At 69.7% G+C, this 56318-nt stretch carries 53 protein-coding genes and 3 tRNA genes (2 of these 56 cut by a window edge); 36 read left to right on the top strand and 20 right to left on the bottom strand.

The window, feature by feature from the left end; genetic code table 11:
• From gyrB to ACWGJY_RS02075, 6 genes are all read left to right on the top strand, one after another.
• On the top strand, positions 1–1255 hold the 3' portion of the coding sequence (gyrB, locus tag ACWGJY_RS02100; RefSeq protein ID WP_453258879.1) for a DNA topoisomerase (ATP-hydrolyzing) subunit B. The gene continues 800 nt to the left of window position 1, outside the view; the window shows 1255 of its 2055 coding nt (coding positions 801–2055); its start codon lies beyond the left edge, outside the window; it ends in the stop codon at positions 1253–1255.
• A gap of 50 nt (positions 1256–1305) precedes the next feature.
• Complete coding sequence (gyrA, locus tag ACWGJY_RS02095) at positions 1306–3930, top strand: DNA gyrase subunit A (RefSeq protein ID WP_453258878.1); 2625 nt, start codon at positions 1306–1308, stop codon at positions 3928–3930.
• 15 nt (positions 3931–3945) lie between these two features.
• Positions 3946–4656 (top strand): DUF3566 domain-containing protein, encoded by a 711-nt coding sequence (locus ACWGJY_RS02090; protein WP_453258877.1) that lies wholly within the window; start codon positions 3946–3948, stop codon positions 4654–4656.
• Between the two features lie 88 nt (positions 4657–4744).
• A tRNA-Ile gene (locus ACWGJY_RS02085) sits at positions 4745–4818 on the top strand.
• A gap of 189 nt (positions 4819–5007) precedes the next feature.
• Positions 5008–5142, top strand: coding sequence for a DLW-39 family protein (locus tag ACWGJY_RS02080; RefSeq protein ID WP_003958712.1), 135 nt, complete (start codon positions 5008–5010; stop codon positions 5140–5142).
• An 815-nt stretch (positions 5143–5957) separates the two neighbouring features.
• Complete coding sequence (locus ACWGJY_RS02075; protein ID WP_453258876.1) at positions 5958–7376, top strand: hypothetical protein; 1419 nt, start codon at positions 5958–5960, stop codon at positions 7374–7376.
• 55 nt (positions 7377–7431) lie between these two features.
• On the opposite strand, the gene ACWGJY_RS02070 is transcribed toward ACWGJY_RS02075, so the two are convergent.
• Together ACWGJY_RS02070 and ACWGJY_RS02065 are read right to left on the bottom strand one after the other, a co-directional pair.
• Positions 7432–8988, bottom strand: coding sequence for a serine/threonine-protein kinase (locus ACWGJY_RS02070; protein WP_453258875.1), 1557 nt, complete (start codon positions 8986–8988; stop codon positions 7432–7434).
• 41 nt (positions 8989–9029) lie between these two features.
• Positions 9030–9578 carry a helix-turn-helix domain-containing protein gene (locus tag ACWGJY_RS02065; RefSeq protein ID WP_453258874.1) on the bottom strand — a complete coding sequence of 183 codons (549 nt, stop codon included), beginning with the start codon at positions 9576–9578 and terminating at the stop codon, positions 9030–9032.
• 127 nt (positions 9579–9705) lie between these two features.
• On the opposite strand from ACWGJY_RS02065, the gene ACWGJY_RS02060 reads away from it, so the two are divergent.
• Together ACWGJY_RS02060 and ACWGJY_RS02055 are read left to right on the top strand one after the other, a co-directional pair.
• Positions 9706–9778: transfer RNA gene (locus tag ACWGJY_RS02060), tRNA-Ala, on the top strand.
• A gap of 158 nt (positions 9779–9936) precedes the next feature.
• A complete protein-coding gene (locus ACWGJY_RS02055; protein ID WP_453258873.1) occupies positions 9937–10092 on the top strand; it encodes a hypothetical protein in 156 nt (51 codons plus the stop codon).
• A gap of 220 nt (positions 10093–10312) precedes the next feature.
• Here ACWGJY_RS02055 and ACWGJY_RS02050 read toward each other — a convergent pair whose 3' ends face one another.
• Complete coding sequence (locus ACWGJY_RS02050; protein ID WP_453258872.1) at positions 10313–11167, bottom strand: LysR family transcriptional regulator; 855 nt, start codon at positions 11165–11167, stop codon at positions 10313–10315.
• Positions 11168–11739: 572 nt separating this feature from the next.
• Between ACWGJY_RS02050 and ACWGJY_RS02045 the strand changes: the two genes are divergently transcribed.
• The 10 genes from ACWGJY_RS02045 (at position 11740) to ACWGJY_RS02000 (ending at position 20513) form a co-directional block, all read left to right on the top strand.
• Positions 11740–12522 (top strand): alpha/beta fold hydrolase, encoded by a 783-nt coding sequence (locus ACWGJY_RS02045; protein WP_453258871.1) that lies wholly within the window; start codon positions 11740–11742, stop codon positions 12520–12522.
• Positions 12519–14093, top strand: coding sequence for an amino acid adenylation domain-containing protein (locus ACWGJY_RS02040; RefSeq protein ID WP_453258870.1), 1575 nt, complete (start codon positions 12519–12521; stop codon positions 14091–14093). The genes ACWGJY_RS02045 and ACWGJY_RS02040 overlap by 4 nt, the downstream gene beginning before the upstream one ends.
• The gene (locus tag ACWGJY_RS02035) at positions 14090–14353 is read left to right on the top strand and encodes an acyl carrier protein (protein ID WP_453258869.1); all 264 of its coding nucleotides are present in this window, start codon (positions 14090–14092) and stop codon (positions 14351–14353) included. The genes ACWGJY_RS02040 and ACWGJY_RS02035 overlap by 4 nt, the downstream gene beginning before the upstream one ends.
• Entirely contained in the window at positions 14350–15510 is a 1161-nt protein-coding gene (locus tag ACWGJY_RS02030; protein WP_453258868.1) for an acyl-CoA dehydrogenase family protein, read from the top strand. The genes ACWGJY_RS02035 and ACWGJY_RS02030 overlap by 4 nt, the downstream gene beginning before the upstream one ends.
• Positions 15511–15554: 44 nt before the next feature.
• Positions 15555–16745: an acyl-CoA dehydrogenase family protein gene (locus ACWGJY_RS02025; protein ID WP_453258867.1), complete on the top strand. Its 1191-nt coding sequence runs from the start codon at positions 15555–15557 to the stop codon at positions 16743–16745.
• Complete coding sequence (locus ACWGJY_RS02020) at positions 16739–17257, top strand: flavin reductase family protein (protein ID WP_453258866.1); 519 nt, start codon at positions 16739–16741, stop codon at positions 17255–17257. Before ACWGJY_RS02025 ends, ACWGJY_RS02020 begins: the two co-directional genes overlap by 7 nt.
• 79 nt (positions 17258–17336) lie before the next feature.
• Entirely contained in the window at positions 17337–17753 is a 417-nt protein-coding gene (gene panD / locus ACWGJY_RS02015; protein WP_453258865.1) for an aspartate 1-decarboxylase, read from the top strand.
• A gap of 29 nt (positions 17754–17782) precedes the next feature.
• A complete protein-coding gene (locus tag ACWGJY_RS02010) occupies positions 17783–18517 on the top strand; it encodes an SDR family NAD(P)-dependent oxidoreductase (RefSeq protein WP_453258864.1) in 735 nt (244 codons plus the stop codon).
• 80 nt (positions 18518–18597) lie between these two features.
• Positions 18598–19410: a phytanoyl-CoA dioxygenase family protein gene (locus tag ACWGJY_RS02005; protein WP_453258863.1), complete on the top strand. Its 813-nt coding sequence runs from the start codon at positions 18598–18600 to the stop codon at positions 19408–19410.
• Positions 19407–20513 carry a zinc-binding dehydrogenase gene (locus tag ACWGJY_RS02000; protein ID WP_453258862.1) on the top strand — a complete coding sequence of 369 codons (1107 nt, stop codon included), beginning with the start codon at positions 19407–19409 and terminating at the stop codon, positions 20511–20513. Before ACWGJY_RS02005 ends, ACWGJY_RS02000 begins: the two co-directional genes overlap by 4 nt.
• A 146-nt stretch (positions 20514–20659) precedes the next feature.
• Here ACWGJY_RS02000 and ACWGJY_RS01995 read toward each other — a convergent pair whose 3' ends face one another.
• Entirely contained in the window at positions 20660–21481 is an 822-nt protein-coding gene (locus tag ACWGJY_RS01995; protein WP_453258861.1) for a helix-turn-helix domain-containing protein, read from the bottom strand.
• A 160-nt stretch (positions 21482–21641) separates the two neighbouring features.
• Here ACWGJY_RS01995 and ACWGJY_RS01990 point away from each other — a divergent pair, with 160 nt between their 5' ends.
• Entirely contained in the window at positions 21642–22856 is a 1215-nt protein-coding gene (locus tag ACWGJY_RS01990) for an MFS transporter (protein ID WP_453258860.1), read from the top strand.
• Positions 22857–23396: 540 nt separating this feature from the next.
• Here the strand turns inward: ACWGJY_RS01990 and ACWGJY_RS01985 are convergent.
• Positions 23397–24116, bottom strand: a complete 720-nt coding sequence (locus tag ACWGJY_RS01985) for a DUF5324 family protein (protein ID WP_453258859.1) — start codon at positions 24114–24116, stop codon at positions 23397–23399.
• Positions 24117–24505: 389 nt separating this feature from the next.
• On the opposite strand from ACWGJY_RS01985, the gene ACWGJY_RS01980 reads away from it, so the two are divergent.
• Both ACWGJY_RS01980 and ACWGJY_RS01975 read left to right on the top strand, forming a co-directional pair.
• Positions 24506–25033, top strand: coding sequence for a peptidylprolyl isomerase (locus ACWGJY_RS01980; RefSeq protein ID WP_453258858.1), 528 nt, complete (start codon positions 24506–24508; stop codon positions 25031–25033).
• Positions 25034–25179: 146 nt separating this feature from the next.
• Positions 25180–26094, top strand: coding sequence for a rhomboid family intramembrane serine protease (locus tag ACWGJY_RS01975; RefSeq protein ID WP_453258857.1), 915 nt, complete (start codon positions 25180–25182; stop codon positions 26092–26094).
• A gap of 236 nt (positions 26095–26330) precedes the next feature.
• Here ACWGJY_RS01975 and crgA read toward each other — a convergent pair whose 3' ends face one another.
• Positions 26331–26585 (bottom strand): cell division protein CrgA, encoded by a 255-nt coding sequence (gene crgA, locus ACWGJY_RS01970; RefSeq protein WP_453258856.1) that lies wholly within the window; start codon positions 26583–26585, stop codon positions 26331–26333.
• A 182-nt stretch (positions 26586–26767) separates the two neighbouring features.
• On the opposite strand from crgA, the gene ACWGJY_RS01965 reads away from it, so the two are divergent.
• The 6 genes from ACWGJY_RS01965 to ACWGJY_RS01940 all read left to right on the top strand — a co-directional run bounded on the left by ACWGJY_RS01965 (position 26768) and on the right by ACWGJY_RS01940 (position 31523).
• Positions 26768–27538, top strand: coding sequence for a DUF881 domain-containing protein (locus ACWGJY_RS01965; RefSeq protein ID WP_453258855.1), 771 nt, complete (start codon positions 26768–26770; stop codon positions 27536–27538).
• Between the two features lie 35 nt (positions 27539–27573).
• Positions 27574–28314: a class E sortase gene (locus ACWGJY_RS01960; protein ID WP_453258854.1), complete on the top strand. Its 741-nt coding sequence runs from the start codon at positions 27574–27576 to the stop codon at positions 28312–28314.
• Between the two features lie 81 nt (positions 28315–28395).
• Entirely contained in the window at positions 28396–28572 is a 177-nt protein-coding gene (locus ACWGJY_RS01955) for a hypothetical protein (RefSeq protein ID WP_189096714.1), read from the top strand.
• Positions 28569–29225, top strand: a complete 657-nt coding sequence (locus ACWGJY_RS01950; protein ID WP_453258853.1) for an aminodeoxychorismate/anthranilate synthase component II — start codon at positions 28569–28571, stop codon at positions 29223–29225. The genes ACWGJY_RS01955 and ACWGJY_RS01950 overlap by 4 nt, the downstream gene beginning before the upstream one ends.
• Complete coding sequence (locus tag ACWGJY_RS01945; RefSeq protein WP_453258852.1) at positions 29222–30757, top strand: class E sortase; 1536 nt, start codon at positions 29222–29224, stop codon at positions 30755–30757. The genes ACWGJY_RS01950 and ACWGJY_RS01945 overlap by 4 nt, the downstream gene beginning before the upstream one ends.
• Positions 30758–30782: 25 nt before the next feature.
• The gene (locus ACWGJY_RS01940) at positions 30783–31523 is read left to right on the top strand and encodes a class E sortase (RefSeq protein WP_453258851.1); all 741 of its coding nucleotides are present in this window, start codon (positions 30783–30785) and stop codon (positions 31521–31523) included.
• Between the two features lie 242 nt (positions 31524–31765).
• On the opposite strand, the gene pknB is transcribed toward ACWGJY_RS01940, so the two are convergent.
• The 6 genes from pknB to ACWGJY_RS01910 all read right to left on the bottom strand — a co-directional run bounded on the left by pknB (position 31766) and on the right by ACWGJY_RS01910 (position 39872).
• On the bottom strand, positions 31766–33763 hold the full coding sequence (gene pknB, locus ACWGJY_RS01935; RefSeq protein ID WP_453258850.1) for a Stk1 family PASTA domain-containing Ser/Thr kinase: 1998 nt from the start codon (positions 33761–33763) through the stop codon (positions 31766–31768).
• Between the two features lie 146 nt (positions 33764–33909).
• Entirely contained in the window at positions 33910–35379 is a 1470-nt protein-coding gene (locus ACWGJY_RS01930; protein WP_453258849.1) for a peptidoglycan D,D-transpeptidase FtsI family protein, read from the bottom strand.
• A complete protein-coding gene (locus ACWGJY_RS01925; RefSeq protein ID WP_453258848.1) occupies positions 35376–36773 on the bottom strand; it encodes an FtsW/RodA/SpoVE family cell cycle protein in 1398 nt (465 codons plus the stop codon). Before ACWGJY_RS01925 ends, ACWGJY_RS01930 begins: the two co-directional genes overlap by 4 nt.
• Before the next feature lie 23 nt (positions 36774–36796).
• Entirely contained in the window at positions 36797–38368 is a 1572-nt protein-coding gene (locus tag ACWGJY_RS01920; RefSeq protein ID WP_453258847.1) for a PP2C family protein-serine/threonine phosphatase, read from the bottom strand.
• A gap of 132 nt (positions 38369–38500) precedes the next feature.
• Positions 38501–39031: an FHA domain-containing protein FhaB/FipA gene (locus ACWGJY_RS01915; RefSeq protein ID WP_453258846.1), complete on the bottom strand. Its 531-nt coding sequence runs from the start codon at positions 39029–39031 to the stop codon at positions 38501–38503.
• A 10-nt stretch (positions 39032–39041) separates the two neighbouring features.
• Complete coding sequence (locus tag ACWGJY_RS01910; protein ID WP_453258845.1) at positions 39042–39872, bottom strand: FhaA domain-containing protein; 831 nt, start codon at positions 39870–39872, stop codon at positions 39042–39044.
• Between the two features lie 558 nt (positions 39873–40430).
• On the opposite strand from ACWGJY_RS01910, the gene ACWGJY_RS01905 reads away from it, so the two are divergent.
• A tRNA-Leu gene (locus ACWGJY_RS01905) sits at positions 40431–40514 on the top strand.
• Positions 40515–41163: 649 nt separating this feature from the next.
• Here ACWGJY_RS01905 and ACWGJY_RS01900 read toward each other — a convergent pair.
• Entirely contained in the window at positions 41164–41814 is a 651-nt protein-coding gene (locus tag ACWGJY_RS01900) for an FMN-dependent NADH-azoreductase (protein WP_453258844.1), read from the bottom strand.
• A 125-nt stretch (positions 41815–41939) separates the two neighbouring features.
• Here ACWGJY_RS01900 and ACWGJY_RS01895 point away from each other — a divergent pair, with 125 nt between their 5' ends.
• Positions 41940–42302, top strand: coding sequence for a winged helix-turn-helix transcriptional regulator (locus ACWGJY_RS01895; protein ID WP_453258843.1), 363 nt, complete (start codon positions 41940–41942; stop codon positions 42300–42302).
• Positions 42303–42543: 241 nt separating this feature from the next.
• Here the strand turns inward: ACWGJY_RS01895 and ACWGJY_RS01890 are convergent, their stop codons facing one another.
• Complete coding sequence (locus ACWGJY_RS01890) at positions 42544–42978, bottom strand: MarR family winged helix-turn-helix transcriptional regulator (RefSeq protein ID WP_453258842.1); 435 nt, start codon at positions 42976–42978, stop codon at positions 42544–42546.
• Positions 42979–43166: 188 nt separating this feature from the next.
• Here ACWGJY_RS01890 and ACWGJY_RS01885 point away from each other — a divergent pair, with 188 nt between their 5' ends.
• From ACWGJY_RS01885 to ACWGJY_RS01870, 4 genes are all read left to right on the top strand, one after another.
• Positions 43167–44531 carry an ABC transporter permease gene (locus ACWGJY_RS01885; RefSeq protein ID WP_453258841.1) on the top strand — a complete coding sequence of 455 codons (1365 nt, stop codon included), beginning with the start codon at positions 43167–43169 and terminating at the stop codon, positions 44529–44531.
• A gap of 259 nt (positions 44532–44790) precedes the next feature.
• Positions 44791–46230 (top strand): DUF2252 domain-containing protein, encoded by a 1440-nt coding sequence (locus tag ACWGJY_RS01880; RefSeq protein ID WP_453258840.1) that lies wholly within the window; start codon positions 44791–44793, stop codon positions 46228–46230.
• Positions 46231–46510: 280 nt separating this feature from the next.
• Positions 46511–47563 carry a J domain-containing protein gene (locus tag ACWGJY_RS01875; protein WP_453258839.1) on the top strand — a complete coding sequence of 351 codons (1053 nt, stop codon included), beginning with the start codon at positions 46511–46513 and terminating at the stop codon, positions 47561–47563.
• 10 nt (positions 47564–47573) lie between these two features.
• Positions 47574–47918, top strand: a complete 345-nt coding sequence (locus tag ACWGJY_RS01870) for a rhodanese-like domain-containing protein (protein WP_453258838.1) — start codon at positions 47574–47576, stop codon at positions 47916–47918.
• A gap of 601 nt (positions 47919–48519) precedes the next feature.
• On the opposite strand, the gene ACWGJY_RS01865 is transcribed toward ACWGJY_RS01870, so the two are convergent.
• From ACWGJY_RS01865 to paaA, 6 genes are all read right to left on the bottom strand, one after another.
• Positions 48520–49653, bottom strand: coding sequence for an acyl-CoA dehydrogenase family protein (locus tag ACWGJY_RS01865; RefSeq protein WP_453258837.1), 1134 nt, complete (start codon positions 49651–49653; stop codon positions 48520–48522).
• 272 nt (positions 49654–49925) lie between these two features.
• Positions 49926–50969: a 2Fe-2S iron-sulfur cluster-binding protein gene (locus tag ACWGJY_RS01860; RefSeq protein ID WP_453258836.1), complete on the bottom strand. Its 1044-nt coding sequence runs from the start codon at positions 50967–50969 to the stop codon at positions 49926–49928.
• Positions 50969–51466, bottom strand: a complete 498-nt coding sequence (gene paaD, locus ACWGJY_RS01855; RefSeq protein ID WP_453258835.1) for a 1,2-phenylacetyl-CoA epoxidase subunit PaaD — start codon at positions 51464–51466, stop codon at positions 50969–50971. The genes ACWGJY_RS01860 and paaD overlap by 1 nt, the downstream gene beginning before the upstream one ends.
• Positions 51460–52176, bottom strand: coding sequence for a 1,2-phenylacetyl-CoA epoxidase subunit PaaC (gene paaC / locus ACWGJY_RS01850; protein WP_453258834.1), 717 nt, complete (start codon positions 52174–52176; stop codon positions 51460–51462). Before paaC ends, paaD begins: the two co-directional genes overlap by 7 nt.
• Positions 52176–52514 carry a 1,2-phenylacetyl-CoA epoxidase subunit PaaB gene (paaB, locus tag ACWGJY_RS01845; RefSeq protein ID WP_453258833.1) on the bottom strand — a complete coding sequence of 113 codons (339 nt, stop codon included), beginning with the start codon at positions 52512–52514 and terminating at the stop codon, positions 52176–52178. Before paaB ends, paaC begins: the two co-directional genes overlap by 1 nt.
• Positions 52511–53461 carry a 1,2-phenylacetyl-CoA epoxidase subunit PaaA gene (gene paaA / locus ACWGJY_RS01840; RefSeq protein WP_453258832.1) on the bottom strand — a complete coding sequence of 317 codons (951 nt, stop codon included), beginning with the start codon at positions 53459–53461 and terminating at the stop codon, positions 52511–52513. Before paaA ends, paaB begins: the two co-directional genes overlap by 4 nt.
• A gap of 166 nt (positions 53462–53627) precedes the next feature.
• Between paaA and ACWGJY_RS01835 the strand changes: the two genes are divergently transcribed.
• The 3 genes from ACWGJY_RS01835 to ACWGJY_RS01825 form a co-directional block, all read left to right on the top strand.
• Positions 53628–54299, top strand: coding sequence for a DUF5819 family protein (locus ACWGJY_RS01835; protein ID WP_453259044.1), 672 nt, complete (start codon positions 53628–53630; stop codon positions 54297–54299).
• Positions 54300–54373: 74 nt separating this feature from the next.
• Positions 54374–55708, top strand: a complete 1335-nt coding sequence (locus tag ACWGJY_RS01830; protein WP_453258831.1) for an HTTM domain-containing protein — start codon at positions 54374–54376, stop codon at positions 55706–55708.
• 188 nt (positions 55709–55896) lie between these two features.
• On the top strand, positions 55897–56318 hold the 5' portion of the coding sequence (locus tag ACWGJY_RS01825; protein ID WP_453259043.1) for an NUDIX domain-containing protein. It continues 76 nt past the right edge of the window; 422 of the gene's 498 nt are visible here — the first part of the coding sequence; the start codon lies at positions 55897–55899; its stop codon lies off the right edge, out of view.

The raw sequence follows: 56318 nt of genomic DNA, 5'->3' as shown, positions 1-56318 counted from the left end.
CGTGACGTACCTCAACTCGCGCAAGGGCGAGCTGGTGCACCCGACGGTGATCGCGGTGGAGGCCGAGGACAAGGAGCGCCAGCTCTCGGTCGAGCTGGCGATGCAGTGGAACACCCAGTACAGCGAGGGTGTCTACAGCTTCGCCAACATCATCCACACCCACGAGGGCGGTACCCACGAAGAGGGCTTCCGCGCCGCGCTGACGGGTCTGATCAACCGCTACGCGCGCGACAAGAAGCTGCTGCGCGAGAAGGACGACAACCTCACGGGTGAGGACATCCGCGAGGGTCTGACGGCGATCATCTCGGTCAAGCTCGCCGAGCCGCAGTTCGAGGGCCAGACCAAGACCAAGCTGGGCAACACCGAGGTGAAGACCTTCGTGCAGAAGGTCGTCTACGAGCACCTCACGGACTGGCTGGACCGCAACCCCAACGAGGCCGCGGACATCATCCGCAAGGGCATCCAGGCGGCGACCGCGCGCGTGGCGGCCCGTAAGGCGCGCGATCTGACCCGGCGCAAGGGCCTGCTGGAGACGGCGTCGCTGCCGGGCAAGCTGAGCGACTGCCAGTCCAACGACCCGGCCAAGTGCGAGATCTTCATCGTCGAGGGTGACTCCGCCGGCGGCTCGGCCAAGTCCGGCCGTAATCCGGAGTACCAGGCGATCCTGCCGATCCGAGGCAAGATCCTCAACGTCGAGAAGGCCAGGGTCGACAAGATCCTGCAGAACAACGAGGTCCAGGCGCTGATCTCGGCGTTCGGCACGGGCGTGCACGAGGACTTCGACATCACCAAGCTCCGCTATCACAAGATCATCCTGATGGCGGACGCCGACGTCGACGGCCAGCACATCAACACCCTGCTGCTCACCTTCCTCTTCCGCTTCATGCGGCCGCTGGTGGAGGCCGGGCACGTCTACCTTTCCCGCCCGCCGCTGTACAAGATCAAGTGGGGCCGGGACGACTTCGAGTACGCCTACTCCGACGCGGAGCGGGACGCGCTGATCGAGCTCGGCAAGCAGAACGGCAAGCGGATCCGCGAGGACTCGATCCAGCGGTTCAAGGGTCTCGGTGAGATGAACGCCGAGGAGCTGCGCATCACGACCATGGACACCGACCACCGGGTCCTCGGTCAGGTCTCGCTGGACGACGCGGCCCGTGCGGACGACCTGTTCTCCGTGCTCATGGGCGAGGACGTCGAGGCGCGCCGCTCGTTCATCCAGCGCAACGCCAAGGACGTCCGCTTCCTCGACATCTGAGCCCTGTCGGCCCGAACAACAGCCGCAGCTCGAAAGGACTTTGAACCACCATGGCCGACGAGAACCCCCCTGTGACCCCGGACGGCGTGACCGCCGAGGGCGCGCCCGCCACCATCGAAGGCGTCGGGATGCGTGTCGAGCCCGTCGGGCTCGAAACGGAGATGCAGCGCTCCTACCTCGACTACGCGATGTCCGTGATCGTCTCGCGTGCGCTGCCCGACGTGCGGGACGGCCTCAAGCCCGTCCACCGCCGGGTGCTGTACGCGATGTACGACGGCGGCTACCGCCCGGAGAAGGGCTTCTACAAGTGCGCCCGCGTCGTCGGCGACGTCATGGGTACGTACCACCCGCACGGCGACTCCTCGATCTACGACGCCCTGGTCCGCCTGGCGCAGCCGTGGTCGATGCGGATGCCGCTGGTGGACTCCAACGGCAACTTCGGCTCCCCGGGCAACGACCCGGCCGCGGCCATGCGGTACACCGAGTGCAAGATGAAGTCGCTGTCCATGGAGATGCTCCGGGACATCGACGAGGAGACCGTCGACTTCCAGGACAACTACGACGGCCGTAACCAGGAGCCGACGGTCCTGCCGGCGCGCTTCCCCAACCTGCTGATCAACGGCTCGGCCGGTATCGCGGTCGGCATGGCGACGAACATCCCGTCGCACAACCTGCGCGAGGTCGCGGCCGGTGCCCAGTGGGCGCTGGAGAACCCCGAGGCCTCCAGCGAGGAGCTGCTCGAGGCGCTCATCGAGCGCATCAAGGGCCCCGACTTCCCCACCGGCGCACTGGTCGTGGGCCGCAAGGGCATCGAGGAGGCCTACCGCACGGGCCGCGGCTCGATCACGATGCGCGCCGTGGTGGCGGTCGAGGAGATCCAGAACCGCCAGTGCCTGGTGGTCACCGAGCTGCCCTACCAGGTCAACCCGGACAATCTCGCGCAGAAGATCGCCGACCTGGTCAAGGACGGCAAGATCGGCGGCATCGCGGACGTCCGCGACGAGACCTCCTCGCGCACGGGCCAGCGCCTGGTCATCGTGCTCAAGCGGGACGCGGTCGCCAAGGTCGTCCTCAACAACCTCTACAAGCACACCGATCTGCAGACCAACTTCGGCGCGAACATGCTGGCGCTGGTCGACGGGGTGCCGCGCACGCTCTCGCTGGACGCGTTCATCCGCAACTGGGTGACGCACCAGATCGAGGTCATCGTCCGCCGGACGAAGTTCCGGCTGCGCAAGGCCGAGGAGCGGGCGCACATCCTGCGCGGTCTGCTCAAGGCGCTGGACGCCATCGACGAGGTCATCGCGCTGATCCGGCGCAGTGAGACGGTCGATGTGGCGCGCGAGGGCCTGATGGGCCTGCTGACGATCGACGAGATCCAGGCGAACGCGATCCTGGAGATGCAGCTGCGCCGGCTGGCCGCCCTGGAGCGCCAGAAGATCACCGCTGAGCACGACGAGCTGCAGCGCAAGATCAACGAGTACAAGGCGATCCTGGCCTCCCCGGAGCGCCAGCGCCAGATCATCAGCGAGGAACTGGCCGCGATCGTCGAGAAGTTCGGCGACGACCGGCGCAGCAAGCTGGTGCCCTTCGAGGGCGACATGTCCATCGAGGACCTGATCGCCGAGGAGGACATCGTCGTCACGATCTCCCGTGGCGGCTATGTGAAGCGGACGAAGACCGACGACTACCGCTCGCAGAAGCGCGGCGGCAAGGGCGTACGGGGCACGAAGCTCAAGGAAGACGACATCGTCGACCACTTCTTCGTCTCCACGACCCACCACTGGCTGCTGTTCTTCACGAACAAGGGCCGGGTCTACCGCGCCAAGGCGTATGAACTCCCCGACGCGGGGCGGGACGCGCGGGGTCAACATGTGGCCAATCTCCTCGCCTTCCAGCCGGACGAGCAGATCGCCCAGATCCTGGCGATCCGCGACTACGAGGCCGCGCCGTATCTGGTGCTCGCCACCAAGGCCGGCCTGGTGAAGAAGACGCCGCTCAAGGACTACGACTCGCCGCGCTCGGGCGGTGTCATCGCGATCAACCTGCGCGAGCAGGAGGACGGCACGGACGACGAGCTGATCGGCGCCGAGCTGGTCTCGGAGAGCGACGATCTGCTGCTGATCAGCAAGAAGGCCCAGTCGATCCGGTTCACGGCGACGGACGACGCGCTGCGCCCGATGGGCCGGGCCACCTCCGGTGTGAAGGGCATGAGCTTCCGCGCGGACGACGAGCTGCTCTCGATGAACGTGGTCCGCGCCGGTACGTTCGTCTTCACCGCCACGGACGGCGGTTACGCCAAGCGCACCGCGGTCGACGAGTACCGCGTCCAGGGCCGCGGCGGCCTGGGGATCAAGGCCGCCAAGATCGTGGAGGACCGGGGTTCGCTGGTCGGAGCGCTGGTGGTCGAGGCGACCGATGAGATCCTCGCGATCACGCTCGGCGGTGGCGTGATCCGTACACGGGTCAACGGAGTCCGTGAGACCGGCCGTGACACCATGGGCGTTCAACTGATCAACCTGGGCAAGCGTGATGCTGTCGTCGGCATCGCACGGAACGCCGAGGCCGGTCGTGAAGCCGAAGAGGTCGACGGGGGCGAGGCGCCCGACGAGGCCGAAGCGGCCGAGGGGACCGTGCCCACGGAGGCCGAGGGCGAGCAGCCCGCGGCGGAGTAGCACGAGGAGTAGGTCGTGAGTGGAGCCACGGGCGCTGCGGCGGGTGGATCGGGAGCCGAGAAGGACTCCCCGTCGTCCGGACCCGCAACCCTGACGGAGAACAGCGCCCGTGGCTCCGCCGTTTCTGACACCGGCCCCCGAGACGAGGGCTCTCACCAGGGGGGACCCGTGACCGATACCCGTCAGCCGCAACCACAGCCCCGGCAGCAGTCCCAGGGGAAGTCCCAGGGGCAGACCGAGGGCGGCTCTCAGCAGCCGTATCAGCCGCCTCAGGCGTATCCCACCGGCGGTGGGCAGGGCGGCGGGCAGACGGTGCGCCGGCCGCGTACGGGCGCGAGCACGGCCCCGCGGACCCGCAAGGCCCGGCTGCGGGTGGCCCGCGCCGATCCCTGGTCGGTGATGAAGGTCAGCTTCCTGCTCTCCATCGCGCTGGGCATCTGCACGGTCGTGGCCGCCGCGGTGCTGTGGATGGTCATGAACGCGATGGGCGTCTTCTCCACGGTCGGCGGGACGATCAGTGAGGCCACCGGCTCCGGTGACGGCGCCGGCGCCGGCTTCGATCTGCAGTCGTTCCTCTCGCTGCCGCGGGTGCTGCTGTTCACGTCGGTCATCGCGGTGATCGACGTGGTGCTGGCGACCGCGCTGGCCACGCTCGGCGCATTCATCTACAACCTGTCGGCGGGCTTCGTCGGCGGTGTGGAGCTCACCCTCGCCGAGGACGAGTGATCCCCTGGCGGGAGGGCGTTCGGGAGGCTCCCGGAACCGATTTTGGGAACGCCTCTGAAGTGCGCTAATCTTTCGGTGCAGCGAACGCGCGGCTATAGCTCAGACGGTTAGAGCGCTTCCCTGATAAGGAAGAGGCCCCAGGTTCAAGTCCTGGTAGCCGCACCGCACCATCGGCCCGGCCGGGGAACTCCCCGGCCGGGCCGATTCGTTGTACGGAGGCGGAAGTTGGCTCGCGGCGGCGGCCCCGGACGAGGTGTTGCCGACTGCGAGCTAGGTAACCGATCGGTATCGGCCGGTGTGTATCATCGGCCGACATAGGTCCCCTACGTCAACGAAAGACGAGGTCGCGCGGTGAAGAAGCTTCTCCTGGTCGCACTGGCCGCCATCGGCGGGCTCCTCGTGTACCGCCAGATCCAGGCGGATCGCGCCGAGCAGGATCTGTGGACGGAGGCGACCGACTCCGTGCCCGCAGGTTCGGGTGTCTGAGACCCCTCACAGCAGCACAGCACGTTCGTACGGACCCCGATTGCCCCTGGGCGGTCGGGGTTTCGTGCGTCCAGGGGCAATCGGGGTGCGTGCGGGGTGCGGGCGGGGCGGTCTGCGGTGGGGGTGCGGACGGGGCGTGCCGGGGTGGCTGAATGTCGTTGTGGGGCCGTGGCGGCCCTCTTGTTCGATTTGCTAAAGCATACCAATTCATTGCAACAGCAAATACCCTGATATGGTCGGCGGTGCAAGGGGGAGCTGGGGAGCTGGGGAGCCGGGCGGGGGTTCGGCGAGCACGCAGGGGCCGGTGGTGTTGCTCGTGGGGTGAAGAAGGCCGGCGATGCCGGCCCGCGCTCGCCGGGTCACTTCAGGCCACCGGGGCCGGCCGGGTCAGGATGTTGGCTGTTGGGGGGCCGGCCGAGGGGGCGACTGCCGAGGGGCCGGGTGCCGAGGGGCCGGGTGCCGAGGGGCCGCGCGTCGAGGGCCGGGTGCCGAGGGGGCGGGCCGCACGGTGGTCGGTGGCGCTGACGTTTCACGTGAAACATCTTCAGAAGAAGGCCGGCCGGGGTCAGCAACCGTGCTACGACGATGAGTTCGCCAACGAGCCGACGGGAAAGGTCTGCCAGGGCGATTCCGGGACCTCGGCGGACGGCAGGCAGGAAGGCGGTGGAGGATGGCCCACAGGCGTGTGGCGGCCGTCGCCATCGGCGGAGTGGGCGAACTGCTGCCGGCCGGTCTCGTGGTCGCCTGCGGGCAGGCCTGTAGGAAGCCGCGGACCGGCGCCGGGAATTCCGATCCGATGAGATGAGGGGTGGCTCGTGGTGACGGGGTGCACGACGAACAGGGGCATAGCCGTACTGGCGGTGCTTGCCGTGGTGACGATCCTGCCGGGGGCAGTGGGCGTGGCCTCGGCAGGATCCGTCCCCGGCTACCGGACGGGGGACGGCGCCACGGCGACCAAGGGCACCCCCAGCGCCGCGGATGCGCCGCAGCTCAAGCGCGGACTGCACACCGACTCCATCAAGCGCGGCGAGCAGAAGTACTACGCCGTCACCCTGGACGACCGGACCAGTGCGTACTTCTCGGCCGTCGCGGCGCCCAAGCCCGGTACCAAAGTCCAGGACTACGGCGACAAGCTCACCATCAACGTCCAGGACAGCAACGGCGCGATCTGCGATTCGGGAGGCAGCCCGTCCTTCAGCGGCGGCGGCATGGCCTACCCGATCGCCGACTACGCCACCCGTCGCATCGGCACCGACCGTACGGCGTGCCAGAAGGCGGGCCCGTACTACCTCGTGATCACCCGTGAGGGATCGGCGTCGTCCGGCACCGGCGCCTGGCCGCTCGAACTGGACTACCTCGACGAGCCCCCGCTCAAGGGCAACCCCCCGGCCCAGCCGGCCCGGGGCACCTGGAGCACCGACACCCCCGCACCGCGCACGGACACCACCAAGCGCAGCGCCAAGGGGGGTACGGGCTTCAACGATGCGGGCTCGATCGCCGCCGGGGTGTGGAAGGACCGGATCACGCCGGGCGAGACCCGCTTCTACCGCGTACCGGTGGACTGGGGGCAGCGGCTCAACCTCAGCGCGGAACTGCCGAATGCACCCTCCGGAGCTTCCGGCTTCCTCGCCAGGGCGCTCGGGCTGGGTGTCTACAATCCGGCGCGCGGTGCGGTCGGCGACGTCAGCTTCGTCTCGTACACAGGGAAGCCGGCCGCGGCGAAGGAGTTCACCGCGCCCGTCGAGTACGGCAACCGCCTCAACCCCACCCACTCGGTCAGGGCGATGCGGTTCGCCGGCTGGTACTACCTCGAGGTCAGCCTGCATCCCGACGCCGCGCAGTACTTCCCCAAGGGCGCGGAGCTCACCCTGCGGGTGGATGTCCGTGGCACCGCCCAGGCCGGCCCCGACTACGCCGGGCCGACCGGCACCTTCTCCGTCACGCCCGAGGACCGGAACACGGCACGGAAGGGCCAGACCGCCCAGGAGGCGGCGAAGAGCGGCACGCTGATGGCCGTCGCCTACGCCGGGATCGGCACGGGGGTGGTGCTGCTGGCGGGGCTGGGAGTGTGGACGCTGGTGGCGCGGCGCTCCGCGGCCGCTGCGGCGGTCGCGCCGACCGGGGCAGTCGCAGTGGGCGGGCCGGGAAGTCAGCCCGCCCTGCCGGGACAGTCGGCACAGCCGACCCAACAGGGTCAGCAAAAACGGCAGTTCGGGCCGCCACAGGGCTGGTAGCGGGCGTCCGCGAGGCGGGCGGGCCCCAGGTGGTGCACCGGGCCACGGCGGCCCCTCAGGCGGCGATCAGCGCCCAGATACCGACCGCAAGGCAGAGCAACGCCACGATCAGCACCGGGATCGCGACCTTCGGGGGCGGTCCCGGTTTCCTGTACGGGACGGGTGGCGCCGCGGCCCGTGCGGCGACGTGGGCGCCGGCCGGGGGGTGTCCGGGGATCGGGTGCGGGCCCGCCGTATAGGCGCGGGTCGCGGGCTCCGGGTGGCCGACGGCCGTGGGTTCGTACGTGGGCGCCGGAGGCGGGGGAGGCGGGGGAGGCGTTGTACGCATGCCGGACGCCGTGTGGGGCCCGGCCGGGATGCCGTGGCCGGATGGCGTGCTGAGGTGGCCGGTGGACGTATTGCGGTGGCTCAGGGGCGCATCGCCGTAGCCGGTCGGCGCAGGGCCGTGGCCGGCCGGTGTATGGCTGTGACCGGTCGGCGTATGGCTGTGACCGGTTGAGGTGCCGCCGTGCCCCGTGGGCGGGCCGCCATGGCCGGTGGACGAACCGTTCGGCATCGGCATCGGCATCGGCATGGGCATCGACGTGGATGCCGATGAGGTGCCCGGACCCGCCGGAGCGCTCGGCTCCGGCGGCGCGAGAGGGAAGCTGCCGGTGTCCGACATGGAGATGTGCCCGGTGGCCGCCGTGCCCGCAGTGGCGCCGGCCGTCGCGGGTCCGTCGGCGTCCTTGGAGCGCAGCGGGCCGTCCGCCCCGAAGCCGGCCGGCAGCGGGCCGATGTGGTCGAAGACCTCGACGACCTCATCCTCGATCGTCGGGTCCGGCAGCAACTCGACCGTCGAGATCACCGCTTTACGCGCCCCCGTGGCCGTTTTGAACCGGGCTTCCGGGTCGGGGTGCACCAGGGACGCCAGCACCTGCCACAGTGGCTCCGGCACGCCCTCCGGCGCGTTCGGGATGCCGTGCCGGAAGCGCTCGACCAAGGCGTCGGCGTCCGGCTTGGCGCCGGTGATCAGATAGAGCGCGACCAGCCCGACCGCGAACAGGTCGGCGGGGAAGTCCGGTTCGGCACCCAGCAGCTGCTCCGGTGCGAAGTAACCGGGTGTGCCCACCACGAGGTTGGTCTCGGTCAGCCGCGGTTCACCCTTGCGCATCGCGATGCCGAAGTCCGACAGCCGTAGATGCGGCCGGCCGGTGCCCGTCGCCTCCAGGAGGATGTTCGCCGGCTTGATGTCCCGGTGCACCACGCCCTCCGCATGCACCGCGGTCAGTCCGGCCAGCAGCTGGTCCAGGAGCAGGCACACGAACCGGGGCGGCAGCGGGCCGTAGTCCCCGATCAGATGCGCCAGCGAGCCGCCGTGCACCAGATCCATGGTGAACAGGACCTTGTCGTCGTCCGCGGCCCAGCTCGCCGGGGCCAGCACATGCGGATGGTCGATCCGCAGGGCCTGTTCGCGGACGAAGCGCAGCAGTGTGTGCGCGTCGCTCTGCTGCAGCACCTTGGCGGCAACGTAGCGGCGGCGCCGGGCGTCCCAGGCGCGCCAGACCGCGCCCACCCCGCCCCGTCCGACCGGGTCGACCAGTTCATACCGACCGGCGAAGATCTCACCCATTGCGCCCCGTCCGCCTTCTGAACTCGCAACGTCGGCTGTGGCTAACCCTGGTGCGCCTCGTAGTGGGCGACCGCGTCCGCGGTGCGACCGGCACCGTAGACCCGGAGGAACTCTGCCAGTTCGGGGTGAGCGGGGGCGAGGGTGTTCGCCGCATCGATGATGTCCCCGGCGTCGGAGACCGACCGCAGCAGCGACTGGATCTCCCGCACCACGCGCCGCACCGTGGTCGCCCCCGTCGACGATGTCTGCTGCGCGGTGTTGTTGAGCACCGAACCCCCCGCCGTCTTCTTGATCTCCTCCATGCGGTCGGTGGCCTCGGCGGCGCTGACACTGCCGTCGGCGACCTGGCCGGCCAGATCCTGCAACGCCTGCACCCGCTGCACCACTGCCGGGTTGCCTATCTTCGCCCGCTGCCCGCTCATCAGCTGCGACAGCATCGGGGCCGACAGACCGAGCACCGCGGCGAGCCGGGCCTGGTTGAGACCGAGATCGTCGATGAGGCGACGGAACAGCGCACCCAGAGGCTCCCCGTACCAACTGCGCTGTAGCTCCCGGGCCCGCGCGGTGGCTTCCTGCTGTGCTGCGTCCATGCCGTCTCCCCTGTCTCCCCGGTGGCTTCGCTGCCGCGAATCTCGCGAAGCATCCTACGGAGAGCGACGGGGTGCGGCGATACCCGGTCGGGAAAGCGGCCGGACACCGGGTACCCTGGTGCGCGAAGGGGCCTTAGCTCAGTTGGTAGAGCGCTGTCTTTGCATGGCAGATGTCAGGGGTTCGACTCCCCTAGGCTCCACCCCGTATGACCCCTCTGACCTGCGGAAACGTGGCCAGGGGGGTCTTTTTGTCCCGAATTTCCGTGCTGACGTGTCAGCACGGTGGTGCCGACAGACGTCTGCGGAGGTCCGTGTTTGTAGGGCTTCCGGGTAGCGCCTCTCCCCTGTGGATCCCCTGGTGCCGCGGCGTTCGTCGGTGATCGCGGCCGAGCACGGCACCACGATGGACGGTCTCCTGGAGCAGCCGGCCTTCCGGGAGCTGACCGAGGAGGAGCGTGAACAGGGAACCCGGGATGCCGCCAGGAACTCGGTGTGGAGTACACGCCTGAGGTGAGAGGGCGATCCCTCCATCACGGCTCACGCCATGCCTCCCGGCTTCTGAAAGGCCCGCGTGGGTCGCTCGGCGCTTGGATCGACCACGCGGATCGACTGGCAGCCTGCTCTGCACTCGCGGAGGCCGCCCGAACTCGCCCTGGAGCGGGCCCGATGGGTATCGATCAGGACATGCAGTTGTGGCAGCTGCCGACGGGTCATTACACACAGTCGGTGCACTCCTAGGCCTGTAGCTCGTCGGCCAACCGCCAGGCCTGGTCGATGAAGCGCGCGGCTTGAGGGTGGGCACCGTGCGAGGGGCGGGCGAGATAGGCAGGCACGGTGGGTGCGCCAGTCAGCGGGACGAGGTGGACGGCGGGGTGCGTGTAGCGGCGGGCGGCGGAGACCGGTGCAGTGCCCACGCCGAGGCCGACGGCCACCTGTTCCAGCCATTCGTCGAAGTTGCGGCATTCGGCGCCGACCACTGGCCGGCTGCCGTCGGGCCACATGTCGGGGAAGGTGGTGCCGCTGACGGTGTTGACGATCAGCGGCAGGCCGACGAGTTCCGCCCAGTCGAGTTCGGTGCGTTCGGCCAGCTGCCAGCTCGCGGGGACAGCCGCGATACGGGACTCCTCGTAGAGGAGGACGCCGCGCAGTCCCTTCGGTAGGGGCGCGCTGCGCAGCAGGGCCAAATGCGCCTCGCCGGTGTCGAGTCCGGCCTGGGGGGTGTCACAGCGGATGAACTCGACGCCCACTCCGGTCTCCTCACCGAACCGGGCGGCGAGCCGCGATAAACCCTCGGGCAGTCCCCAGCTGAACCCGATGCGCAGTTTCTCCCCTTTCTGTAAATCCCCCAGCGTCGAGTCGAGCTGGCGCAACAGCGGGGTGACGGCCTCCTGTAGGGTCTTTCCTTTGTCGGTCAGCTCCGTTCTGCGCGTGCTGCGTTCGAAAAGTCTCACGCCCAGGGACTCCTCGAGAGTCCTGATGTTGCGGGTCAGGGTTGGCTGGGTGAGATGCAGGCGGCGGCCGGCGGCCGTGAAGCCACCTTCCTCGGCTACGGCAAGAAAGCAGCGCAGGTGACGCAGATCGATGTTCATTCGTGGAGTGTATAGGTGGTTCAGTAAAGTAATTTCTCCACCCCCTGCCCAGTGTCTAGTGTTCTGGGTGTAGCCGGGCGGACGGGGTGCCCGGGAAGCATGGGCCGATAGCCGATGCCGCTGGTGTGCAGTCATGTGTTACGGGGGTAACGTGCAGGGAGCGCTGGAGCGTTGGTGCGCGCCGTCAATCGGCATAGCGCAGGAATCGGCCAAGGGGAAGGTCAAGGGACCCGTGGTCGGCCGGGCTGCCAGAAAGGTGCCCGTGCCTGAATCTGCTTTCTTCACGGCCTCTGAGGACCCTTCGTAGACCAATTACCGACCGCGCCGCCCATTGGCGGCGTGGGGTGTGGCACGGGTGCTTCGATGTAATGCGATGTGTTGGCCTTGTGTCGATTTTATATCGATGGCTGCCATCCTCTCGAAAGTTATCTCCTCAACTATTTTCGCCGACGGCTTTCCGGCCTGTCCATCAACTCTGTCTCGCGCCGCGGCAGGCCGTCGCGGGGTGATTCTGGTCGGGCTTTCCGGAAATTCCCGTTCCGCTGCCGTAGATCACTGAGAAGGATTTTGCTGTGCCTGTAATCGATACGAGCAACGGTCCCCTTGAACATGTCGTCATTAACGGTGACCCGGACCTGGCACCCCTGATTTTCCTGCACGGCGGACTCGGCTGCCTCGCAGCCTGGGGACGCTTTCCCGCCCGGCTGGCTGCCGCCACCGGACGTCGCGCGCTGGTCTACTCCCGCCATGGCAACGGCGGCAGCGGTCCCGACCTGTTGCCCCGTACCCCCCGCTACATGCACGAGCACGCCCAGGACGTGCTGCCCGAACTGCTGGATGCACTGGGCGTACACCGCCCCGTCCTGGTCGGCCACAGTGACGGTGCCTCCATCGCCCTGCTGTACGCCTCGGTGCACCCCGTCGAAGCGGTCGTCGGGATGGGCCCGCACATGTACTTCGAGGATGCGAACCGCATCGGCATCGAGAACGCCCGCGCCTCTTACGAGGCGGGCCCGCTCGCCAAGAAGATGGCCATGGTGCACGACGACCCCCGGGGGGTCTTCGACCGCTGGAGCGGGGTCTGGCTCTCGCCCGCCTTCCGCAGCTGGTCCATCGACAATGACCTCGACGTCACCGCGCCGGTGCTGGTGATCCAGGGCGACGCGGACGAGTACGGCTCCATGGCCCAGGTCGACGCCGTCGAGCGCGCGGTCAGCGGCCCGTTCCGGCGCCTGGTCCCCGAGGGCTGCGACCACTACCCCCATCTGGTCCGCCCCGATCTGGTCAGCGACACCGTCTGTGGCTTCCTCGCCGAGCACACCGAGCACGCCCAGTCCGTAGAGGCCGCCCGATGACCGCGCAGGCCCCCGTACGCCTCGATGCCCTACTGGCCCGCTCCGCGCAGGCTCACCCCGACCGCACTGCCCTGGAGGGGGCCGGCGAGAGCTGGACATACGCCCAACTCAACCGCGCCGTCGATGCGTTGGCGGCGAGGCTGACCGCCACCGGCGTCGCATCGGGCGACCGGGTCGGCGTCTACGCTCCCAAGGCTCCGGCCACTGTCATTGCCCTGTACGCGGCGCTGCGGGCCGGCGCGGTGACCGCGCCTCTCGACGTCGCCGACCCACCGGAACGTACCGCCCGCATGATCCGCAACGCAGGGCTGTCCTTGCTGCTGACTTGCGACCGTACTCTGGCCGGGGCCCACCGCGCCGCCACCCGTGCCCGCGACGGTGCGTCGGCCGATGAGGGCTCCCTCGAGCACGGCCTGCACTGGCTGCGGATCCTCGCCCCCGAGGAGCGGCCCGTGCCGCTGCCGGCACCCACCGACTCCGGCGGCTACATCCTCTTCACCTCCGGCAGCACCGGCTGGCCCAAAGGCGTTCTGCTCTCGCACGAGAACGTCGCGCACTACGCGCTCTGGGCCGCCGGCGAGTTCGGCCTCACCATGGAGGACCGGATTGGCTCGCAGGCTGCCCTCACCTTCGATCTGACCACCTTCGACCTGTTCAGCGCCGCGGCCGCAGGGGCCTGCACGGTCCTGATGCCGGACCTGCTGAGGGCCTTCCCGCGCGATGTCGTCGGATGGCTGACCGAGCAGCGCATCACCGCCTTTATGGCTGTGCCGTCCCTCTACCACAACATGCTCCAGCAGGGCGGTATCGCCGACGCCCCGCCGCCCGCCCTGCGCATCGCGGCCTTCGGCGGAGAGGCGTTCGCCCCCGAACTGCTGGAACGGTATCTGCGGCTGCTGGACGGGGTGCCCTTCTACAACCTGTACGGGCCTACCGAGACAAACGCCTGCACCTACTACCAGGTGCCGGCCAACTGGACCGCCGATCAGGAGCTGCCCATCGGCCGCGGTATCGGCGGCGTCCACATCGAAGTGCTCGATGAGGACGGCCGGCCCACCGACGGCGAGGGCGAGATCCACATTGCCGGACCCGTCGTCTTCCAGGGCTATCTTCGCGGCGGCGCACCCGACGACCCCACCGTCACCGTCACCTTCCGCGACGGTGTGGTCCGCCGCGCCTACGCCAGCGGCGACCTCGGCCGGATCACGTCCGACGGTCGGGTCTTCCTGCGCGGCCGGCGCGACAACCAGGTCAAGCGGCGGGGCCACCGTATCGACCTGATGGACGTGGAGAACGCCGTCCTGGAGCAGCCACAGGTGGCCACCGCCGCGGTCGTCGCCAAGGACGGCCCGTACTCCGGCCAGATCTGGGCCTACGCACAGACCGACGCCACCGAGCGGGAGGTCCTGGGCGCTCTGCGCGATGTGCTGCCCAAGCGGATGCTTCCCGACCGGGTTGTTCCGCTCACCACCCTGCCCACCACCATCAGCGGGAAGGTCGACCGCCGTGCCCTGAGCGAAACCGTCGAACACACCGCCGACCCTGCACTCCCGGAGGAGATCATCGCATGAACAGCGTCGAAGAACTCTGCGCCCTCATCGGCAGCCGTATCACCTGGGGACGTGGCGAGGACGCCGGCTCCCTCAACGCCGACACCCCGCTGCTCGAGATGGGCCTCCTCGACTCGCTGGCGATCATGGAGATCGTCGCGGCGCTCGACAAGGAAGCCGGTATCGCCCTGCCCGACACCGAGATTGTCGCCTCCAACTTCCGTACGCCCAAGGCCCTTTGGGTCGCCATTGAGAACCATTCCGGCGAGGCCCGCAAATGAGCGCGGGGGCCACCGCGGCGCTGCGCACCGGCGCCCCGGAGACCGAGGAACTCGTTGACATCTACCGGGACTTGGCTGATCCGGTGGTCGAGCAGATTGCGGGCAAGGACTTCACCGCCCAGTGGCAGGCCATGGCCGACCTCGGTGTGCTCCGGCTCGCCTCGCCGGACGCCGCGACACCCGGCCCGGTCACCCGCTCGCTCGCCATGATCGAGGGCATCGGTCTGGCCGGCGCCGACCCGGGGCTGTGCTACGCGCTGGCCTCGCAGATCTTCGGGATGCAGTTCCCGCTTCGGGACGCCCTCGGCGCGGACGCCTGGCGCGCGGTTGCCGACGTCCAGCAGGGCCGGGCGCTGCTGTGCCACGCGCTGACCGAACGCGGCGGCGGCAGCGACCCGTTCTCCATGCAGACCCGCGCCCGGCGCGACGGAGGCGACTTTGTGCTCGACGGCGCCAAGACGTTCATCACAGCCGCCCCCGTGGCCGACCGGGCGATCGTCTTCGCCCGTACCGCCGAAGGACGCTCGCCGTTCGCGCTGTCCGCGTTCCTCTTCCCGCTGGACCTGCCGGGGATCCGCCGCGGCGAGACCTTCACCAAGACCGCGCTGCCCACCGTGCCGATGGGGGAGCTCCTCTTCGAGGGCGCCCGGCTGCCGGGGAGCGCGCTGCTCGGCGAGGAGGGATCCGGACTGGCGGTGATGGCCTCCACCACCGCCTGGGAGCGCTCCGTCATCCTCGGCTACGCCCTCGGCCCGATGCAGCGCATCCTGGCCCGTACCGTCGACTGGGCCGCGGACCGCGACCACTTCGGCCGCCGTATGGGAGCGAGTCACCAGGTTGCAGCCCGGGTCAGCGACATGGCTCTGGCGCTGCACCGCTCCCGCGTTCAGCTCTACGCGATGGCCGCCCGGCTCGATGCCGGTACGCCCGCCCGGCAGCTGGCCGCCGAGGCGGCCCTCACAAAGATCTCCGTCTCCGAGGACTACGTGCGGATGACCGAGCACGCCACCGCGCTGTCCGGCGTCCGTGCCTTCCTCCCCGACTCCGGCCTTGCCGCCGACCTGGCCAGCCCCATGGCGGCCCTCACCTACGCCGGTCCGAACGACCTGCTGCGCGTGGGTGTCGCACGGCAACTCGGCCTGCCCGTCGAGAACTGACCGGTCGAGACCCGACCGGCCGCCCACCGACCCGAAAGACTTCGATGACGCTGCCGACCCAACTCGACGACCTCCTCAAAATCGCCGCTGAGACGGGCGACCGGCTCGCCCCGCTCGCCGCCGACATCGACGCCGGACGCGACAACGGCCACGAGACCTACCGCATCCTGCGCGAGTCCGGTCTGCTCGCCCTGCTCGTCCCCCAGGAAGCAGGCGGAGCCGGCCTGGGCTTCGGCGACTATTGGCGGGTACTGGCCGAACTCGGCGCGCACAACGGCGCCGCCGCCCTCGGCTTCAACATGCACCACGTCGTCATCGGCGCGCTCGCCGATGCCGCCGGAACCCGGCTGCCCCCGGCCGCCGAAACGTTCCGCGCCTGGATGCTGGACGAGGTCGTCAACGGGCACAAGCTGTTCGCCTCCGCCACTTCCGAGGCCGGCCGCGGCGCCAAACTGCGCGGGATGCAGACCCGTTACCGACTCTCCGACGACGGCACGCACTACGTCCTGAGCGGCAAGAAGTCGTTTGTGTCGCTGGCCGGCGCCGCCGACTACTACGTCGTCGCGGCGGCCGCCGACAACGGCGCCGAGGACACCGGCGAGGCCTCGCACTTCGTCGTCGCAGCCGACGACCCCGGCGTGAGCTTCGGCACCGTGCAGCACATGTCGGCGATGTACGGCACCAGCACCGCCCCGATGACCCTGGACGAGGTCCCGGTGCCCCGCTCCCGGCTCTACCTCGGCGTCGAGGGCATGTCCCTGTTCAAGGTCGTGCGCGAACCGCACTGGATGGTCGCCGGCTATACCGGCGCCTACCTCGGCATCGCCGAGGCCCTCTTCCGGCACACCGTCGACCATGTCACCGTCTCCCCCACCCGCGCCGACTCGCCCGTCGTGCAGCAGGAGCTGGGCCGGATGTCCGCCCAGCTGCGGGCCGCCCGCGCCCTGGTGCACGAGGCCGGTGACCTCGTCACCGCCGAGCGCGGCAGCCTGGAGGCCAATGCCATGGTGCACGCCGCCAAGTACGCCGTCGGTGAGGTCGGCCCTCAGCTCGCCCAGGACGCGCTGAGGTTGTGCGGCTCGGCCGCCGTCAGCCGCAGCCACCCGCTGGAGCGGCTGATCCGGGAGGCCCAGTTCGCCCATGTGATGCCCGCCAAGCCGCAGGAGTGCCTGGAGTACCTGGGCAAGGCCGCGGTCGGTGTCAACCTCTATGACGCCCGGGCGTTCGCGTGGTGACACCCGTCCAGGACGAACTCGCGTTGCCCCGCGACGCCTTCCGGGCCTTGATGGGCTCCCACCCCAGCGGCGTCGCCGTCATCACCACCGTCGATGCGCAGGGCACGCCGTACGGCTTCACCTGCACCGCCCTGTGCTCGGTCTCCCTCGACCCGCCGCAGCTGCTGGTGTGCGCGGGCAACAACGGGAGCACCCTCCCGGTCCTTGCCGCCCGCGGGGCCTTCACCGTCAACCTCCTGCACAGCGCCGGGCGGCGCGCCGCCGAGGCGTTCGCCGGGCCGGCCGCCGAACGGTTCAGCACTGTCCCCTGGCGGCCCGCGCCCGCCACCGGCCTGCCGGTGCTGACACAGGACGCGCACGCCACCGCCGAGTGCCGGGTCACCCGGCTCATCCCGGCCGGTGATCACACCATCGTGATCGGCGAGGTGCTGCACACCCAGACCCACGCCCCGGCCACCGAAGAGGCGCCGCTGCTGTACGGCATGCGCCGCTACGCCACCTGGCCGGCCTGACCGGGCCGCGCCCCACCGGCCGACTCCACCCGCGGCCGCGCCCCACCACCACACGCCCCACCACCTGTGAGGAATCCGCATGTACCGCACCCTGATGAAGGCGAAGATCCACCGCGCCACCGTCACCCAGGCCGACCTGCACTACGTCGGCTCGGTGACCGTCGACTCCGAACTCATGAAGGCCGCCGACCTGATGGCCGGCGAGAAGGTCGACATCGTCGATATCGACAACGGCGCCCGGCTGTCCACGTACGTCATCGAGGGCCCGGCCGGTTCCGGCGTCATCGGTATCAACGGCGCCGCGGCCCGGCTCATCAGCCCCGGTGACCTCGTCATCCTCATCGCCTACGCCTCCATGACGGACGCCGAGGCCGCCTCCTTCGTCCCCAACGTCGTCTTCGTCGACGAGCACAATGCCATTTCGGGCCTCGGTGGCGACCCGGCCGAGGCGCCCGAGGGCTCGGCCCTCAAGCGCGGCGACCTCGTCGCCAACTGATCGTCCGCACGCCACTTCAGGGAGATGCCATGACGATCTCCGTGGTCAGCGGCGGCACCCGCGGCATCGGACGGGCGCTGAGCCTCCGGCTCGCTGCCCTCGACCACCGTGTGATCGCCCTCTACCGCGGTGACGACTTCGCCGCACAGGAGACCGCCAAGGCCGGCGGCGGCCGGATCGAGACCCTGCGCTGCGACCTCGCCCGGCCCGAGGAGATCCGGGCGGTCTGCGACGGGATCACCGACGCGTACGGCGCACCGTCCGTGCTGGTCAACAACGCCGGTGTGAACCGCGACCGGCCGTTCATGTCGATGACCGCCGAGGACTGGGACACGGTGCTGGCTACCAACCTCTCCGGTCCCTTCCACCTCACCAGGGCCCTGGCGCCCGCGATGGCGGAGGCGGGCGGCGGCAGCATCGTCAACGTCGCCTCCACCACGGCGATCCGGCCCCGTGCGAACGGCGCCAACTACTGCGCGAGCAAGGCGGGCCTGCTCCAGCTCACCAAGTGCCTGGCCCTCGAACTCGCCCCGCACATCAGGGTGAACGCCCTGCTGCCCGGATTCACCGACACCGAAGAGGTCACCGAGCGCTACCGCCTCGATGACCCGGAGCGGCTGGCCGCCGTCCTGGACACCATCCCCGGCCGGCGGCTCGGCACGGCCGAGGACATGGCCGACGCCCTCGAATTCCTGGTGACCGCGCACAGCGGCTATGTCACCGGACAACAACTCATCGTCGACGGTGGCCACTTCATGGGATGACCCCACCCATCACCGGTCCGCCCACGCCCACCCATCGGACCGCCCCGACGGATTCCCTCCCTTCTCAGGAGAAGAAGCGCATGCGACTGACCCAGCAACAGGCCGACCAGTACCACGAGCAGGGGTTCCTCATGCTCGAATCCCTCCTCGACCCGCAGGAGGTGGAGACGCTCCGCGCGGCCTTCGAACGCGATGCGAAGGTACCTGGCCCGCAGGTGGTGACCGAGGACGGCGGCACGGAGGTGCGCGCGGTCTACTCCTCGCACCAGCGGCAACCCGAGTACGCCGGTCTGATCCGTGACCCGCGCATCCTGGAGCCAGTCCAGCAGCTGCTCACCGAGGACGTCTACGTCTACCAGTTCAAGATCAACGCCAAGCCGGCGTTCGGCGGCGACAAGTGGGCCTGGCACCAGGACTTCCTCGCCTGGCGGCTCGCCGACAACCTGCCCGCTCCGCGCCAGGTCAACATCGGCGTCTTCCTCGACGATGTCACCGAGTTCAACGGCCCGGTCATCTTCCTGCCCGGCTCGCACCGTAACGGACTCGTCCACGAGGGCCGCTCGGCCGCCGCCAAGTCCGAGCAGCACTTCGACCCCGACGACATCTCGCTGTCGCCGCAACAGCTCGCCGAACACGTCGACCGGCACGGCATGACCAGCTCCAAGGGCCCGGCCGGCTCCGTCGTACTGTTCTCCCCGGAGATCGTGCACGGTTCGTCCCCCAACATGTCGCCGTTCGCCCGCCGGCTGCTGATCGCCACATACAACGACGCCGCCAACCTGCCGCGGCCCACGGGCGAACCCCGCCCGGACCATGTCGTGTGCCGCGACACCGAGCCGCTGCGCCCGCTGGCGGCCCCGTTCTCCCGGACCCTGAGCACGGTGACGGCATGACACAGCGCACCGGACGCGCCGTCGTCCTGGAGGAGTTCGCCGAGCCCCTGCGACTGCGGGAGTTCCCGCTGCCCGCGGCCCCCGACGGCGGCATGGTCGTCGCCTGCGGATACGGCGGCGTCTGCGGCACCGATCTGCATTTGCAGCAGGGCCACCTGGACATCCCCGTCCCGCTCGTGCTCGGCCACGAAGGGCTCGGTGTCGTACGGGAGCTGGGCACTGGGGTCGACCAGGATGCCACCGGGGCGCCGCTCGCGGTCGGCGACACGGTGATGTGGGCCTCCTCCATCGCCTGTGGCGTCTGCCCGCCCTGCCGGCTGCATCGCGAACCGACCCTGTGCGAGCGGCGCCGCACCTATGGCGTCAACCGCGCCCTCGCCGATGGCCCGGAACTCTCCGGGGCCTGGGCCGACCACATCGTGCTGCAATCCGGCACCACCGTGATCAAGGTTCCCGACGGCACTGACCCGCTTGCCGCCATGTCGCTGGCCTGCGCTGGGCCCACCGTGGCACACGCGCTGTACGAGAGGCGGCCGGTGCGGTTGGGCGAGACCGTGGTGGTGCAGGGTAGCGGCCCGGTCGGGCTGGCGGCGGCCGCGTTTGCGCAGCTGGCCGGTGCCGCCAAGGTCGTCGTTGTCGGCGGCCCGGCCGGCCGACTGGACCGCGCCGCCGCAGCCGGCATCGGTGATGTCCACCTGAACATTGCCGATGCTGCCGACCCCGCGGAGGTCCTGCGCGAGGCACGGGCCGCCGCCGGCGGGGACGGCGCCGATCTGGTGATTGAGTGCGCCGGAGTGCCGGCCGCCGTGAGGCAGGGCCTCACTTTGGCCCGCCGGGGCGGCAGCTACCTCATCATCGGCCAGTACACGGACGCCGGGGACACTCTGATCAACCCGCACCAGATCGTCCACCGGCAGCTCGACGTCGTCGGATCCTGGGCCTTCACCGGCGCCCACCTCGTCGAATACGTCCGCCTGTTGCCAATCCTCACCAGCCGGTTCGACCTGGCGAGCCTGGTGACGCCGTTCCCGCTGGAGCAGCACGCCGACGCCCTCACCGCGGTCGCCGACGGGTCGGTGATGAAGGCGGTGCTCACGTCCTGACACCTCGTCTCCTGACGCTCACCTCCTGACGCACCGGCCCCCGCGGTGCGCCGGTGACGGTGAAGGTGACGGTCCGACAGCAGCCTTCCGGCGCGGTCGGGTCGTTACCGCTGCTCGCTCGCCCGTCCGCACGGAGAGGTGCCGGCTCACCCGGCGAGCGCCCCCAGTGCCTCCTCCGTCGCTTTGTCATCGGGAAGGTAGGCCAGCAGGTGGTGGCCCGGCTCGTCCACGGCGGCGAGCTTGACGTACCGCAGTCGCAGATCACCGGCCACCGGGTGGCGAAAATGGCGCACGGCGGGATGGAACGCCGAGGTCTCCCGGCGGCCGTACCAGCGGACCGCGTCCGGGTCGGCCAGCAGTTCCTCGGTGATCTCCGTGTAGCGGCTGTCCTCCGGATGCCGGGCCGCCTTCGCCCGGAATTGGCCGAGCAGACTCCGCGCCTCCGGCTCCCAACTGGCCAGCAGCGTACGGGCGGGCGGCCAGCGGAACACCAGCCACAGCAAATTGCGCTGCTTGGGCGCCAGCCGTGCCAGGTCGGTGAGCAGCGCCGTGTAACCCGAGTTCCAGGCCAGCAGGTCCCAGTGCGGGTCGAGCACCACGGCCGGGTTCGGCGCCAGCGACTCCACCAGCGACAGCAGATTCCTCGACACCCAACCCGGCGGCCGCTCGGCCGGTACGGCGTGCTCCACGAACGACAGCACATGCGCGGTTTCGTCCGCGTTCAGCCGCAGCGCCCGCGCCACGGACCGCAGCACCTGCTCCGACGTACGCACCCGTCCCTGTTCCAGCCACGCGTACCAGGAACTGCTGACCCCGGCCAGCCCGGCGACTTCCTCGCGCCGCAGCCCCGGGGTACGGCGCCGCGGTGAGCCGGGCAGCCCCATATCAGCGGGCGCCAGCCGCTCGCGGCGGGAGCGCAGAAACGCACCCAGTTCGCGGCGCGGGCCGGTGGGTCCGCTGTCGTTCACGCCCCCACTCCTCCCTGCACCGCCGACCTGCTCCTGGGGCATCGCACCGTGCCCCGGGTGTGAGCAAGAGTAATCGGCTACGGGGTCACCCCGGCCGGCCGCGGTGATGGGCTGGATCCGCCGGTCCGACAGCACCGGCAAGCACGACACAAGGAGCCCCATGGACACCGCCGACTCACCCCGCAACACTTCCACACCCCCTCCGGTCACCGCCGTCGGCCCCACCACCCCGCCGATGCCCGCCGCCTCGCTGCGCCTGCTGCGCGCGGCCGGCTTCGTCAGCAACTTCGACCGCTTCTGCATCACTCCGATGCTGCTGCTCATCGGCACCCAACTCGGCGTCCCGCTGACCACGGTGATGCTTGCCGCCAGCGGATACTTCCTTGCTTACGGCCTGATGCAGCCGGTTTGGGGCCTGGCGAGCGACCGGCTGGGCCGGGTGCGGGTCATGCGGATCTCGCTGACCGGGGCCGCCGTCGCCGCACTCTGTTCGGTGATCGCGCCCGGCGCGACGGCGCTGATCGTGGCGCGCGTCGTGGCTGGGGCGTTCTTCGCCGCGTCCATCGCAGCATCCATCACGTACGTCGGGGATACCGTGCCCGCCGCGGTCCGCCAGCGCCCGCTCAGTGAGCTGATGACCGCGTTCGCGCTGGGCACCGCCGTGGCCACCGTCGTCGCCGGGGCACTGGCGTACTACATCAGCTGGCGGCTGGTCTTCGCCCTGCCCGGCTTGATCGCCGCCTACCTGGTCGTCGCCCTGCGTCGACTGCCGGAACCGCCGCGTGCAGCGCCTGGTGCGCTGCTCGCCCCATTCAAGATCGCCCTGAGTTCCCGCTGGCAGTGGTACGTCATGGCTGTCGCGATGCTCGAAGGCGCCGTCCTGCTGGGCTTCTTGACGTACATCGCGCCGGCGCTGGAGGCCCAGGGCACATCGGCGACGCTGGCCGGTGCGGTGTCTGCGCTATACGGCGTGGGCTCGATGGCTGCGGCGCAGATGGTCAAGCGGCTGGTCGGGCGCTGGACGCCGGTGCAGCTGATAGTGGTCGGCGGGGTGCAGATGACGGTGGCGTTCGGCTTCGCTGCGGCCAGCCGGTCTGTGCCCGCGCTGGTGGCGTGCGCTCTGCTGCTCGGCGCTGGCTGGTCGTTCATGCATTCCACGATCCAGTCCTGGGCCACCGCCCTGTCTCCGGCCGCGCGCGCCACCGGGGTCGCGATGTTCGGCGTGGCTCTCTACGTCGGCAGCGCTCTGGCCAGTGCCTTCGCCGCCGGCCCCGCGGAACACCACGCTTACCAGGGCATGTTCCTGACGGCCGCGGTCCTCACCGTCCCGCTGACTGTGGCCGCTGCTGTGGGCCGCGCCCGTTACCGGAGCTGACCCCGCCCGTGTCGTCGCCAGTCCCAGGCGTCGAAACGCATCCGGTTGGCCGGGCGGATTTCGGGATCCGCAGTTCGCTTGAGAGCAGAGAGGAAGAGGCGATCCAAGGATTGAGCCGATTTGCTCGAGCGTCGCCGGGTGGCATGTGCCTCTCGCCCTTCTCTGAGAGGGTGATGGGACAGCGCAGCCCCGCATGATTCACTGGAGCAATGCCTTTGGCTGCCGTGCTGACATGTCAGCACGGTGCCTGGATCGAGGGGGATCGAGCGGGATGCAGGAGGATGCGGGGGTGTCTGTTCGAGTTCTCTGGCGCTTTCGCAGGTCAGGAACGTAACAATTTCGGGTTCGACTCCCCTGGGCTCCACTCCCAAAGCCTTTCGGATCGGCGTAGTCGCTGGTCAGAGGGGCTTTCGCGGTTTCTGACGGAGCGTTGGGCCGGCTCTCGGGGGCAGCGCTGCCGGCCGTACGCGAGCGGGCCGTGCCCACCGCCCCTCGTCGGGGGCGGGGACACGGCCCGGTGAGATGCCGGCGGTCCGCGGGTCAGGTTGCGGTGCCGCCGCTGCGTTTGTCGGTCTCGGTCTCGTCCTGCTTGGCCTGGACCTCGGGGTCGAGCGAGGCGCCCTCGCTGCCGTCGACCGCGCTCAGCCGTCCGCGGTCGCTGACCTCGGTGGGGGCCGGCGGCTCGACCAGCCAGTCCGGGTTGGCCTGCTTGTCCCACCACTTCCAGGCGGCGACCGCACCGCCGGCCAGGATGCCCAGTACGGCGAGGCGCTTGGCGAGCTTGCCGCACTTGGCCCGCCGGCTGTGCTTCTTCTGGAGCTTGGCGATCTCGGCGGCGGTCACCTGGCCGCGGAGTGCGGCGAGCGCGGCGGTGCCGCGGGCCAGGGCTTCCTCGCGCACCGGTTCGGCCGCGGCCCGCGCCTGGGTCACGGCGTTCTCCAGCCGCGGTGCGGTGTAGTCGGCCGCCTGGCGGGCTGCCTTGCGGGTGCGGCAGGCCGCCCGGGTCGCCGCCGCGTCGACCTTGGGTGGCAGCGTGCCACGGGCGTGTTCGATACGGGGGTGCAGATGCGTGTCGTACTGCGCACGTGCCTGGTGGGCGGCGTCGGCCACCTTGGGAGCCGCTCGCGTCCGGGCCTCGTGAGCGAAGTGCACGGCGGCGTCCTTGGCCGTACCGGCATAAGGAGCTACCACCTCCGCGGCGTGCCGCACGCTGTCCTTGGCCGTACCGGTCGCGGCGCGCACGCTTTCCTTGCGGGTCACGGGATCCTCCTCCTCGGTGGCGTGTCCGGGGCTCGGGGGGCTGGTCCCCCATGTCTGCTGTGTCGCCTGTCCACCCGTTTGAAGATCATGCCCGCTCATGCGCCATACGGCATGTGCGAACGGGCATCCGGGTCATTGGGGACCTTCGGGAGCCTTCTTGATGACAATGCCACGATTTGCCGCTTCGGGCGCAGGAAATCAGTACGAAAGCCGCCGGGAGGCGAGGGCCGGCCGGCGCACAGGGTGCGTGTACGGCCCGGGGAGAGGGGTTGGCCGGGCGGCCGGCCGAGAGCGGCGCGAAGCTCTGGGAGGGGGCGTGGCCGGGCGACGGGAGGGCCGGTCCGTGCGAGGATCGGGAACCGTCAGCGAAGACTTATGGAAGGTAGATCGTGGCTGAGCAGCTCTACGCCACCCTGAAGACGAACCAGGGCGACATCGAGATTCGGCTCCTGCCGAACCATGCACCCAAGACGGTCAAGAACTTCGTCGAGCTCGCCAGCGGTGAGCGGGAGTGGACCCACCCGGCGACCGGCAAGAAGTCCACGGACCGGCTGTACGACGGCACCGTCTTCCACCGGGTGATCAGCGGTTTCATGATCCAGGGTGGCGACCCGCTGGGCAACGGCACCGGCGGCCCCGGTTACGAGTTCGGGGACGAGTTCCACCCCGACCTGGCCTTCAACAAGCCGTACCTGCTGGCCATGGCCAACGCCGGTCCGGGCACGAACGGCTCGCAGTTCTTCATCACCGTCGGCGCGACCGCGTGGCTGACCGGCAAGCACACCATCTTCGGTGAGGTCAGCAACGAGGCCGGCAAGAAGGTCGTCGACGCCATCGCCGGCACCCAGACCAACCCGCGCACCGACCGTCCCGTCCAGGACGTCGTCATCGAGTCGGTGGTCATCGAGACCCGCTGAGCCGCGTCTTGCGCCCCGGCCGGGTCCGGGGGAACCATTGCGCCCCGCCCGGTCGTACATCAGGCGGGGCGCGAGGCTCGTCCAGGCGGGGCCCGGACGGAGCGGAGCGTTGACGCGCCCGGACGGAGAAGAGGACGAGGGGACGGATGGACCAGGTGCCAGGCAGCCCGCAGAAGCCGCAGGACGCGCAGGGTAACGACGGCCTGCCGGGCTGCTACCGCCACCCGGATCGCCCGACCGGCATCCGCTGTACCCGCTGCGACCAGCCGATATGCCCGGAGTGCATGGTCAGCGCCTCGGTCGGCTTCCAGTGCCCGGACTGTGTGCGTGGCAGCGGCAGTGGCCACGCGCCGCGGGCGTCCGCGCCGCGCACGATCGCGGGCGGCACGATCGCGAGCGATCCGCGGCTGGTCACCAAGATCCTGCTGGGGATCAACGTCGCCGTCTTCCTTGCCGTGCAGGTGACCGGCGGCGCACTGAGCCCGCTGGTCAACCACCTCGATCTGCTCGGCCTCGCCGTCGAACCGGGCCGGTATCAGCTCGTCGGCGTCGCCGAGGGCGAGTGGTACCGCCTGCTGACCGCGATGTTCCTGCACCAGCAGATCGCGCATATCGCGTTCAACATGCTCTCCCTGTGGTGGCTGGGACCGCCACTGGAGGCGGCGCTCGGCCGGGTGCGGTTCATCGCGCTCTATCTGCTCGCCGGCCTGGGCGGCAGCGCCCTGTCCTATCTCCTCGCCGCGCAGAACCAGCCCTCGCTGGGGGCGTCCGGCGCGATCTTCGGGCTACTCGGTGCGACCGCGGTACTGCTGCGGCGGCTGAATTACGACATGAAGCCGGTGCTGATCCTGCTCGGCCTCAACCTGGCCTTCACGTTCCTGTGGCCGAATATCGCCTGGCAGGCCCATGTCGGCGGCCTGGTGGTGGGTGCCGCGGTGGCGTTCGGGATGGTGCATGCGCCGCGGCACCGCCGGACCCTGGTGCATAGCGCGACGTGTGCGCTCGCCCTGCTCGCGGTCATCGCGGTGGTGTGGGTACGGACCGTTCAGCTGATGGGCTGACGAGCCCGTCGCGGCGAGTTGTCCACAGCACGTGGCCGATCTTGTGCATGCTGTGCGGGGCCTGCGCCCCGGACCGCCCTGACCTGCGTTTCCCCAGTAAGGATGCGGGGAGACGCAGGCCGGGAGAGGGTGCCGCCGATCACACCGGCGTCAACCTCCGGAAGGTTATCCACAGATCTTCTGAAGTTTTCCCCGGCTGTGGATAACCGTGTGGATGGCCTTGGGTAGGGCTTGCGCTACTTCCACTGCGTGGATACGCCGAAGCCCACCGCGATGAAGCCGAAGCCGCACACAATGTTCCAGTTGCCCATGGCCGCGATCGGCAGATCGCCCTCGGACACGTAGAACATCACGATCCATACCAGCCCGATCAGGAACATCGCCAGCATCAGCGGCGCCACCCAACTGCGGCCTGAATTCATCTTCAGGTTGGTGGTTTTCGCCGGCGGCGGCGTGAAGTCGTCCTTCTTGCGGATCCGTGACTTCGGCACGAGGAACTCTCCTGTCGATGCGCTGCTCCCCCGCTCGCGGCCTGGCCCGAGCGGGCGGTGCCCCCATCCGCGAGGGAGGTGCGAGGTATGTGCCGGGGCACGGACGCGGTGGGGAGCGGATTCCTTTTCCGGGGCGTCCGTTAGCGTAGTGCTTCCGCGGCGCCGTAAGGAGTAAGGGTACGTTGAGCAATTCCGCTGACTCCACCGACCGCCCCTCTCGCCCCCGCCTGCGGCCCGTGCGGTTTCTCACCCTCATCGTGTTCGCGCTCGCCGGGCTGCTGTTCTGGCTGAGCTTCGACACCGCCCGGGGTACCAACCTGCGCTCGGACGACTCGATGCTGCGGCTGTCCGACCTCATCCAGGAACGCAGCCACAAGAACGGCTCCCAGGACGACAGCAACGCCACCCTGCGCGCGGAGGTCGATGCCCTCGCCCGGCGCGACAACGGCAGCTCCAAGGCCGACGAGGCCAAGGTCAAGGGGCTGGAGAAGCGCGCCGGCACCAAGCCGGTGAAGGGCCAGGGCGTGACGGTCACGCTCACCGACGCCCCGCCGAACGCCACCGCCAAGATCCCCGGTGTCCCCGAGCCGCAGCCCAACGACCTGGTCATCCACCAGCAGGACCTGCAGGCCGTGGTGAACGCCCTGTGGCACGGCGGCGCCAAGGGCATCGAGGTCATGGACCAGCGGCTGATCTCCACCAGCGCGGTGCGCTGCGTCGGCAACACCCTGATCCTCCAGGGCCGGGTCTACTCCCCGCCGTACAAGATCACCGCCGTCGGCAGCCGGGAAGCCCTGGTCAACGCGCTGACCGCCTCCCCCGCCATCCAGAACTACCTCCAGTACGTGAACGCCTACGGCCTGGGCTGGAAAGTCGACCAGCCCGAGGCGGTGACTCTTCCCGGCTACTCCGGCACAGTGGATCTCCACTACGCACAGCCTGTGAAGCCGTAGCCCGCATCCCGCGGGGCGGCGGGAGGGGCGGGGCCATGACGCTGCGGGGCCGGACGGCGGTGCGGTGGATCGTGCGGACGGTGAGCGACATCTGCCTCACGGCCGGTGCGCTGATCGTGCTGTTCGTGGTCTATGTCCTCTTCTGGACCGGTGTGCGGGCCGACACCGCCATGGACGGCGAGATCGGCAAGCTCCAGCGCCAGTGGTCCGCGGGTGCCGTCACCGGCCGCGGCAGCACACAGGCACCTGACGGGAAGCCGGGCCCCGGCAGCACACCCACCCCGGCCGAGCCGCCCCGCCGTTATGCACCGGGCGCTTCCTTCGCCGTCATGTACATCCCGCGGCTGGGCGCCGACTGGGCCAAGCCCGTACTCGAAGGCACCGCGACCGAGGTCCTCAAGCGCGGCCTCGGCCATTACGACCGCACCGCGCACCTGGGCGAGACCGGCAACTTCTCCGTCGCCGGCCACCGCCGCACCTATGGCGATCCCTTCAAGGACTTCCCACAGCTGCGCCCCGGCGACGCCGTGGTCCTCACCGACGGTACGACCTGGTTCACCTACCGCATCGACAACCGGCCCTATACGACACTGCCCGGCGACATCGGGGTGATCGACCCCGTACCGCGGAAATCCGGCTTCAACGGCCCAGGGCGCTATCTCACGCTGACCACCTGCGAGCCGGAATGGGGTCACAGCCACCGGCTGATCGCCTGGGCGCACCTGGATTCCACCCAACCCGTGGCACAGGGAAGGCCATCGGCTTTGACCGGCTGACCCACCTGGGCCCGCCCTCGCCCCTTACTCTGGTGTCGCAATCGACATCGTCATCGGCATCGGCAAGGGGACAGCGACAGCATGTACGGCTGGATCTGGCGGCATCTGCCGGGCAACACCTGGGTGAAGGCACTGATTTCCCTGGTGCTCGCGCTGACGGTCGTCTTCATACTCTTCCAGTACGTCTTTCCGTGGGCGGAGCCGCTGCTCCCCTTCAATGACGTCACTGTCGACCAAGGGATGGCAGCCGTCCGATGACCGCACGGATTCTCGTCGTCGACAACTACGACAGCTTTGTCTTCAACCTCGTCCAGTACCTCTACCAACTCGGTGCCGAATGTGAGGTGCTGCGCAACGACGAGGTCGCGCCGCGGCATGCTCAGGACGGCTTCGACGGTGTGCTGCTGTCGCCCGGTCCCGGCACCCCCGAGCAGGCCGGGGTCTGTGTCGACATGGTCCGGCACTGTGCCGACACCGGGGTCCCGGTCTTCGGCGTGTGCCTGGGCATGCAGTCGATGGCGGTCGCGTACGGCGGTGTGGTGGACCGTGCGCCGGAGCTGCTGCACGGTAAGACCTCGCTCGTCACCCACGAGGGCGTCGGAGTCTTCTCCGGTCTGCCGTCCCCCTTCACCGCCACCCGCTACCACTCCCTGGCCGTCGAGACGGACACCGTCCCCGACGAACTGGTCGTCACCGCCTGGACGGTGGCCGAGGACGCCCCCGGCGGACGGATCGCCATGGGGCTGCGGCATCGTGAACTTCCGGTCGAGGGCGTGCAGTTCCACCCCGAATCGGTACTGACGGAGTGGGGGCACCGGATGCTGGCCAACTGGCTCGTCGAATGCGGCGACGAGGGGGCGGTAGAGCGCTCCACGGGGCTGGCCCCAGTGGTCGGCAAGGCCGGCGCGTGACCGACCTACGCCCCGAGCGTGAAGGGAGATCCTACGAGCCGGACGGCCCGCAGCAGTCGTACGCGCCGCAGGAGCCGCGCGGACCACAGGATCCGTACGGGCAACCCGATGCGTTCGAGGTGGCGGTGGGGCAGCTCGACGACCCGCTGAACGATCCGCTGCCGGGCCGGGCGGCGCCGGCGCCCGCGCCTGGTCCGTACGGGCAGGCGGGGCGGGGGCGACGCCGGGGCAAGGCGGCTCAGGAGGACGGGGCGCAGGGCTCCCCGTGGTTCCGTCCGCATCTGGAGCCGGAAGGGCCGCCCCGCCCGGACCGGCAGCCGCCCCGCCCGGACCGGCAGCCGCCCCGCCCGGACCGGCAGCCGCACGGCGCCGGGCCGGCCGCCTACGGCCAGGGCCACGCCACCGGCCATGACTCCGGTCACGGCCCCCGCCCCGGGGTGACCGCGCCGATATCCCCGCCCTATGCCGCGCCGGAGACACCGGCCTCGTACGCCCCCGCACCGGCCGTGAGATCCGCTCCGGCCGCGGCAGCTGCCGCCACCCCGTGGCCGGACGACAACGAGACCATGGCGCTGCGTCAGGCCGAGAGACCCGACGAGACGGTTTCACGTGAAACCGGCGACTCGGTTTCACGTGAAACCGATGCATCGACGGCGACGGCGACGGCGACCGCGACGGCGGGGTCCGGAGGTCGAGCGGCCCGGCGCAAGGCCGCTCAGGAGGCAGCCAAGCGGGGCGGCAGACGAGCGCGCCACGGTGGTGCGGCCGCCGCAACCGAGGTCGCTGCGTCAGCCTCTGAAGCGGCGTCCGCTCCCATGTCACGGCTGGAGGCCCGGCAGGCCGCGCGAGCCGCCAAGGACAGCCCCAGCCTGATCGCCAGCCGCGCGCTGGGCGAAGTCTTCATCACCCTCGGCGTCCTGATGCTGCTGTTCGTCACCTATCAGCTGTGGTGGACGAATGTGATGGCTGAAGAGGAGGCGGGCGGCGCCACCACCAACCTGCAGCACGAGTGGGACAAGGGCGGCGGCGAGAAGAAGAATCTCGCGGACGGTGAGCGCTTCGGGATCATGTATATCCCGAAGCTCGATGTGAAGGCCCCGATAGCCGAGGGCATCGACAAGCACCGTGTGCTGGACCACGGCATGATCGGTCACTACGACAAGAACAGCGGGACCAAGACGGCGATGCCCTGGGACAAGAAGGGCAACTTCGCCGTGGCGGCGCACCGCAATACGCATGGCGAGCCGTTCCGCTATATCAACCGGCTCACCAAGGGCGACAAGATCGTTGTCGAGACGCAGAGCTCGTATTACACGTACGAGATGGAGAGCGTCCTCCCGCAGACGTCTCCGAGCAATACCAGCGTGATCGGCCCCGTGCCGCCCGGCTCGGGATTCACCGGGCCCGGCCGCTACATCACCCTGACGACCTGTACCCCGGAATTCACCAGTACCTTTCGGATGATCGTCTGGGGCAAGATGGTCGACGAGCGGCCGCGCAGCAAGGGCAAACCGGATGCGCTCGCCGGCTGAGCGAACATAAGAGGGGTGCTACGCGGTGACTGCAACCGGAACCGACGAGGAGTGCGACCGGTCCGCGCCGCCACGCACACCGCGCCGTGTGCGCAGGACCGTCGCCGCCATCATCAGCGTCATCGGTGAGCTGCTGATCACGGCGGGGCTGATCCTGGGCCTGTTCGTCGCCTACTCGCTGTGGTGGACCAATGTCCTCGCCGACCGCGCCGCGCACCAGCAGGGCGACCAGGTGCGCAAGCACTGGGCGAGCAGCGGGCCCAAGGGGCCGGGGGAGCTGGACACCAAGGACGGCATCGGCTTTCTGCACGTCCCGGCGATGGACAACGGTGAGGTGCTGGTCAAGAAGGGCACCGACACCGACGTCCTCAACGAGGGCGTGGCCGGCTACTACACCAAGCCGGTCACGTCGGGGCTGCCGCAGGACAAGAAGGGCAACTTCACTCTCGCCGCCCACCGTGACGGCCATGGCGCGAAGTTCCACAACATCGACAAGCTCAAGGACGGCGATCCGATCGTCTTCGAGACGAAGGGCACCTGGTACGTCTACAAGGTGTTCGCGACGCTGCCCGAGACCTCGAAGTACAACGTGGACGTCCTCGACAACATCCCGAAGGAAGCCGGCAAGCACCAGGCGGGCCGCTACATCACCCTGACGACCTGCACGCCGGTCTTCACCTCGAACTACCGCTACATCGTCTGGGGCGAGCTGGAGCGCACCGAAAGGGTCGACGCGGACCGCACGCCCCCGAAGGAACTCCGCTAGAGCCGGCCCCGGACCCGGGTCGGCCAGGCTCTGGTCCGCCGAGCGAGGCCGGCCGGGCGCGGCGACGGTGACCGTCGCGCTGACGACTGCGTATAGGGCGGGTGACGGCCGCGGGCCGAAGCCTGCCGAAGCGGTGAGGCGCCGCGCCGGTCGTGCCACGTCCGAGGGAGCGGTAAGGCGAGAGCCCCGGCCGCCTGAGGGCTGCCGGGGCTCCGTGTCGCTTCCGTACGGACCGCTGGTTGTTACCCTCCGAACGGTCCGCCGAAGATCCCGCCACCGCCGTTATTGCCCCCGTTGCCATTGCCGTTGCCGCCACCGATGGTGGTCAGCGTCACGGTGGTGGTCTTGGGGTCGGACGGTGTCTGCGGCTGCGGATCCTGGGTGATCACGTGGGCGTTGTCATCCTGCGGGCTGCCGCCGGCGAGCTGGATGTTGGTGAAGCCGGCCTGCTGGAGCGCCTGCTTCGCATCCTTCAGGGTCTGGCCGACCACGGACGGAACCGGTGTCTGCGCAGCCGCCTTGCCGACCGTGAGGGTCACCGTGGAGTTCGCCTTGGCCTGGGTGTTGCCCGCCGGAGACTCGTCCAGCACCTTGCCGACCTGGTTCGGATCGGTGACTTCCTGCTCATTCTTGGTGACCTGGAAGCCCAGGTCGGTCAGCTGCTTCTGGGCCGCCGGGAAGTCCTGGCCCTTGACGTCCGGGATGTTCCGCTTGGGGGACTCCTGGGCGACGGTCAGGGTGATCTCGGTGTTCTTGGCCGCCTCGCTCTGGCCCGGGGGGTCCTGCTTGGTCACGGTGCCCGGCGCGCGGTCGGACACCTCCTGGGTCTGCTTGACGTTGTCAAAGCCCTTGCGGCTGAGCTCGGCGGACGCCTTCTGGAAGGAGAGGCCCGTGACGTCCGGAACCGTGACCTTGGCGGCACCCGAACACACCGTGACGGTGACGGTGGCATTCTTGTCGATCTGCCCACCGGCCGCCGGATCCTGCTCGGTGACCTGGCCCTTCTTGACGTTGTCGCAGGACTTGCGGCCACCCTCGGCGACCTTGAAGCTGCCGTTCCGCCCGAAGTCCTTGGCTTCCCCGAGGGTCTTGCCGACGAGGTTGGGCACCGGCGTCGTGCTGCCCTTGTTGCCGTTGGTGAACATCGCCTTGCCGATGAAGATCGCACCGACCAGGACGAGGACGGCCGCCAGCACCAGCAGGATCGTCGAGGTGTTGCTCTTCTTCTGGCCGCCGCCGCGCCGCCGGTCGGACCGGTCGTCGTAACCGTAGCCCCCGTCGTCCGGGTTCATCGGCGGGAGCATGGAGGTCTGGCCGGCCGGGTCCTGCGGCCGCAGCATGGTGGTCGGCTGGTCCTGGTCGTAGCCTGCCGCGCCCATGGCGGAGGTCGCCGCGACCGGCTGGCCGTCCAGCGCCGCCTCGATGTCGGCCCGCATCTCGTCGGCTGACTGATAGCGGTAGTCCGGGTCCTTGACCAGTGCCTTCAGGACGATGGCGTCCATCTCCGGCGTGATCTCGGGGTCGAAGTTGCTCGGCTTCTGCGGCTCCTCGCGGACATGCTGATAAGCCACCGCGACCGGCGAGTCGCCGACGAACGGCGGCCGCACGGTGAGCAGCTCGTAGAGCAGACAGCCGGTGGAGTACAGGTCGGAGCGGGCGTCGACCTGCTCGCCCTTGGCCTGCTCGGGCGAGAGGTACTGCGCCGTGCCGATGACCGCCGCGGTCTGCGTCATCGTCATACCGGCATCGCCCATGGCACGGGCGATGCCGAAGTCCATGACCTTGACCTGGCCGGTGCGGGTCAGCATGACGTTGGCCGGCTTGATGTCGCGGTGGACGATGCCGGCCCGGTGGGAGTACTCCAGCGCCTGGAGGACACCGGTCGTCATCTCCAGCGACCGCTCCGGCAGCAGCTTCCTTCCGGAGTGCAGAAGCTCACGCAGGGTGGAGCCGTCGACGTACTCCATGACGATGTACGGGATCGAGACACCGTCGACGTAGTCCTCGCCGGTGTCGTAGACCGCGACGATCGACGGATGGTTCAGCGAGGCGGCCGACTGGGCCTCACGGCGGAACCGGGCCTGGAAGGACGGATCACGGGCGAGGTCCACCCGCAGCGTCTTCACAGCTACGGTGCGGCCCAGGCGGGTGTCATGCGCGAGGTACACCTCGGCCATGCCACCACGGCCGAGCACCGAGCCCAGCTCGTACCGGCCGCCGAGGCGACGCGGCTCTTCCATAAGCTTCTCCAGCCCTCTCCGTCAGTCCCGACCGCACCGGTGTGTGGTCCGGCGGTGTGCTGTCCGGGCATACCGTACCCGGCATGTCGTACCGGACCGGGCCGGAGCCGCAACCTGATACGTGACCGGTATGGGCATGACCCGGGTCACTTCTCGCCTTCGAGTACCGCCTGCATGACGCGCTTCGCGACCGGAGCTGCAAGCTTTCCGCCCGCGATGTCGTCGCGAAGAGTGTCGGATCCCTCAATGACGACCGCGACCGCGACGGGGGTGCCCTTGGCGGTCTTCGCGTAGGAAATGAACCAGGCGTACGGGTTGTCCTTGTTGTTCTCGCCGTGCTGCGCGGTACCGGTCTTGCCGCCCACTGTGACGCCGGGGATCTGGGCGCTGGTTCCCGTGCCCTCCTTGACCACGGTCTCCATGATGCTCTGGACCTTCGCCGCGTTCTCCGGGCTCAGCGGCTGGCTCATCTCCTGCGGGGTGTGCTGCTGGATCACATTGAGGTTCGGCGCGACCAGCTGGTCGACCATGTACGGCTTCATCAGCTTGCCGCCGTTGGCGACCGCCGAGGCGACCATGGCCATCTGCAGCGGCGTGGCGCGGTTGGAGGCCTGGCCGATGCCCGCCATGGCGTTCTGCGGCCGGTTGTCCTTGGGGTAGACGCTCTCCGCGGCGCGGACCGGGGTGTTGATCCCCGGGTCGTTGAAGCCGAACTTCTCCGCCTCGGCCTTCATCTTCGCGTTGCCGAGGTCCGCGCTGACCTTGCCGAACACCGTGTTGCAGGACCAGCGCAGCGCTTCCCGCAGGGTGGCGTTCTCGCAGGGGATATTGCCCTCGTTGTTCAGCGGCTGGCCCGCGGTGTCGGGGAGCGTGTAGGGCAGCGGCGAGTCGGTCTTGGAGTCGACGTCCTTGTAGAGCCCGTTCTCCAGCGCCGCCGAGGCCGTGACGACCTTGAAGGTGGAGCCGGGCGGGTAGGTCTGGCGCAGCGCCCGGTTGAGCATCGGCTCGTCGGGGTCGTTCGTCTTCTGCAGCCCGCTGTACGCCTCGGCGTCCTTGTTGCTCATCCCGGCGAAGGTGGACGGGTCGTACGACGGGGTGCTGGCCAGGGCCAGGATCGCGCCGGTCTCCGGGTTGATCGCGGCGACCGCGCCCTTCTGCTTGCCGAGGCCGTCGTAGGCGGCCTTCTGGGCCTTGGCGTCGAGGGTGGTCACCACGTTGCCGCCCTTCTGCTTGCCGCCGGTGAACATGTCGACCGTGCGGCTGAAGAAGAGCCTGTCGTCGGTGCCGCTGAGGATGCCGTCGTTGAGCTTTTCGAGCTGGTTGGCGTCGAAGGCCTGCGAGGCGTAGCCGGTGACCGGCGCCCACATCTTGCCGTTCTTGTACGTGCGCTTGTACTTGAAGTCGCCGCTGTCGGTGGTCGTGGAGCCGGTGATGGCCTTGCCGTCGACGATGATGTTGCCGCGCGGTGTGCTGTAGCGCTCGATGGCGACCCGGCGGTTGTGCGGGTCGTTCTTGAGCTGGTCGCCCTCGACGAACTGCACCCAGTTGACGCGGACCAGCAGGGCGAGGACGAGCAGGCCGCAGAAGATCGCGACCCGGCGCAGGGGCTTGTTCACGGGCGGACCACCTGGGTCATTTCGGCGTCGGTGGACGGGGCGGGAGCCGGCGCCGGGCGGCGCGCGGTGTCGCTGATCCGCAGCAGGATCGCGACCAGTGCCCAGTTGGCGATCACGGACGAGCCACCCTGGGCGAGGAACGGCATCGTCATACCCGTCAGCGGGATCAGGCCCGTCACACCACCGGCGACGACGAAGACCTGGAGCGCGAAGGCGCCGGACAGACCGATCGACAGCAGCTTGCCGAACGGGTCGCGGGCGGCCAGCGCCGTACGGATACCGCGCTCGATCAGCAGGCCGTACAGCAGCAGGATGGCCATGAGACCGGCCAGGCCGATCTCCTCGCCGACGGTGGAGAGGATGTAGTCGCTCTTCGGCGCGATACCGCCGATGAGGCGGGAGTAGCCCTGGCCCAGGCCCGATCCGAGGATGCCGCCGGAGCCGAAGGAGTACATGGCCTGGGCGGTCTCGGTGACACCGCCGTTGAGCAGCTCCAGCGGGTTGAGCCAGTTGTGGACACGGACCTGCACATGGGACTCGAAGGTGGCCACCGCGACCGCGCCGCCGGCGCTCAGCAGCAGACCGAAGACGATCCAGCTGGTGCGCTCGGTGGCGACGTACAGCATGATCACGAAGAGGCCGAAGAAGAGCAGTGACGTACCCAGGTCGGTCTCGAAGACCAGGATCATCAGGCTGAGCGCCCAGATCACCAGGATCGGACCGAGGTCACGGCCGCGCGGCAGGTACAGGCCCATGAAGCGGCGGCTGGCCAGCGCCAGCGCGTCCCGCTTCACCATCAGATAGCCCGCGAAGAAGATCGCAATGATGATCTTCGCGAACTCGCCCGGCTGCAGCGAACCGACACCGGGAATGGTGATCCAGATGCGCGCGCCGAAGCGGGCCGGGAAGAAGACCGGCGCGATCAGCAGGACCAGCGCCAGCACCATCGAGATGTACGTGTAGCGCTGCAGGACACGGTGGTCCTTGAGGAAGACCAGCACGACGAGGAAGAGCGCGATACCGAGCGTCGACCACATCAGCTGCCCCGGGGCCATCGCGCCGCCCAGCTGCGGGGTGCTGATCTGCGGCTCCTGGTCCAGCCGCCAGATGAACACCAGCCCGAGGCCGTTGAGCAGGGTGGCGATGGGCAGCATCAGCGGGTCGGCGTACGGCGCCCACTTGCGGACGACGAGATGCGCGACGCCAGCCAGCAGGCCGAGGCCCAGGCTGTAGCCCATCACACCGGCCGGTACCGAACCTTGCTTCGCCAGGCCGACGTTGATGTACGCGAACACCGGAATCAGCACCGCGAAAACGAGCATCGCGAGTTCGGTGTTGCGGCGGCTCGGGGCCCCGATGGTGCCAATGGTGGTGGTGTTGGTGGTGCTGCTCATGAGATCTACGGCCCCCTACGCCCTCACTGCTGGGTGCTGCAATTTTTTTCCAGCTTCTGCTGCTCCTCTGAGGGGGCCTGGCTGGTGGTGGGTGCGGGCTTGGGAGTCACGGTCGCCGCCAGCGTGCCGGCCGTGCCGGTGCCGCTGTCCTTGCCCGTCTTGCCGGTGGAACCGGGGTGGGCGCTCGTGCTGGGCTTGGGCGACGTACCGGGCTTGCCCGGCGTGCCCGCCTTGCCCTTGCCCGGATGGCGCGCCGCCTCACGCTCGGCGGCCTCCCGCTGCTCCTTACTACGGCAGGCATTGGCCTGCCTGTTCAATTCGGTGACCTTTTCGCCCGCCTGTGTGCGGTCGTCGACCGCGATCGTCTCCTTGACCTGGTTGCGCTGGTACAGCGGCAGGTACTTGAGTTCGATCTCGGGGTGGTCCTCGTCCACGCCATTGAGCTTGATCCACGCGAGGTCCTGGCTGATGCCCCGGTAGAGCGCGACGTGGTCGTCCTTGGCACCGACGAAGTACTGGGTCTGCGTCCAGCGGTAGCCCGCGTAGCAGCCGCCGCCCACGACGGCCAGCGCCAGCGCGATGAACAGCGACCGCTTGAGCCACCTCCCGCGTCTGCGGGGCTTGACGAAGTCCTCGTCGATGAACGCGCCGAACGAGCCCTGCGGCGGTCCGTCGATCTCCCCGTCACCGCTTCCGGGCGGCCCGAAGGCGCCACCGGGCGGGGACGGATGGCTGCCCGCCCGGCCGAGCTCGGCGGCCCGAGCGGCGGGGGTCTGCATCGTGGTCGGGTCGCTGAGCTGGTGCTGGTTCTCCGCGACGGCGCCGACGATGACCGGGGTGTCGTTGAGCTGGCCGGCCATTGTCTCGTTGCCGTCCACGTCCAGGACGTCGGCGACGATGCAGGTGATGTTGTCGGGTCCGCCACCGCGCAGCGCGAGCTGGATCAGCTCCTGCACCGTCTCGTGCGGCCCGTGGTAGCTGGCGAGGGTCTCTTCCAGCGTCTGGTGGCTGACGACTCCGGACAGTCCGTCCGAGCAGATCAGATACCGGTCGCCGGCCCGCACCTCGCGGATCGACAGATCGGGCTCGACATGATCACCGCTGCCCAGCGCCCGCATCAGCAGCGACCGCTGCGGATGGGTGGTGGCTTCCTCTTCGGTGATCCGGCCCTCGTCGACCAGCCGCTGCACCCAGGTGTGGTCCTGGGTGATCTGGGTCAGCCCGCCGTCGCGCAGCAGATACGCACGCGAGTCGCCGACGTGGACCAGGCCGAGCCGCTGCCCGGTCCACAGCAGGGCGGTCAGGGTCGTGCCCATGCCCTCCAGCTGGGGGTCCTCCTCGACCATCACCCGCAGCTGGTCATTGGCGCGTGTGACGGCCGTGCCCAGGGAGGTGAGGAGGTCGGAGCCGGGGACGTCGTCGTCGAGCTGGACGAGCGTGGAGATCACCTCGGAAGAGGCGACCTCACCGGCGGCCTGGCCGCCCATGCCGTCGGCGATGGCGAGCAGCCGTGGCCCGGCATAACCGGAGTCTTCGTTGCCCTCACGGATCATGCCCTTGTGCGATCCGGCGGCGAAGCGCAGGGACAAGCTCATGTGCACCTCACCCGTCGGCTCGGGGTACAGCCGGTCTCGTCGAGCCACACTGCCCACCCTCCGGTCGGGAGCACGCCCGGGTCCGCCGAGTGGACCGTCGCGGCTCGCTCGCTCCGCTCGCTCATTGTCGTACTACTTCCGCAGCTCGATGACGGTCTTGCCGATGCGGATCGGGGCTCCCAGGGGAATCGGTGTCGGGGTCGTCAGTCGGGTCCGGTCCAGGTACGTGCCGTTGGTGGAACCGAGATCCTCGACGATCCACTGGCCGTCACGGTCCGGGTAGATCCTGGCATGCCTGCTGGACGCATAGTCGTCGTCCAGCACGATCGTGGAGTCGTGTGCACGGCCCAGGGAGATGGTCTGGCCTTGGAGCGCGACGGTGGTGCCGGTCAGCGAACCCTCGGAGACCACCAGCTTGGTGGGCGCTCCGCGCCGCTGACGATTGTTGCCGCGGCCGCCTTCCTGGCGGCGCGGCTGTTGTTGCTGAGGCGGCGCAGCCTGACGCTGCGCACGCGCTTCCTGTCCGCCGCGCCGGGCGGCACCGCGCTGTGTGACGCGCGTGCCGAACAGATCGCTGCGGATGACCTGAACGGCCACGATGACGAACAGCCACAGTACGGCGAGGAAACCCAACCGCATGACCGTGAGGGTCAGCTCTGACATTGCCCCCGCTTCACCCTTCGGCTTGCCGGTAAACGATGGTGGTACTGCCCACGACAATCCGCGAGCCGTCGCGGAGATTAGCGCGAGTGGTGTGCTGCCCGTCCACCACGATGCCGTTCGTGGAGCCCAGATCCTGGATCATGGGGGGCGTTCCGACCCGGATCTCACAATGACGCCGGGAGACACCCGGGTCGTCGATCCGTACGTCGGCGTCGGTGCTGCGGCCCAGCACGAGAGTGGGGCGCGAGATCTGGTGGCGGGTGCCGTTGATCTCGATCCAGCGCCGTGTCTGCGCGGCGGGCTGCGGTCCTGCACCGGGCGGTGCCGTACGAGGTACGGGCTGTGCGCCGCCGGGTGGCGGGGACGAAGGCATGGGGGGCGGGCTCACATGGCCGCCGCCGGGCCGGCCACCGCGGCCCGCCGCGTCGGGCCGGTCGGCCGCCGCTCCCGGGTGTTCCTGGGATGAGCTGGAGGCGAGCGTACGACTGCGGACGCGGTACAGGCCGGTGTCGAGATCGTCGGCCTTCTCCAGATGGACCTTGATCGAGCCCATGAAGGTGTAGCGCTGCTGCTTGGCGTAGTCGCGCACCATGTTGGAGAGCTCGTCGCCGAGCTGCCCGCTGTAGGGGCTCAGCCGCTCGTAGTCGGGGGTGCTCAGCTCGACGATGAAGTCGTTGGGGACAACCGTGCGGTCGCGGTTCCAGATGGTGGCGTTGTTGTCGCACTCGCGCTGCAGCGCGCCGGCGATCTCAACGGGCTGCACCTCGGACTTGAACACCTTGGCGAAGGTGCCGTTGACGAGACCTTCGAGACGCTGCTCGAAACGCTTCAGTACTCCCACGGGGCACCTCCTTCCTCAGTCTTCGTCGGGATCGTCCTGATCGAGTCGTCCTGATACTGCTTACTGATCGTATCCACGCGTCGGGAAATCGGCTGGTTCCCCTTTCCCGCCTTGAGGACGAGTGTCGCCCCTCACAGGGTTGCCTGGTGCTTGCTTGCTCCTTGCCCACTGCTCGTGCACTGCGATCGTAGATGTGCCCCGCTGACAGTGTCCCGCAACCGCCGACCACTCCCGCCGGGCGGGGGTCGGAGTCGGGCGTGGCACGGGTGCCGGTCCTGTCCGGCCGGCACGGAGGCGGGCGGATGCTCCCGCTCCTGTCGCGGCTACCGCGAGTGTGAACCCTTTGGGCAGTGCTCGGCGAATGTCCGAGGCACGGCCGGGTGCGGCCCGGGGTTGCCGCGGGGCGGGGACCGGGGAAAACGCATGTGGGGGACCGGGGAAAAGGCATGTGAAGGCACCCCCGACAGCGTGCTAATGTTCTGGATGTCGGCAGGCGCTCGCACAAGACCCGGACAGCACAGCCCGGATCACGTGAGAGGATCAACTGGCAGCACCCATGCGCGGGTGGCGGAATAGGCAGACGCGCTGGATTCAGGTTCCAGTGCCCGAAAGGGCGTGGGGGTTCAACTCCCCCCTCGCGCACAGATGAGACCCCCGGTCTCCGGAGAAATCCGGCGGCCGGGGGTCTTTCGTTGTGTTCGTCACGTTGTTGTCCATGTCACGGGCGTGGGGTGCTCTTGCGGTGGGGGTCGGTGGGGCGTCGGTGGGGGCGGTGGGGCTCTGTTCCTGGCGGCTTCTGGGCGGGGGTGGCCGGGAGCTTTGAGGGGCTGAGGGGTACGTCACATGCGGGGCGGGGCGGGGGCCGGGGTGGCCTTGCTGGTGGCTCTGCTGCGGGATCTGTTGCTGTCCGTGGTGCGGGAGTTACGTTTCGCGGCCCTGGTGGGTCTGTGGGTTTGTGGGTCTGTGTGGCTTGTGCGGCTTGCGGCCTGCGTGTGAGTCCGTGATCTCCGTGATGTCCGTGGCCTCCGTAGTCCTCGTTCGTCCGGCCTGCTGTGCTCCTCTCGCGTCCTTTGTGCTCCCCGCGGTCGGCGTACCCCTCCGTGGGCTTCGTCGTGGTGCCGGGAGCCGGCGGAATAACCTGCTGTGCGCAACGGGGAGTTGGAGTGGCGTGGAGCACGCGAGGCGGGCGCCGCGGTGGGACGGCGCCCGCCTGGATGTGGCTGACGGGGCGTACTTGGCCGTGTGAGGTCGCGTGAGGCCGTGTCAGGCGGCACTCGCGGGGTGGGGTGCCTCAGGCGGCGAAGCGTGCGACGAGGGCCTTGGCCTTGGTCTCCGCGTCCTCGTGGGCCTTGTCGCGGGAGGCCTCGTACAGCGGGACCAGCTCGGCCATCGCCGGGTTGCTGGGAGCCATGGTCAGCTCGGGGACGATGAAGTCGACATCGAGTCCCAGTCCGCCGGAGAGCACGGCCTCCAGGTAGTTCTGGACGTACTCGAAGGGCTCGCGGGGCGTGCCCGGCGCGTACGAACCGCCGCGGCTGGCGACGACGGTGGCCGGGGTGCCCTTGGCGGACGGCTGCTCGCCCGCCGTGCGGCCCATGATGATCACCTGGTCGAGCCACGCCTTGAGCGTCGAGGGGATCGTGAAGTTGTACATCGGCGCGGCTATGACGATCGCGTCGGCCTGCTCCAGCTCCTCGGCCAGCTGCACGCGCAGCGCGAAGGCCGTCTGCTGCTCGGGGGTGTGGTCTGCCGGGTCGGAGAAGCCGGCGGAGGCGGCGATGCCGTCGAGGTGCGGCAGCGGGTCGACGGCCAGGTCGCGGTGGATCACGGTGCCGTCGGGGTGCTGCTCCTCCCATGCCTTGCGGAAGGCCGCGGTGACCGAGCGGGAGGCGGAGCCGCCCTCGGGGAAGACGGAGGAGTCGATGAGCAGAAGCGTGGCCATGGGATTGGTCCTTCGGTACGCGGCCGGGCAGTGCGCGACCACTGGTTGAATTCCGTACGTCCCTATTAATAGCACAGGAGCTTACTTTTCTGCAGTAGCCAACCTCTGGGCGGTACTCTGGCTGTATGGCGGAGCAAGGCGAGGCGATGTGCAGGCAGGTCGACGACGGCATGATGCGGGTCTTCGAGCTGTTCGGGAAGCGCTGGACGGGGCTGATCGTCGCCACGCTGATGCCGGCGCCGGTGCACTTCGCCGATCTGCGGCGGGCCATCCCCGGCATCAGTGAGCGCATGCTCTCCGACCGCCTCATGGAGCTGGCGGCGACCGGCCTGCTCGTGCGCGAGGTGGATCCGGGGCCGCCGCTGCGCGTCTCCTACCGGTTGACCGAGGCCGGTCTCGCGATGGAGCCCGCGCTCAAGGAGCTGGCGCGCTGGTCGGAGAGGTATCTCGCCGATGGCGGGCAGTGTCCGGAGCGGTTCCGGAAGTAGGGCGTAGGGGGCGGGGCCGGCTCCGGGGGCGGGGTGTGAGGAGTGAGCGGCGCGGGGCCGGGAGCCGGGTGGGGTCGGGAGTCGGGTGGGGTCGGGAGCCGGGTGGGCGCGTCAGCGCACAGGCGTCGGTGGCGCTTCGATGGTGGTCCGGTGGCGCCGGCCCGGCAGGGTTTCTCTGGTGGCTTCAGCAGCTGTTCCGTAGTTGTTCCCTGGCTGTTTCCGTGGCCGCGGGCCGGTTTCCTTATCCCAGCCGTTCTTGGGCGGCGTTGTAGCGCAGCAGATATGTGGCGAAGCGGTCGAGGTCGCCCTCGTCCCAGTCGGCCAGCCGTTCCCGGAACGCCTGGCGACGGCTGGCGGTGACGTTGGCGAGCACCTGGGCGCCCTTCTCGGTGGGGTGCAGCACCTGGACGCGGTGGTCTTCGGGGTCGACGCGGCGCTCCACGAAGCCGAGGTTCTCCAGTGCGGCGATCTGCCGGCTGACCGTGGACTTGTCCAGGAGGTAGTGCGCGGCGAGGTCCGTGGCGCGGCATCCGTGCTGGTCATCGAGGTGCGCCAGCAAGGTGTAGGAGACCAGCGACAGCTCGGGATGCATCCGGGCGGCGGTCGCGCGGGCCCGGCGGGCGAACGCGGTCATCTCCTGCTGGATCGTCTCGACGGAGTCGTCGCGGTGGGCCACGGGTTGCCTTTCGTAGAGGTAGTTGTATAGTACAACGTGGATTGAGAGTTGTATACGCCAACTAGTGGTTTTCGCTGCCAGGTCCTGTCTGCCGTCAAGGACTTGTCGTTCGCCCGTGGGGCGGGCGGGACTGCAAGGACACCCCCTGGTGGCGACAGCTGAGCCGACGAGCTGAGAAGGCCTGACCCATGAGTACGGTCCCCCGTCCCGACCACCGAAGCGAGCAACACGGCAGCCACCGTTCCGCGCGTTCCACCCACTCCGCCGGGCTGCGTCATGTCCTGACGCACCTGATCACCCCGCTGCTGATGTGCATCGGGATGGGGCTGGCGTACCTGGGTGCCTTCGCGAACCCCACGCCGCACCACCTCCCCGTCGCGGTCGTCGGATCGGGCCGGAGCGCACAGCTGCTCGCCCAGTCGATCAACGACAAGGCGAACGGTGACCTGGAGGTAAGGACCGTCGGCGACCGGTCGGCGGCGGTCGAACAGCTCAGGCACCAGGACATCTTCGGTGCGTATGTGATCCATGCGCATGGTGCGACGAAGGGGGCGGCAGGTGCGGCCGGTGCCGCGGGGGCGGGGACCGATGTCGTGGGGGCGAGGACCGATGTCGTGGGCGCGGCGGCGGGTGCGGCGAAGCCGGCGCCCGAGCTGCTGGTGGCGACCGCCGGTTCCGACACCAACGCCTCCGTCGTGCAGAAGGTCTTCACCCCGATTGCGGCACAACAGGGCGCCCCGCTGAAGGTCACGGACGTGGCGCCGACCGCCGACGACGACCCGACCGGGCAGGGCATCTTCTTCCTGCTGGTCGCGATCAGTATTGGCTCGTACGCCTCGGTCGCGGTGATCGGCGGTGCCGGTGCCGTGCTGCCGATCCGGTGGCGGGCGGCGCTGGCGATCGGCACGTCTTTCGTCGTCGGCCTCATCGGGACGGCGTTCGCCGGTCCGGTCTTCCGTCTCGTCGACCATGGTCTCAGGGGTCTGTGGGGCATGGCCTGGCTCTACTCCGCCGGCATTCTGCTGATCGGCACCGGCCTGCACACCTTCCTCAAGCGCTGGACCACGCTCGGCGTGATGGCCCTCTTCGTGATGCTCAACTTCACCTCTTCCGGCGGGATCTTCCGCCCCGAGATGCAGAACGGATTCTTCGCGGCGCTGCACTCCTTCTGGAACGGCGCGGGCTTCGTGGAGGGCACCCGCAGCCACGTCTATTTCGGCGACTACGGCCTGTCGGGGCATGTCTGGACGTTGGTGTGGTGGCTGGTCGCCGGCCTGCTGATGGTCGGTGTGGCGGCGTCGGCGGAGAAGCGGCGGCGTGCCGCGGAGGCGGAGGCTGCGGCCCATGCCACGGCGGTGGCGGCGGCTGCCGTGGCGGCGACGGTGCCGGAACCGACGCCGAGGCGGGGGAGCCGGGCGGTGCGGCCGGCCCGGGGAGCGGGGCCGGAAGCGCGCGATGGGGCTGCGGGGGCGGACGTGGAGATGGAGGCCATGGAGGCCATGGAGATGGAGGTGGAGATGGAGGTGGAGATGGAGGAGGCCGTGGGCGTTTAGCGGTCGGTGCGGGTCGGTGCGGGTCGGTGCGGGTCGGTGCGGGTCGGTGCGGGCGGGCTGGTTCGGGCTGGTGCGGGCCGGAGTTGTGGTCGGCGACGGGTTCGGAGATCCGGTCCGAAGAGTTATCCACAGGCTCTGCGGGCTGTGCAGAGATCTCGGTAACGTCATTGCCGTCGGCGGGCCGAGAGCGCCCGGCGGCCGGTGAATGCAGCGAACAGGGACATAAGAGCGCAGGTCGTGAAGGGGGAGGTGGCCCGCTATGCCGCGTGTGCCGTACGTACCGGGGTTTGCGAAGGCGGATGCGCAGGGGCCGTCGCCCAAGGCCGTCGGGCGGGCGTTGCGAGAGCGCGTTCCGCGTGCTGAGCAGGCCGCACTGTCCATCGCGGCCGGGCGGCCGGATGCGGTGGCGGCGGTCGAGGAGTCCAACACCGGCCGGCTGCCCGAACTGACGCCGATACGGGTCGGCCGGATGGCCGCGAGCCCCTTCGCTTTCCTGCGCGGCTCCGCGGGCTTGATGGCGTATGACCTCACGGCCGGTCCCGTGACCGGCATCGGCACGCAGATCTGCGGAGATGCCCACGCCGCCAACTTCGGACTCTACGGCGACGCCCGTGGCCAACTCGTCATCGATCTCAACGACTTCGACGAGACCCTGTACGGGCCGTGGGAGTGGGACGTGAAGCGGCTCGCGACGTCGATGGTGCTGGCAGGCCGGGAGGCGGGCGTCGGCGAGGACGACTGCCGCAAGGCGGCGCAGGACGCGGCGGGCGCGTACCGGCACACGGTGCGGCTGCTGGCGAAGCTGGCGGCGACCGAGGCGTGGAACGCGATCGCGGACGAGGCGCTGGTCTCGCATGCCGACGCCAAGGATCTCGTGGGGACGCTGGAGCGGGTGGCGAAAAAGGCCCGCAAGAACACCAGCGCGCGGTTCGCGGCGAAGGCGACGGAGGAGACGCCGGACGGCGGCTGCCGGTTCGTGGACGCTCGGCCGGTGCTGCGGCGGGTGCCGGACGCGGAGGCCGCGGCCGTGGCCGCATCCCTCACCGGCTATCTGGAGACGCTCCCCGAGGATCTGCTGCCCCTGATGGCCCGGCACGCGGTACACGACGTGGCCTTCCGGGTGGTCGGCACGGGCAGCGTGGGTCTGCGGTCGTATGTGGTGCTGCTGTTGGACCACCAGGGCGAGCCGCTTGTTCTGCAGGTGAAGGAGGCGCGTGGCTCGGTGCTGACGCCGTTCGTGGCGAAGGCGGGCTTCCCGGTGCAGCCGGTGGTGCACGAGGGGCGCCGGGTGGTGCTCGGACAGCGTCGGATGCAGGTGGTCAGCGACATGTTGCTGGGCTGGACCACGGTGCAGGACGTGGCGTCGCCGGGCGATGGGGCGGTTGTGGCGGACGGAGGGCGGGAGGGAATCGCCTTCCAGGTACGCCAGTTCAGAAACCGCAAGGGCAGTGTGGACCCGGCGCAGCTGTCCGGCGACCAGATGGACGATTACGCCCGCATGACCGGTGCGCTCCTGGCCCGAGCCCATGCGCACAGCGCCGACCCGCGCCTGCTGGCCGGATACTGCGGCAAGAACGAGGAACTGGACGAGGCCATTGCGGACTTCGCGGTCTCCTACGCGGACCGCACGGAAGCGGACCATGCGGAGTTGGCCGAGGCGGTGAAGAACGGGCGGATAGCGGCGGAGCTGGGCGTGTGAGCGCGGCGGAGCCGTGGGTGTGAGGACGACGGGGCCGTGGGTGTGGGCGTGGCGGAGTCGTGGGTGTGAGGGCGACGGGGCCGTGGGTGTGAGCGCGGCGGAGCCGTGGGTGTGAGGACGACGGGGGCGCGGGGGTGGGCGTGGCGGAGTCGTGGGTGCGAGCGTGGCGGAGGGTTTGGCACGCGGGAGGAGGAGCTCGGGCGCCCGGCCGGGCGCCCCGGCACGAAGCGACCGAATGGTCGTGGAGGGCTGGGCCCGGCATGGGCCGTACGCTGACCGGGTGACGAACTCGCACGCGGAGAACACACAGGACGGTCAGCACCGACCGGACGTACCGGGCACCCCGGACGCCCCGGCCGACCCGCAGGCACCGGACGCCCGCGGCGGCGGTCAGGGCGCCCGGCGCGGGCACGACGGTGGCCCGGAGGACCGGACCGAGAGCCCTCGGGGGGCGGGAGCCGAGCCGGCGGCTCAGGGCGATTCGCCCACGGGCCAGGCCGGCGCAGGCACCGGGCCGGACGGCGCGCCGGATGAGCAGGCGGCTCAGGACGCGGCTCAGGACGCGGCGACCCGGCGGCTGGCGAAGGCGGTCCTGGCCGCGGAGCAGGCGCTGATCGAGTTCGAGATCGCGGTGGAGACGTTCCGGGTGGAGGTGGAGAACTTCTCCCGCCTGCACCACCAGCGGCTCGGCCCCATGTACGCGCGGCTGGACGAGCTCGATGCGCAGATCGCCGAGGCCGTGGCGGCACGCACCGGCGCTCCCGAGGACATTCGCAAGGCCCAGGAGGCACGGGCGTCGGTGCTGCCGATGCCGGAAGTCGAGGAGCTGTTCCACGGCTGGATCGGCTCGGACGGGCTGTTTCCGGAGGCGCAGTCGATGCTCACCGAGCAGCCGGTGCAGCCGCCGCAGAAGGTGCGGCCCAGCGACGAGGCCCGCAAGGTCTACCGCGATCTGGTGCGCAAGGCCCATCCGGACCTGGCGCGGGACGATGCCGAGCGGGCGCGGCGGGACACGTTCATCGCGCGGGTCAACACGGCGTACGGCCAGGGTGACGTGGCGGTGCTGCGGGAGCTGGCGCGGGAGTGGGAGGCGGGGCCCGTGCCGGCCGAGGAGCGGCTCAGCGAGAGCGAGGAGCTCTACGCCCGGCTGGAGTGGCTGGCCGAGCGCAAGGAGTTGCTGGCCGCCATGGCCTTCGAGCTGGAGGAGAGCGCGATCGGCGCGATGATCAAGATGGCGCCGGAGGACCCGGACGCGCTCCTGGAGGAGATCGCCGAGAAGCTGCTCGCCGATGTTGCGGAACGCGAGACGTACCTCACCCAGCTGGTCGGGTAGCGTCGGGACCATGCAATTTGGTTCTGTGCCCACGGTCGGTGTCGACGCGCTCACGTCGGAGAACTTCCTCCTGGATGTGCGTGAGGACGACGAGTGGGAGGCGGGGCACGCCGAGGGTGCGCTGCACATCCCGATGAGCGAATTCGTCGCCCGCTACGGCGAGTTGACCGAGGCGGCCCCCGAGGGCGGCAAGGTATACGTGCTGTGCCGCGTCGGTGGGCGCTCGGCGCAGGTGGCGCAGTATCTGGTCCAGCAGGGCATCGACGCGGTGAATGTCGAGGGCGGCATGCAGGCCTGGGAGGCCGCCGGCCGTCCCGTATCGGATGGTAAGGGTGGCCCCGGCGCGGTTGTCTAGCCGGCAGCGGCGCAGCCCGGCGGCTTGATTGCGTGTCCTCGGTGCCGGAAGGCTGCCGAATGGCCGGCCGAAGGCATCGGGGGCTTTCCGAAGGCCTCGGGGCCCGTCGGTGAGCCCTGGCCGCGGTTCATCGTGCGTCCGTGCCTTCGTCCGTCGCCGGGCGTGGTGCAAGGCGCCCGGCGGTCGTCAGGTGTGTTGTGCCCCTGGCCCGTCGCTGGACGGGGTGCAAGGCGCCCGAGGGGTGTCAGGTGTCCGTGCTCTCGCCCCTCCCCGGACGGGGCGTACCGTCATCGACGGTCGTCGGCGTCTCGGACGGTTCACCCAGGTCCGTCGGGTGTTCGGCGGAAGCCCCGCATCGGACGATCTACCGTCTACCGTCTACCGTGACAGCCGGCAGGGGCGGGGCGCTGTCGGCTGCCGGGCTGTACCCAGGGTGCCCGGCGCCTGCGGAGTCCGGCGCGACTGAGGAGTGCCGCAGGCCGCCAGGCCCGGTCGAGGGCCGGTGGCCGGGACGTGCAGTGCGGTCGTCGGTCGGCCCCTGGGCCGTGGTGCCGTGGTGCCGCGGTAGTGGATGCCCGCTCAGGCTTCCGCCTGCTTTTTCTCAGCCCAGCGGATGTGCCGCGAGCAGATCGCCGAGAGCCTCCTCGTGGGCGGCGGCGGGGCCCAGGGAGAGTTCCAGCTGTTTGGCCCAGGCGTGGTAGCGGTGCAGCGAGTAGTCGGTGTCGGCGCCGAAGCCGCCGTGCAGATGCTGGGCGGTCTGGACGACGCGGCGTACGCCGTCGGAGGCCCAGATCTTGGCGACCGCGACATCCCCGGCGGGCGGTAGCGGGCCGGTGGCGTCCGTGGTGATGCGCCAGGCGGCCTGCCAGAGTGTGGCCTCCATGGCGCGCAGGTCGATGAAGCGGTCGGCGGCCTGGACGGCGACGGCCTGGAAGGTCGCCACCGGGAACCCGAACTGTTCGCGCTTGCTGGTGTAGTCGCTGGTCATGGCGAGGACGCGTTCGCCGAGGCCCAGTGCGAGTGCGCAGGTGCCGGTGGTCAGGACATGGCGCAGCGACTCCCAGGCGGCTGGGTCGGTGATCGTTTCCTGGGTGCCGAGGCGGACGGCATCGAGCCGGACCTCGGCATGGCGCTCCCCGCTGGTGGATATCTGGTCGTCGAGCGTGACGCCCGGGTGGGTACGGGGGACGAGGGCGAGGACGGCGTGGCCTTCGGGGGTGTGGGCGGGGAGCAGGATCCGGTCCGCGGACTGGGCCCAGGGGACCGCGGTCTGGGACCCGTCGAGGATCCAGCCGGCGCCGTCTTGGCGGGCCTCCACGGCGAGTTCGGCCGGTTCATGCCCGGTGCGGCCGCCGGTGGCGACGGTCACGACGAGGTCCCCGGTGGCGATCCGGGGGAGCACTTCCGCACACAGCTCGTCAGTCGCGTAGCGCTGGAGGGCGAGTGCGGCGGCGCCGGATTCCAGCAGCGGCACCCGCGCCAGCACCTTGGCCGACTCGCGGAGCACCAGGCAGAGCGCGATCGGGTCCAGGCCCGCGCCGCCGTGCTCGGGCGCGATCGTCAGGCTCAGCAGATCGGCGTCGGCGAGCTTGCGCCATAGGGCGCGGTCGAAGTCGTCGGCGACCGCACCCGGGGTGAGTGCCGGGCTGGGCACGCTGTCCGGAGCGACCCCGGAGAAGACGGCCCGCGCCGCTTCGGCGGCGGCCTGCTGCTCCTCGGTGAAGGTGAAGTCCATTGCTCTGTCCTCCCGCGCGGGCCTGGATCTGACAAAGCGTCAAGGTAGAACAGGTTGCAGGAATTGGGAATGGCGGAAACCGCGGAAGGGGAGGGAGCTGGGGTGGGTTGGGGTGAGGTGGGCTGAGGTGTGGAGTCTGCCGGGCAGCCGGGCAGCCGGGCAGCCGGGCAGCCGGGCAGCAGTCGGCCGTCCGAGGTCCCGGTGGGGGCCCCGGGCGGCGACTGAGGTGCGATGCCGGTGCCCCGGCTCGTTGGGCCGCGGATCCGGATCGTTCAGCGGTCGAAGTCCAGCTCGACCTGCTCCGTGACCGGGTGGGACTGGCAGGCAAGGACGTACCCCGCATCGACCTCGTCGGACTCCAGGGCGAAGTTGCGGTCCATACGGATATCGCCGGAGACCAGGAAGGCGCGGCAGGTGCCGCAGACGCCGCCCTTGCAGGCGTACGGGGCGTCCGCGCGGTTGCGCAGGACCGCTTCGAGCAGCGATTCGCCGTCGTGGACCGGCCAGGTGCCGGAGCGGCCGTCGAGGGTGGCGGTCACGCTGCTGTGCGCGGGAGTGGAGGCGGCGGGGGCGGTCGGGGTGCCGTTGTCGACGTGGAAGATTTCCTCGTGGATGCGGGTGCGGGGCACGGCGAGGGCGCGCAGTGCGCGTTCGGCGCCCTGGACCAGGCCGTAGGGGCCGCAGAGATACCAGCCGTCGACGGAGTCGATCTTCAGCAGCGCGGGCAGGAGGGAGCGCAGCCGGGTCTCGTCCAGGCGGCCGGAGGGCAGGCCGGCCTGCTGTTCCTCGCGGGAGAGGGCGTGGATGAGCTGGAAGCGCCGGGGGTAGCGGTCCTTGAGGTCGGCCACCTCCTCCAGAAACATCGTCGATGCCGCCGTGCGGTCGCTGCGGATGAGACAGAAGCGGGCCTCCGGCTGCCGGTCGAGCAGGGTGGAGGCGATGGACAGCACGGGGGTGATGCCGCTGCCGCCGACGATCCCGACGAAATGGCCGGGGCGCGGTTCCAGCGTGAACCGGCCGGCCGGGGCCATGACGTCCACCGTGTCGCCGACGGTCAGTTCCTTGAGCGCGTAGGTCGAGAAGGCGCCGTCCTCGACGAGGCGGATGCCCACGCGCAACACAGGCTGGTCGGTGGCCGGGGTGCAGATGGAGTACGTACGGCGGATCTCCTGGCCGTCGACCGATCTGCGCAGCGCGATGTGCTGTCCCGGGGTGTGCCGGAAGGTCGTGCGCAGCTCGGGCGGGACCGCGAAGGTGACGGCCACCGCGTCGTCCGTGAGCCGCTCGATCTCCCGGACCTGGAGCGGGTGGAACATCACAACTCCTTGAAGTGGTCGAAGGGTTCGCGGCAGGACTCACAGCGGCGCAGTGCCTTGCAGGCCGTGGAGGAGAACCGGCTCAGCAGGGTGGTGTCGGTCGATCCGCAGTGCGGGCAGCGGATGGTCAGGCCGACGGTGACCGGCCCGCCGGCCGGGCCCGTCGGGCGTGGGGGTGCGATGCCGAATTCGGCGAGCTTGCGGCGGCCCTCGGCGGTGATCGCGTCCGTGGTCCACGGCGGGCTGAGGACCGTATGGACCTCGACATCGGGTATGCCGTGGTCGTGCAGCACCCGCTCGATGTCGGCCGCCATCGCCTCGATGGCGGGGCAGCCGGTGTAGGTGGGGGTGAGCCGCACCTCGACCCGGCCGGGGGCCGTGAGCTGCACCCCGCGCAGCACGCCCAGTTCGGCGAGGGTGAGCACCGGCAGCTCGGGGTCGGGAACGGAGCCGGCCAGTGCCAGCAGTTCCTCTTCGAGGGCCGTGGTGGTCACCATGTCGCCCCCGGGTGGCTGCGGTGGAGGTGCTGCATCTCGGCAAGCAGCCGTCCGAACGATTCGGTGTGCAGACCCTGGCGGCCCGCGCCGGCCGTCCAGGCGCCGTGCCGGGGGCCTTCGGGGACCATGAGGGCGGCTTGCTCCAGGGTGGCGGCCACGCGTGTGGTCCAGCTGTCGTGCAGGGCTGACCAGGGCACCGTTTCCAGTCCCTCCACCGGCTCGAACAGCTCGTCGGTGAAGCGCCAGAGGGCATCGAGGGCGCGCTGCATCCGGCTGTGGCTCTCGTCGGTGCCGTCGCCCAGGCGCAGCGTCCACTGATGGGCGTGGTCGCGGTGGTAGGCGACCTCCTTGACGGCCTTGCCGGCCAGTGGTGCCAACTCGCCTTCGGTTGCGGCGAGATGCTCGAACAGCAGCTCCTGGTAGGTGGAGAAGTAGAGCTGGCGGGCGATGGTGTGGGCGAAGTCGCCGTTGGGCTGCTCGACGAGCTGGAGATTGCGGAACTGCCGCTCCTCGCGCAGATAGGCCAGTTGGTCCTCATCACCGGCCAGGGAGAGCAGCACGCGGGCCTGACCGAGCAGGTCCAGCGCGATATTGGCCAGCGCTACCTCCTCCTCCAGGACCGGGGCGTGGCCGGCCCACTCGCCCAGGCGGTGGGAGAGGATCAGCGCGTCGTCCCCGAGGGGCAGGGCCGGGGTGGCGGTGACGTTCATCAAAGGTGATGCACCCCGTCCGGGATCTCGTAGAAGGTCGGGTGGCGGTAGGGCTTGTCGCCGGCCGGCTCGAAGAAGGCGTCCTTCTCGTCCGGCGAGGAGGCGGTGATCTGTGCGGAGGGCACCACCCAGAGGGAGACGCCTTCCGAACGGCGGGTGTAGAGGTCGCGTGCGTTGCGCAGCGCCATCTCGGCATCCGGCGCATGCAGGCTGCCGGCGTGGGTGTGCGAGAGGCCGCGGCGGCTGCGGACGAAGACCTCCCACAGCGGCCAGTCGGCGGTCCGGGCGGCCGTCCCTGCGGGGGCCTCGGGGGTTTCGGCGGGGCGTGGTGTCGTCATCGGGTGGCCTTCCCGTGCTTGGCCGCGTGTGCGGCGGCTGCTTCGCGCACCCAGGCGCCTTCCTCGTGAGCCTGACGGCGGCGGCTGATCCGCTGTTCGTTGCAGGGGCCGTTGCCCTTGAGGACCTCGCGGAACTCGGCCCAGTCGATCGGGCCGAAGTCCCAGTGGCCGCGCTCGTCGTTCCACGTCAGGTCCGGGTCGGGGAGCGTGAGCCCGAGGGACTCGGCCTGGGGGACGCAGATGTCCACGAAGCGCTGGCGCAGCTCGTCGTTGGAGTGCCGCTTGATCTTCCAGGCCATGGACTGCGCGGAGTGCGACGACTCGTCGTCCGGCGGGCCGAACATCATCAGCGACGGCCACCACCAGCGGTTCACCGCGTCCTGCGCCATGGCGTGCTGTGCTTCGGTGCCACGGCTGAGGGCCAGCAGGAGTTCGTAGCCCTGTCGCTGGTGGAAGGACTCCTCCTTGCAGATGCGGACCATCGCGCGGGCGTAGGGGCCGTACGAACACCGGCACAGCGGGACCTGGTTGGTGATCGCCGCACCGTCCACCAGCCAGCCGACCGCTCCGACATCGGCCCAGGTCAGGGTGGGGTAGTTGAAGATCGAGGAGTACTTCTGGCGGCCGGAGTGCAGCTTGTCGAGCAGTTCGTCGCGGCCGGTGCCCAGGGTCTCGGCGGCGCTGTAGAGATAGAGGCCGTGGCCGGCTTCGTCCTGCACCTTCGCCATCAGGATCGCCTTGCGGCGCAGGGACGGCGCCCGGGTGATCCAGTTGGCCTCCGGCTGCATGCCGATGATCTCGGAGTGGGCGTGCTGCGCAATCTGCCGCACGAGCGTCGAGCGGTAGGCGTCCGGCATCCAGTCCCGCGGCTCGATGCGCTCGTCCGCGGCCACGGTGGCGTCGAATACGGCCTCACGGGCCGTCTCCTCCGGCGCGATCGTCGTCATGTGGTGCCCCCTCGCTCCCGACCGACCGATCGTTCGGTTCAATGGTGAGTGGGCGGGCCGCGGGTGTCAAGCCTGTGGATAACCGGGGAAGGGTGTGCCCGGTGCGGCTGCGTAGGTACGGTTCCGAAGCGGAGTCAGCCGCATGGATCCTGGGAACGGGGCGGGAATGCAGTCATACGGGGACGAAACGCGGTCATTGTCCGCGCTCTCGCTGCCCTCGCGGATCGTCATAGGGGTGGCGGCCTGTGCCATCGCAGTCATCGTCGCGATTCATGTCGTCATGATGTTCTTGCACGTCGCGCCGTCGAACACGCTCAGCAAACAGCAGGGCGCCCTGATCAGCGAGTACGTCTATCCCGAGTACGAACAGAACTGGAAGCTGTTCGCGCCCAATCCTCTCCAGCAGAACGTCGCGGTCCAGGTCCGTGCCCAGCTGCGCGCCGACGACGGCACCACGCGGACCACCGGCTGGACCGATCTGACCGCCCGCGACGGCCGGGCCATCCTCCACAACCTGCTGCCCAGCCATACCCAGCAGAACCAGCTCCGCCGGGGCTGGGAGCTCTTCCTCAACACCCACACCGCGCAGAACCGCCCCGTCGGCCTGCGCGGTGCGCTCTCCGAGCGCTACATCCGGCGGATCGTGATGCTCCGGATGGACGGTGAGTGGACCAAGGGCGGCGGCCGGGTCGCGCAGGTCCAGGTCCGCTCGCAGACGACGGCGGTCAGTCCGCCGCCGTGGAGCTCGGAGAAGATCAGCGAGAAGCCCGTGTACCGCGTGCTGCCCTGGTGGCAGGTCACCGCAGACGACCTGCCCGAGGGGGCGAACCACCAGTGACCTCACCGGCGCCCCAGCAGCCTCGGCAGACGTCGAGCGCGCAGCAGTCCCCGCACACCACGGAGCAGACGGACGTGCCTCAGCAGGCGCAGGCACCACAGACGCCCCAGAGGCCCGCCTCCTATGAAGAGACCCGCATCGAGCGCGCCATCGGACGCGGCTTCGGGCGGGTCACCGGCCGGGCCCTGGCCCCGTACCAGACCGCCGTGATCCGGATCGGCTTCTCGGCGACCTGGCTGCTGTTCCTGCTGCGCGAATGGCCGCACCGCGCGGTGCTCTACGGGCCCGACAGCCCCTGGAACCTGGACATGGCGCGCCGGCTCCTGGAGGGCAACCACGCCTTCTCCGTCCTGCCGTGGTCCGACAGCCGCGGCTGGTTCGAGTGCGTGTACCTCGTGGCTGTCGTGGCCAGTGCGCTGCTGATGCTCGGCTGGCGCACCCGCACCATGTCGGTGCTCTTCATGCTGGGCGTGATCTCGCTGCAGAACCGCAGCATCTTCATAGGGGACGGCGGCGACAACGTCATCCACCTGATGTCGATGTATCTCGTGCTGACCCGGTGCGGGCAGGTCTGGTCGCTGGACGCACGCCGGGCGAAGCGGGCAGCGGCCGCCGCGTCCGCCTCCGGTGGCGAGGAAGCCGGCGCCGCCGCCACGGCCTCCCGCGATCTGCCCGGCGTCATTCTGTGGGCCGTGCTCGGCCTCGGTCTGGCCGTCGCCCAGCTGAACGGCAGCTACGGCCTCGGCTGGTTCGAGGGCGGCCCGTTCCCGCACATCGGCTGGAGCCTGGTGCTGTGGGGTCTGTGGCTGACGCACGGCCTGTGGTGGGCGGTGCAGCGGTACGCGCCCGGTGAGCCGCGCATCGTCCTGGACACCCTCGCCAAGCTCGCCCACAACGGCGCACTGCTGGTGATCGTGGTCGAGGTCTGCCTGATCTACTCCACCGCCGGCTGGTACAAGATCCAGGGCTCACGCTGGCAGGACGGCACCGCGGTCTACTACCCGATGCACCTGGACTACTTCTCCCCCTGGCCGGCGCTGTCCGAGCTGCTGGGCAGCAACGGCGTGATGGTCATGCTGATCACCTACGGGACGGTGATCGTGCAGGTCGCCTTCCCCTTCACGCTCTTCAACCGCCGGCTGAAGAATGTGCTGCTGGTTGCGATGATCTGCGAGCACCTCTCGATCGCGTTTCTGCTCGGGCTGCCGTTCTTCTCGCTCGCGATGGTCGCCGCGGACGCGATCTTCCTGCCCACGAACTTCCTGACCTGGCTCTCCGGACGCCTCTCCCACCTGCGCGAACGGCTCTTCGCGCGCGGCGGTCCGGCCGGGCCGGCCGACGGGCCCGGGGGCGGCGAGCCGGAGGCCCGTACGGATCACGGCGGCGGTGGCCATTCGCTCGTGGGGTGAGCAGCGAGAAAACCGCCCCCGCCGAGGCCCTCCAGTACGACGAGGGGTACGGGACCCAGATCGGCGTCGGACCGCATCCGGAGCCCTGGCCGCAGAACGACCGGCTGGATCCCGAGCTGCTCGCGCACGGCGACCGCCGCCATGTCGTCGACCACTACCGCTACTGGCGGCGGGAGGGGGTCGGCGACATGGCCGAGAACGAGCAGGAACAGCGCATGGCGACCCCTCGGGTGGCAGCGGGCGCGCTGTTCTTCAACGACCAGGACCAGGTCCTCTTGGTCAAGCCGTCGTACAAGCCGAAGTGGGAGATCCCGGGCGGGTACATCGAGCGCGGGGAATCGCCTCTGGCCGCCTGTCGGCGCGAGGTACAAGAGGAACTTGGCATCACACCTGGCATCGGGCCGCTTCTGGTCATCGACTGGGCCCCGAGCGAGGCCGAGGGCGACAAGGTCTTGTACGTGTTTGATGGCGGGCTGCTGCACCCGGACGAAGTAGCTGGGATCAAGCTCGCGCCCGACGAACTGCTAGCGGCCGAATTCCACCCCGCGGACGACCTCGATGAGCTGCTGATCCCCCGACTCGCGCGCCGCGTAAAGGCAGCGATCACAGC

The sequence above is a fragment of the Streptomyces sp. NPDC054765 genome (assembly GCF_053612065.1).
The sequence above is the reverse complement of the archived record's forward strand: the minus strand, read 5'-3'. Positions and strand labels throughout refer to the sequence as shown.

Bases quoted from the DNA above. Each gene is read 5' to 3' on its own strand.
- ACWGJY_RS02070 (WP_453258875.1), bottom strand. From the start codon at position 8,988: ATGGGTGAGATCTTCGCCGGTCGGTATGAACTGGTCGACCCGGTCGGA.
- paaA (WP_453258832.1), bottom strand. From the start codon at position 53,461: ATGACGACGATCGCGCCGGAGGAGACGGCCCGTGAGGCCGTATTCGAC.
- ACWGJY_RS02030 (WP_453258868.1), top strand. From the start codon at position 14,350: ATGAGCGCGGGGGCCACCGCGGCGCTGCGCACCGGCGCCCCGGAGACC.
- paaB (WP_453258833.1), bottom strand. From the start codon at position 52,514: ATGACGACACCACGCCCCGCCGAAACCCCCGAGGCCCCCGCAGGGACG.
- ACWGJY_RS01915 (WP_453258846.1), bottom strand. From the start codon at position 39,031: ATGTCAGAGCTGACCCTCACGGTCATGCGGTTGGGTTTCCTCGCCGTA.
- ACWGJY_RS01900 (WP_453258844.1), bottom strand. From the start codon at position 41,814: ATGGCCACGCTTCTGCTCATCGACTCCTCCGTCTTCCCCGAGGGCGGC.
- gyrA (WP_453258878.1), top strand. From the start codon at position 1,306: ATGGCCGACGAGAACCCCCCTGTGACCCCGGACGGCGTGACCGCCGAG.
- ACWGJY_RS01865 (WP_453258837.1), bottom strand. From the start codon at position 49,653: ATGGACTTCACCTTCACCGAGGAGCAGCAGGCCGCCGCCGAAGCGGCG.
- ACWGJY_RS01920 (WP_453258847.1), bottom strand. From the start codon at position 38,368: ATGAGCTTGTCCCTGCGCTTCGCCGCCGGATCGCACAAGGGCATGATC.
- ACWGJY_RS01925 (WP_453258848.1), bottom strand. From the start codon at position 36,773: ATGAGCAGCACCACCAACACCACCACCATTGGCACCATCGGGGCCCCG.
- ACWGJY_RS01960 (WP_453258854.1), top strand. From the start codon at position 27,574: ATGACGCTGCGGGGCCGGACGGCGGTGCGGTGGATCGTGCGGACGGTG.
- ACWGJY_RS02000 (WP_453258862.1), top strand. From the start codon at position 19,407: ATGACACAGCGCACCGGACGCGCCGTCGTCCTGGAGGAGTTCGCCGAG.
- ACWGJY_RS01950 (WP_453258853.1), top strand. From the start codon at position 28,569: ATGACCGCACGGATTCTCGTCGTCGACAACTACGACAGCTTTGTCTTC.
- ACWGJY_RS02050 (WP_453258872.1), bottom strand. From the start codon at position 11,167: ATGAACATCGATCTGCGTCACCTGCGCTGCTTTCTTGCCGTAGCCGAG.
- ACWGJY_RS01880 (WP_453258840.1), top strand. From the start codon at position 44,791: ATGCCGCGTGTGCCGTACGTACCGGGGTTTGCGAAGGCGGATGCGCAG.
- ACWGJY_RS01870 (WP_453258838.1), top strand. From the start codon at position 47,574: ATGCAATTTGGTTCTGTGCCCACGGTCGGTGTCGACGCGCTCACGTCG.
- ACWGJY_RS02005 (WP_453258863.1), top strand. From the start codon at position 18,598: ATGCGACTGACCCAGCAACAGGCCGACCAGTACCACGAGCAGGGGTTC.
- ACWGJY_RS02065 (WP_453258874.1), bottom strand. From the start codon at position 9,578: ATGGACGCAGCACAGCAGGAAGCCACCGCGCGGGCCCGGGAGCTACAG.
- ACWGJY_RS01835 (WP_453259044.1), top strand. From the start codon at position 53,628: ATGCAGTCATACGGGGACGAAACGCGGTCATTGTCCGCGCTCTCGCTG.
- ACWGJY_RS01955 (WP_189096714.1), top strand. From the start codon at position 28,396: ATGTACGGCTGGATCTGGCGGCATCTGCCGGGCAACACCTGGGTGAAG.
- ACWGJY_RS02025 (WP_453258867.1), top strand. From the start codon at position 15,555: ATGACGCTGCCGACCCAACTCGACGACCTCCTCAAAATCGCCGCTGAG.
- ACWGJY_RS01860 (WP_453258836.1), bottom strand. From the start codon at position 50,969: ATGTTCCACCCGCTCCAGGTCCGGGAGATCGAGCGGCTCACGGACGAC.
- ACWGJY_RS02035 (WP_453258869.1), top strand. From the start codon at position 14,090: ATGAACAGCGTCGAAGAACTCTGCGCCCTCATCGGCAGCCGTATCACC.
- ACWGJY_RS01895 (WP_453258843.1), top strand. From the start codon at position 41,940: ATGGCGGAGCAAGGCGAGGCGATGTGCAGGCAGGTCGACGACGGCATG.
- ACWGJY_RS01975 (WP_453258857.1), top strand. From the start codon at position 25,180: ATGGACCAGGTGCCAGGCAGCCCGCAGAAGCCGCAGGACGCGCAGGGT.
- panD (WP_453258865.1), top strand. From the start codon at position 17,337: ATGTACCGCACCCTGATGAAGGCGAAGATCCACCGCGCCACCGTCACC.
- ACWGJY_RS02040 (WP_453258870.1), top strand. From the start codon at position 12,519: ATGACCGCGCAGGCCCCCGTACGCCTCGATGCCCTACTGGCCCGCTCC.
- ACWGJY_RS02010 (WP_453258864.1), top strand. From the start codon at position 17,783: ATGACGATCTCCGTGGTCAGCGGCGGCACCCGCGGCATCGGACGGGCG.
- ACWGJY_RS01990 (WP_453258860.1), top strand. From the start codon at position 21,642: ATGGACACCGCCGACTCACCCCGCAACACTTCCACACCCCCTCCGGTC.
- paaD (WP_453258835.1), bottom strand. From the start codon at position 51,466: ATGGTGACCACCACGGCCCTCGAAGAGGAACTGCTGGCACTGGCCGGC.
- ACWGJY_RS01885 (WP_453258841.1), top strand. From the start codon at position 43,167: ATGAGTACGGTCCCCCGTCCCGACCACCGAAGCGAGCAACACGGCAGC.
- paaC (WP_453258834.1), bottom strand. From the start codon at position 52,176: ATGAACGTCACCGCCACCCCGGCCCTGCCCCTCGGGGACGACGCGCTG.
- pknB (WP_453258850.1), bottom strand. From the start codon at position 33,763: ATGGAAGAGCCGCGTCGCCTCGGCGGCCGGTACGAGCTGGGCTCGGTG.